Source organism: Paenibacillus sp. MCAF9 (assembly GCF_052114265.1).
In the GTDB taxonomy this organism is placed as follows: Bacteria; Bacillota; Bacilli; order Paenibacillales; family Paenibacillaceae; genus Pristimantibacillus.
On record NZ_JBFREL010000012.1, the window covers coordinates 57,672 to 115,342 of the forward strand.

General features: G+C 44.4%; 55 protein-coding genes and 6 pseudogenes (2 of these 61 cut by a window edge). 13 read left to right on the forward strand and 48 right to left on the reverse strand.

Annotated elements, in window-relative coordinates:
- Positions 1-711 carry the final stretch of a family 16 glycosylhydrolase gene (locus AB4Z45_RS19100; RefSeq protein ID WP_441910901.1) on the forward strand. Its footprint begins 1,917 nt before the window's first position, so 711 of the gene's 2,628 nt are visible here — the last part of the coding sequence; its start codon lies beyond the left edge, outside the window; its stop codon occupies positions 709-711.
- A 139-nt stretch (positions 712-850) separates the two neighbouring features.
- On the opposite strand, the gene AB4Z45_RS19105 is transcribed toward AB4Z45_RS19100, so the two are convergent.
- The 4 genes from AB4Z45_RS19105 to AB4Z45_RS19120 all read right to left on the reverse strand — a co-directional run bounded on the left by AB4Z45_RS19105 (position 851) and on the right by AB4Z45_RS19120 (position 9,157).
- Positions 851-1,474 (reverse strand): hypothetical protein, encoded by a 624-nt coding sequence (locus tag AB4Z45_RS19105; protein ID WP_441910903.1) that lies wholly within the window; start codon positions 1,472-1,474, stop codon positions 851-853.
- 136 nt (positions 1,475-1,610) lie between these two features.
- A complete protein-coding gene (locus AB4Z45_RS19110) occupies positions 1,611-3,950 on the reverse strand; it encodes a glycoside hydrolase family 3 C-terminal domain-containing protein (RefSeq protein ID WP_441910904.1) in 2,340 nt (779 codons plus the stop codon).
- A gap of 24 nt (positions 3,951-3,974) precedes the next feature.
- The gene (locus tag AB4Z45_RS19115; protein WP_441910906.1) at positions 3,975-6,740 is read right to left on the reverse strand and encodes a glycoside hydrolase family 3 N-terminal domain-containing protein; all 2,766 of its coding nucleotides are present in this window, start codon (positions 6,738-6,740) and stop codon (positions 3,975-3,977) included.
- 143 nt (positions 6,741-6,883) lie between these two features.
- Positions 6,884-9,157, reverse strand: a complete 2,274-nt coding sequence (locus AB4Z45_RS19120; RefSeq protein WP_441910908.1) for a helix-turn-helix transcriptional regulator — start codon at positions 9,155-9,157, stop codon at positions 6,884-6,886.
- A gap of 247 nt (positions 9,158-9,404) precedes the next feature.
- Here AB4Z45_RS19120 and AB4Z45_RS19125 point away from each other — a divergent pair, with 247 nt between their 5' ends.
- The gene (locus AB4Z45_RS19125; RefSeq protein ID WP_441910910.1) at positions 9,405-10,256 is read left to right on the forward strand and encodes a hypothetical protein; all 852 of its coding nucleotides are present in this window, start codon (positions 9,405-9,407) and stop codon (positions 10,254-10,256) included.
- A 138-nt stretch (positions 10,257-10,394) separates the two neighbouring features.
- On the opposite strand, the gene AB4Z45_RS19130 is transcribed toward AB4Z45_RS19125, so the two are convergent.
- The 7 genes from AB4Z45_RS19130 to AB4Z45_RS19160 form a co-directional block, all read right to left on the reverse strand.
- Positions 10,395-10,655 (reverse strand): SRPBCC domain-containing protein, encoded by a 261-nt coding sequence (locus AB4Z45_RS19130; RefSeq protein ID WP_441910911.1) that lies wholly within the window; start codon positions 10,653-10,655, stop codon positions 10,395-10,397.
- A 14-nt stretch (positions 10,656-10,669) separates the two neighbouring features.
- On the reverse strand, positions 10,670-11,110 hold the full coding sequence (locus tag AB4Z45_RS19135; protein ID WP_430056348.1) for an SRPBCC family protein: 441 nt from the start codon (positions 11,108-11,110) through the stop codon (positions 10,670-10,672).
- Complete coding sequence (locus tag AB4Z45_RS19140; RefSeq protein WP_076266528.1) at positions 11,107-11,613, reverse strand: MerR family transcriptional regulator; 507 nt, start codon at positions 11,611-11,613, stop codon at positions 11,107-11,109. The genes AB4Z45_RS19135 and AB4Z45_RS19140 overlap by 4 nt, the downstream gene beginning before the upstream one ends.
- Before the next feature lie 277 nt (positions 11,614-11,890).
- A complete protein-coding gene (locus AB4Z45_RS19145) occupies positions 11,891-12,409 on the reverse strand; it encodes a DinB family protein (RefSeq protein ID WP_441910913.1) in 519 nt (172 codons plus the stop codon).
- Positions 12,410-12,465: 56 nt separating this feature from the next.
- Entirely contained in the window at positions 12,466-13,476 is a 1,011-nt protein-coding gene (locus tag AB4Z45_RS19150) for a helix-turn-helix transcriptional regulator (RefSeq protein ID WP_441910914.1), read from the reverse strand.
- 52 nt (positions 13,477-13,528) lie between these two features.
- Positions 13,529-14,602: a phosphotransferase enzyme family protein gene (locus AB4Z45_RS19155; protein WP_441910916.1), complete on the reverse strand. Its 1,074-nt coding sequence runs from the start codon at positions 14,600-14,602 to the stop codon at positions 13,529-13,531.
- A gap of 89 nt (positions 14,603-14,691) precedes the next feature.
- Positions 14,692-15,573: a helix-turn-helix domain-containing protein gene (locus AB4Z45_RS19160; protein ID WP_441910917.1), complete on the reverse strand. Its 882-nt coding sequence runs from the start codon at positions 15,571-15,573 to the stop codon at positions 14,692-14,694.
- 244 nt (positions 15,574-15,817) lie between these two features.
- Here AB4Z45_RS19160 and AB4Z45_RS19165 point away from each other — a divergent pair, with 244 nt between their 5' ends.
- Positions 15,818-16,138, forward strand: coding sequence for a hypothetical protein (locus AB4Z45_RS19165; protein WP_441911002.1), 321 nt, complete (start codon positions 15,818-15,820; stop codon positions 16,136-16,138).
- Positions 16,062-16,303: pseudogene (locus AB4Z45_RS19170) on the forward strand (transposase); the annotation flags it as partial. The gene AB4Z45_RS19165 and the pseudogene AB4Z45_RS19170, both read left to right, overlap by 77 nt.
- 157 nt (positions 16,304-16,460) lie before the next feature.
- On the opposite strand, the gene AB4Z45_RS19175 reads toward AB4Z45_RS19170, so the two are convergent.
- Positions 16,461-16,922, reverse strand: coding sequence for a phage tail protein (locus AB4Z45_RS19175; RefSeq protein WP_441910918.1), 462 nt, complete (start codon positions 16,920-16,922; stop codon positions 16,461-16,463).
- 235 nt (positions 16,923-17,157) lie between these two features.
- On the opposite strand from AB4Z45_RS19175, the gene AB4Z45_RS19180 reads away from it, so the two are divergent.
- Complete coding sequence (locus AB4Z45_RS19180) at positions 17,158-17,880, forward strand: YheC/YheD family protein (protein WP_441910920.1); 723 nt, start codon at positions 17,158-17,160, stop codon at positions 17,878-17,880.
- Positions 17,881-17,968: 88 nt separating this feature from the next.
- Here the strand turns inward: AB4Z45_RS19180 and AB4Z45_RS19185 are convergent, their stop codons facing one another.
- The 10 genes and pseudogenes from AB4Z45_RS19185 to AB4Z45_RS19230 all read right to left on the reverse strand — a co-directional run.
- Positions 17,969-18,292: a hypothetical protein gene (locus AB4Z45_RS19185; protein WP_076266536.1), complete on the reverse strand. Its 324-nt coding sequence runs from the start codon at positions 18,290-18,292 to the stop codon at positions 17,969-17,971.
- 227 nt (positions 18,293-18,519) lie between these two features.
- The gene (locus AB4Z45_RS19190) at positions 18,520-18,963 is read right to left on the reverse strand and encodes an SMI1/KNR4 family protein (protein WP_441910921.1); all 444 of its coding nucleotides are present in this window, start codon (positions 18,961-18,963) and stop codon (positions 18,520-18,522) included.
- Between the two features lie 48 nt (positions 18,964-19,011).
- Positions 19,012-20,091 carry an ankyrin repeat domain-containing protein gene (locus AB4Z45_RS19195; protein WP_441910923.1) on the reverse strand — a complete coding sequence of 360 codons (1,080 nt, stop codon included), beginning with the start codon at positions 20,089-20,091 and terminating at the stop codon, positions 19,012-19,014.
- Positions 20,092-20,115: 24 nt separating this feature from the next.
- Complete coding sequence (locus AB4Z45_RS19200) at positions 20,116-20,925, reverse strand: hypothetical protein (protein WP_441910924.1); 810 nt, start codon at positions 20,923-20,925, stop codon at positions 20,116-20,118.
- Between the two features lie 446 nt (positions 20,926-21,371).
- Positions 21,372-22,079, reverse strand: coding sequence for an ABC transporter ATP-binding protein (locus tag AB4Z45_RS19205; RefSeq protein WP_441910925.1), 708 nt, complete (start codon positions 22,077-22,079; stop codon positions 21,372-21,374).
- Positions 22,079-23,200, reverse strand: a complete 1,122-nt coding sequence (locus AB4Z45_RS19210) for an ABC transporter permease (RefSeq protein ID WP_441910926.1) — start codon at positions 23,198-23,200, stop codon at positions 22,079-22,081. The genes AB4Z45_RS19205 and AB4Z45_RS19210 overlap by 1 nt, the downstream gene beginning before the upstream one ends.
- A 121-nt stretch (positions 23,201-23,321) precedes the next feature.
- On the reverse strand, positions 23,322-23,888 hold the full coding sequence (locus tag AB4Z45_RS19215; RefSeq protein WP_441878152.1) for a TetR/AcrR family transcriptional regulator: 567 nt from the start codon (positions 23,886-23,888) through the stop codon (positions 23,322-23,324).
- A 370-nt stretch (positions 23,889-24,258) separates the two neighbouring features.
- Positions 24,259-24,540: an alpha/beta-type small acid-soluble spore protein gene (locus AB4Z45_RS19220; RefSeq protein ID WP_441910927.1), complete on the reverse strand. Its 282-nt coding sequence runs from the start codon at positions 24,538-24,540 to the stop codon at positions 24,259-24,261.
- 56 nt (positions 24,541-24,596) lie between these two features.
- Positions 24,597-24,884, reverse strand: coding sequence for a hypothetical protein (locus tag AB4Z45_RS19225; RefSeq protein WP_441910928.1), 288 nt, complete (start codon positions 24,882-24,884; stop codon positions 24,597-24,599).
- Positions 24,885-25,027: 143 nt separating this feature from the next.
- Positions 25,028-25,348: pseudogene (locus tag AB4Z45_RS19230) on the reverse strand (phosphopentomutase); the annotation flags it as partial.
- Between the two features lie 396 nt (positions 25,349-25,744).
- Between AB4Z45_RS19230 and AB4Z45_RS19235 the strand changes: the two are divergent.
- Together AB4Z45_RS19235 and AB4Z45_RS19240 are read left to right on the forward strand one after the other, a co-directional pair.
- The gene (locus AB4Z45_RS19235; RefSeq protein WP_441910929.1) at positions 25,745-25,924 is read left to right on the forward strand and encodes a hypothetical protein; all 180 of its coding nucleotides are present in this window, start codon (positions 25,745-25,747) and stop codon (positions 25,922-25,924) included.
- 317 nt (positions 25,925-26,241) lie between these two features.
- Positions 26,242-26,514, forward strand: coding sequence for a hypothetical protein (locus tag AB4Z45_RS19240; protein WP_441910931.1), 273 nt, complete (start codon positions 26,242-26,244; stop codon positions 26,512-26,514).
- Positions 26,515-26,697: 183 nt separating this feature from the next.
- On the opposite strand, the gene AB4Z45_RS19245 is transcribed toward AB4Z45_RS19240, so the two are convergent.
- The 3 genes from AB4Z45_RS19245 to AB4Z45_RS19255 form a co-directional block, all read right to left on the reverse strand.
- Entirely contained in the window at positions 26,698-27,252 is a 555-nt protein-coding gene (locus AB4Z45_RS19245) for a TetR/AcrR family transcriptional regulator (protein WP_441910932.1), read from the reverse strand.
- A 437-nt stretch (positions 27,253-27,689) separates the two neighbouring features.
- Complete coding sequence (locus tag AB4Z45_RS19250; RefSeq protein ID WP_441910933.1) at positions 27,690-28,289, reverse strand: NADPH-dependent F420 reductase; 600 nt, start codon at positions 28,287-28,289, stop codon at positions 27,690-27,692.
- Between the two features lie 74 nt (positions 28,290-28,363).
- On the reverse strand, positions 28,364-29,098 hold the full coding sequence (locus tag AB4Z45_RS19255; protein WP_441910934.1) for an SDR family NAD(P)-dependent oxidoreductase: 735 nt from the start codon (positions 29,096-29,098) through the stop codon (positions 28,364-28,366).
- Between the two features lie 153 nt (positions 29,099-29,251).
- On the opposite strand from AB4Z45_RS19255, the pseudogene AB4Z45_RS19260 reads away from it, so the two are divergent.
- From AB4Z45_RS19260 to AB4Z45_RS19270, 3 pseudogenes are all read left to right on the forward strand, one after another.
- Positions 29,252-29,572 (forward strand): annotated as a pseudogene (locus AB4Z45_RS19260) (DUF4158 domain-containing protein); the annotation flags it as partial.
- Between the two features lie 273 nt (positions 29,573-29,845).
- Positions 29,846-30,109 (forward strand): annotated as a pseudogene (locus tag AB4Z45_RS19265) (Tn3 family transposase); the annotation flags it as partial.
- Positions 30,106-30,744, forward strand: a pseudogene (locus AB4Z45_RS19270) (tyrosine-type recombinase/integrase); the annotation flags it as partial. The pseudogenes AB4Z45_RS19265 and AB4Z45_RS19270, both read left to right, overlap by 4 nt.
- A gap of 32 nt (positions 30,745-30,776) precedes the next feature.
- On the opposite strand, the pseudogene AB4Z45_RS19275 reads toward AB4Z45_RS19270, so the two are convergent.
- The 6 genes and pseudogenes from AB4Z45_RS19275 to AB4Z45_RS19300 all read right to left on the reverse strand — a co-directional run.
- A pseudogene (locus tag AB4Z45_RS19275) lies at positions 30,777-31,130 on the reverse strand (phosphopentomutase); the annotation flags it as partial.
- A gap of 32 nt (positions 31,131-31,162) precedes the next feature.
- Positions 31,163-32,344 (reverse strand): NupC/NupG family nucleoside CNT transporter, encoded by a 1,182-nt coding sequence (locus AB4Z45_RS19280; RefSeq protein WP_430056319.1) that lies wholly within the window; start codon positions 32,342-32,344, stop codon positions 31,163-31,165.
- 22 nt (positions 32,345-32,366) lie between these two features.
- A complete protein-coding gene (locus tag AB4Z45_RS19285) occupies positions 32,367-33,662 on the reverse strand; it encodes a purine/pyrimidine permease (protein ID WP_441910936.1) in 1,296 nt (431 codons plus the stop codon).
- Positions 33,663-33,695: 33 nt separating this feature from the next.
- Positions 33,696-34,412 carry a purine-nucleoside phosphorylase gene (gene deoD / locus AB4Z45_RS19290; protein ID WP_441911001.1) on the reverse strand — a complete coding sequence of 239 codons (717 nt, stop codon included), beginning with the start codon at positions 34,410-34,412 and terminating at the stop codon, positions 33,696-33,698.
- A gap of 212 nt (positions 34,413-34,624) precedes the next feature.
- Positions 34,625-36,061 (reverse strand): helix-turn-helix domain-containing protein, encoded by a 1,437-nt coding sequence (locus AB4Z45_RS19295; RefSeq protein WP_441910938.1) that lies wholly within the window; start codon positions 36,059-36,061, stop codon positions 34,625-34,627.
- 341 nt (positions 36,062-36,402) lie between these two features.
- Entirely contained in the window at positions 36,403-37,335 is a 933-nt protein-coding gene (locus AB4Z45_RS19300) for a helix-turn-helix transcriptional regulator (protein WP_441910940.1), read from the reverse strand.
- Positions 37,336-37,430: 95 nt separating this feature from the next.
- Here AB4Z45_RS19300 and AB4Z45_RS19305 point away from each other — a divergent pair, with 95 nt between their 5' ends.
- A complete protein-coding gene (locus AB4Z45_RS19305) occupies positions 37,431-37,931 on the forward strand; it encodes a VOC family protein (protein WP_441910942.1) in 501 nt (166 codons plus the stop codon).
- 120 nt (positions 37,932-38,051) lie between these two features.
- Here the strand turns inward: AB4Z45_RS19305 and rlmH are convergent, their stop codons facing one another.
- The 3 genes from rlmH to AB4Z45_RS19320 form a co-directional block, all read right to left on the reverse strand.
- Complete coding sequence (gene rlmH / locus AB4Z45_RS19310; RefSeq protein ID WP_339205773.1) at positions 38,052-38,531, reverse strand: 23S rRNA (pseudouridine(1915)-N(3))-methyltransferase RlmH; 480 nt, start codon at positions 38,529-38,531, stop codon at positions 38,052-38,054.
- 2 nt (positions 38,532-38,533) lie between these two features.
- Positions 38,534-38,701 (reverse strand): CxxH/CxxC protein, encoded by a 168-nt coding sequence (locus tag AB4Z45_RS19315; protein WP_063847536.1) that lies wholly within the window; start codon positions 38,699-38,701, stop codon positions 38,534-38,536.
- Between the two features lie 269 nt (positions 38,702-38,970).
- Positions 38,971-40,347: a S1C family serine protease gene (locus tag AB4Z45_RS19320; RefSeq protein ID WP_441910944.1), complete on the reverse strand. Its 1,377-nt coding sequence runs from the start codon at positions 40,345-40,347 to the stop codon at positions 38,971-38,973.
- A 160-nt stretch (positions 40,348-40,507) separates the two neighbouring features.
- Here AB4Z45_RS19320 and AB4Z45_RS19325 point away from each other — a divergent pair, with 160 nt between their 5' ends.
- Positions 40,508-40,729: a hypothetical protein gene (locus tag AB4Z45_RS19325; RefSeq protein ID WP_054025729.1), complete on the forward strand. Its 222-nt coding sequence runs from the start codon at positions 40,508-40,510 to the stop codon at positions 40,727-40,729.
- Here AB4Z45_RS19325 and AB4Z45_RS19330 read toward each other — a convergent pair.
- The 14 genes from AB4Z45_RS19330 to AB4Z45_RS19395 form a co-directional block, all read right to left on the reverse strand.
- Positions 40,698-41,504: an MBL fold metallo-hydrolase gene (locus AB4Z45_RS19330; RefSeq protein WP_076266550.1), complete on the reverse strand. Its 807-nt coding sequence runs from the start codon at positions 41,502-41,504 to the stop codon at positions 40,698-40,700. The two genes, AB4Z45_RS19325 and AB4Z45_RS19330, sit on opposite strands and share 32 nt — an antisense overlap.
- Positions 41,505-41,537: 33 nt before the next feature.
- The gene (gene yycI, locus AB4Z45_RS19335) at positions 41,538-42,293 is read right to left on the reverse strand and encodes a two-component system regulatory protein YycI (protein WP_441910946.1); all 756 of its coding nucleotides are present in this window, start codon (positions 42,291-42,293) and stop codon (positions 41,538-41,540) included.
- Between the two features lie 32 nt (positions 42,294-42,325).
- Positions 42,326-43,783 (reverse strand): YycH family regulatory protein, encoded by a 1,458-nt coding sequence (locus AB4Z45_RS19340; protein ID WP_441910948.1) that lies wholly within the window; start codon positions 43,781-43,783, stop codon positions 42,326-42,328.
- Positions 43,780-45,630, reverse strand: coding sequence for a cell wall metabolism sensor histidine kinase WalK (walK, locus tag AB4Z45_RS19345; RefSeq protein ID WP_076266553.1), 1,851 nt, complete (start codon positions 45,628-45,630; stop codon positions 43,780-43,782). Before walK ends, AB4Z45_RS19340 begins: the two co-directional genes overlap by 4 nt.
- The gene (yycF, locus tag AB4Z45_RS19350; RefSeq protein WP_441910949.1) at positions 45,627-46,382 is read right to left on the reverse strand and encodes a response regulator YycF; all 756 of its coding nucleotides are present in this window, start codon (positions 46,380-46,382) and stop codon (positions 45,627-45,629) included. The genes walK and yycF overlap by 4 nt, the downstream gene beginning before the upstream one ends.
- 229 nt (positions 46,383-46,611) lie before the next feature.
- Positions 46,612-48,186: a peptidoglycan DD-metalloendopeptidase family protein gene (locus tag AB4Z45_RS19355; RefSeq protein WP_441910951.1), complete on the reverse strand. Its 1,575-nt coding sequence runs from the start codon at positions 48,184-48,186 to the stop codon at positions 46,612-46,614.
- 140 nt (positions 48,187-48,326) lie between these two features.
- Positions 48,327-49,001 carry a hypothetical protein gene (locus AB4Z45_RS19360; protein ID WP_441910953.1) on the reverse strand — a complete coding sequence of 225 codons (675 nt, stop codon included), beginning with the start codon at positions 48,999-49,001 and terminating at the stop codon, positions 48,327-48,329.
- A gap of 214 nt (positions 49,002-49,215) precedes the next feature.
- On the reverse strand, positions 49,216-50,502 hold the full coding sequence (locus AB4Z45_RS19365) for an adenylosuccinate synthase (protein WP_076266557.1): 1,287 nt from the start codon (positions 50,500-50,502) through the stop codon (positions 49,216-49,218).
- Positions 50,503-50,692: 190 nt separating this feature from the next.
- Positions 50,693-52,054 (reverse strand): replicative DNA helicase, encoded by a 1,362-nt coding sequence (gene dnaB, locus AB4Z45_RS19370; protein WP_076266558.1) that lies wholly within the window; start codon positions 52,052-52,054, stop codon positions 50,693-50,695.
- A gap of 128 nt (positions 52,055-52,182) precedes the next feature.
- The gene (gene rplI / locus AB4Z45_RS19375) at positions 52,183-52,626 is read right to left on the reverse strand and encodes a 50S ribosomal protein L9 (protein WP_076266559.1); all 444 of its coding nucleotides are present in this window, start codon (positions 52,624-52,626) and stop codon (positions 52,183-52,185) included.
- Positions 52,623-54,584, reverse strand: a complete 1,962-nt coding sequence (locus tag AB4Z45_RS19380) for a DHH family phosphoesterase (RefSeq protein WP_076266560.1) — start codon at positions 54,582-54,584, stop codon at positions 52,623-52,625. The genes rplI and AB4Z45_RS19380 overlap by 4 nt, the downstream gene beginning before the upstream one ends.
- Before the next feature lie 18 nt (positions 54,585-54,602).
- Positions 54,603-55,508 carry a DUF2232 domain-containing protein gene (locus tag AB4Z45_RS19385; RefSeq protein ID WP_441910955.1) on the reverse strand — a complete coding sequence of 302 codons (906 nt, stop codon included), beginning with the start codon at positions 55,506-55,508 and terminating at the stop codon, positions 54,603-54,605.
- Between the two features lie 242 nt (positions 55,509-55,750).
- Complete coding sequence (locus tag AB4Z45_RS19390) at positions 55,751-56,179, reverse strand: CBS domain-containing protein (RefSeq protein WP_076266562.1); 429 nt, start codon at positions 56,177-56,179, stop codon at positions 55,751-55,753.
- Between the two features lie 80 nt (positions 56,180-56,259).
- On the reverse strand, positions 56,260-57,321 hold the full coding sequence (locus tag AB4Z45_RS19395) for an LCP family protein (protein WP_441878106.1): 1,062 nt from the start codon (positions 57,319-57,321) through the stop codon (positions 56,260-56,262).
- 155 nt (positions 57,322-57,476) lie between these two features.
- Here AB4Z45_RS19395 and AB4Z45_RS19400 point away from each other — a divergent pair, with 155 nt between their 5' ends.
- Positions 57,477-57,671, forward strand: partial view of a DUF4870 domain-containing protein gene (locus tag AB4Z45_RS19400; protein WP_441878104.1) — the start only. The gene runs 213 nt beyond the window's last position; the window shows 195 of its 408 coding nt (coding positions 1-195); its start codon is at positions 57,477-57,479; its stop codon lies beyond the right edge, outside the window.

Genomic DNA, 57,671 nt, shown 5'->3' on the forward strand with positions numbered 1-57,671 from the left:
AACGCTCCATTCGACCAGCCTTTCTACATCATTATGAATCTCGCGATCGGCGGTCATTTTGATGGCGGTTTAGCACCAAGTCCATCTGATATTCCTGCGACGATGCTGGTGGATTATGTACGGGTTTATAAAGAAAACGGAGGCCAAAATCCTACAAACGTGCCTGTTACCGGTGTTACTTTAAACCAGAGCACTGCACAGCTGCAAGTAGGACAGAGTGTACAGTTAAACGCCACTGTTGCACCCTCTAATGCAACAAATAAACAGGTAACTTGGAGCGTTTCGGGTGCCAGCATCGCTTCCGTAAATCAGAACGGTGTGGTGACAGGGCTCGCTCCAGGAACAACAACGGTTACGGCAACAACGGCTGACGGCAACAAAACAGCCAGCTCTACCATCACGATTGTACCCGCGCCAACAACAGTTATTGTCATTGGCGATGCGGTACGGGGCCTGAAAAAAGCAGGCAATAACTTGACGTTTTATGTGAATGGCGCAACCTTTGCTGATTTACACTATAAGATAAATAACGGTGCACAGCAAAACGTAGCCATGACCTCGATAGGAAACGGCAACTATACTTACCCTGTAAACAACCTGCAATCTGGGGATACCGTCGAATACTTCTTTACCTATAATCCGGGACAAGGCGCGCTGGATACTCCTTGGCTCACCTATATTCATGGGGTAACTCAAGGAACACCAGAATGAGCTTGGCTTAATCAGGAATAGCAAACAAGGCAGTAATCTCAAACAGGCGAGGGGGAATGTTCCCCCTCGCCTTTCCTAATGTTTCAACCAAAATTACGGAATGGCTGCTGATAAGAATGACATACTCATACGATTTTTGCTACCCCTGCTTTGCAGGCTCTTGTTTAAAAATAATTTTAAATATAGGGTAAAATACTAAAAACGAAATTGTACTATTGATAACCATTGTAATAACGTCAGCGGCTGTTTCACCAAATGAACCCATTCCCCATGTGTTCATGAATAAGTTATAAATAGGAGCTTTATAAAATCCTTGAGCTGCTGCAGCGCCAAAGGTGATCACAATGTACGCTAATACATACCAAAAAGCAGCCGTCCAAATATTGCTGTTCGATTTAAATGTAATATTTCTTTGTGCGAAAAAATTAATAATCTGTGCAATACCGAGCGTTATTTGAACAGCAAGGAAATAGCCAAGCCCGCCTCCGCCTCCTGATGCAAGCGATCCAGCTGCATAATCGAATACATAATAAGCACTTCCATCAAAATTACTGCCGAGCTGTAAAACTTGAAAGCTTATCGTTAGTAAGGAGGTCTGCGCGAATATAAGTTTAATTAAAGGCATCAAAATAAGCTGCAATGATGTAATCCCAACACTCAATATTAAGAATACGATGAATTGTGTAATATTAGGATGCCGTTGCTTCTGTTTATTCCAAAAACCGATGATTCCTGTATTTTTTTTGATTTCTATTACGCTCATATTATTCGTTATCTCCTCTGTCACACCTGTTGTGTTCTTATTCCTCTTTGCTCAAAATAATTCTGTTGGAAGTGAAAAAGGAGATACCGTTGTATCTCCTTTTTCATTCTTTATTTAATTGACGCTTAACCGCTCGTTATCGGTTTATCCATTTCAACAGCTTCAAAATTTGTTTTCGACTAATTTTCCCGCCGGTAAAACGATCGATTTGACGAAACGGCATATTCAGAACAAAGTAAACATTATTCGCTAAAAGCGGCTTATTAACGGCGTCAAAAAACCTTTTAAAGAAAAACACAACATGATAGATGGTTTTCCCCAGTCCGTTCTTATATTTAGCTTGAGCGATGGTGTCGTTTAAACCCAAATCATGTTTTGGGTTCCAGGTAGGCGATGGGGGCTCGTATCCCAACAGCCGCTTATATTCCGCTGCCGTTACTTCATGAACATGTCCGCTAAAATAATGCGGGAATTGCTCCTTCGTGTGCTCGCAAGAAACAGAATCCCCTGTAAGCGTAATCCGTTCACTTAACAGAATGGATTGAATCGAACTGCCGATTTGAATGTCGTAAGCCCCCGGTTCAACTGTCCATTCATTAATTGTCGGATTGTAATAGGAGAAATCACGTTCCTCCAGCGTTATCGTAACCCTTTTGCTTTCGCCCGGCTCCAAAAACACCTTTTCAAAGCCTTTCAATTCACGTTTTGCTCTGAATATGGCGGAATCGTGTTTCTGAATGTACAGCTGTGCAACCTCTTCACCCGGGACAGCTCCTGTATTGGTAATCGTAAATGAAGCTTTATACTGATCAACTGTTAAATCTGCATACTCAAAGGTTGTGTAGGAAAGCCCATAACCAAACGGAAATAACACAGGCTTCTCCACGGTATCAAAATAGCGGTAACCGATAAAAATACCTTCGATATGCTCCGCCGTTGCCTCCTTGCCCGGATAATAAGGGGCAGAAGAAACATCGCCGTATGAGATCGGGAAGGTTTCGCTAAGCTTGCCGCTTGGATTGTACGCCCCAAGCAATACACTCGTTAACGCTTCAGCGCTACCTTGCCCGGATAAATAGGTATGAATGATGGCTTTCACATCATGTACAAACGGCATTTCAATGGCACCGCCGCCGGCAACAATTACTACAACATTGGAATTAACTTTCGTCAATGAACGAAGCAAGTCCAGCTGGTTCTCGCGCAAGCTGAGATTCTCGCGGTCGACACCTTCCGCTTCACTGCCTTCGTCCAGTCCTAGGAACAACAGAACGGTATCAGCTTGGTCAGCTAACGTTACGGCTTCTTTTACTAACCGATCATTATTTCCGCCCATTCGATTGAAGCCTTTCGCGTACCCAACGATCGGCAAACCAGATTGACTGAGCACATCGCAGGCATTGGACAGCTTAGCAGGATTAATAAGCGAGCTTCCAGCACCCTGATAGCGAGGGTTTTTGGCAAAATCGCCAATAATCGCAATCTTTTTATCCTGCCCAAGCGGCAAAATATGACCCTCGTTTTTCAGTAGCACAATCGAACGTTTTGCAGCTTCTATCGCTTTGTGATGATGCTCCTCATAGTCAATGCGCGGCGCGGGGCTATCGTTCAACTGGGTGGTAAAGACCAGCTCTAACAGTCGATGAACGGCTCCATCCAGCACCTCTTCAGCTAATTTATTGCTTCTAACCGCTTGCACGATTTCTTTATCCGTAATCCCATTGGTTGCGGGCATTTCCAATTGATTGCCTGCTTTTAAGCCCGCAACACGGTCATTATTACCGCCCCAGTCGGTAACGACTACGCCATCAAATCCCCATTCTCCGTAAAGAATATCCTGCAGCAAATAGTCGTTTTCATTGGCGAAGGTGCCGTTTACTTTATTGTATGAGGTCATGATTGTTTTTGGCTTACCCTTCTCAACTACACGTCTGAACCCTTCCAAATACAGCTCTCTTAACGAGCGTTCATCTACAACCTCATCAATCGTCATTCGCATATGCTCTTGGCTGTTGACCGCAAAATGCTTTGGGCAGGCAGAAATGCCGTTGTCTTGAATGCCTTTCACCATCTCGCTCGCTAATTCGCCCGTTAGATAAGGGTCCTCGGAAAAATATTCAAAGTTGCGGCCGCATAACGGATTCCGCTTGATGTTTAATCCAGGGCCAAGCAGCACACTCACTTTTTCACTAGCCGCTTCTTTTCCAATCGTTTGGCCCACTTCATAAATCAATTGCCTATCCCAACTATTAGCCAAGGTTGCCGCCGTCGGAAAACAAGTGGCAGGCAGACTTTTATTTAAGCCTAAGTGGTCTGCCTTTCCGCCTTGCTTCCTGAGTCCATGAGGCCCATCTGTCAGCATAATGCTTGGAATATTTAATCGATCGATCGCTTTTGTATTCCAGAAATTTGCGCCAGACATTAAAGACGCTTTTTCCTCTAAGGTCATGCTTTCGATTAATGCTTTATACTTCATTTCATTCACCCTGCTTCCAAACGCTTATGATTTGAATAAGTAGGTTTGCAGGATCGTGTACAACACATGATGAACACTTGTGCGAACTCCGTTTGCAATACCTGAAGGATCCTTCTTGTATGCTTCTTTCAACAATTTAACGTTTTTACTTGGCGTCATAATATCCAACATGAGGTCATTGCCTGCTACAACAGCATCCGGTGCTTTCATAAAACCAAAAACCGCATCGCTTGAAACAAAACCTTCGAAGCCCCATTCTTTGCGCAAAATATCATTTAGCAAGACGGAATTCGCTCCGGCCCACTTTGTTCCGATGATGGAGAAGCTGGACATTGCGCCTAGAGGGCTGCTTTCTTTCACCGTAATCTCAAACGGCTTCAAGTAGAGTTCGCGAATCGCTTGCTCATTAGCCCATATTAAATTGCCTGAACGAGCGTTTGTTTCTTGATCATTTAAAGCAAAATGCTTCATGAAGGCAATAATGCCTTGGTCTTCTGCACCATTTATCATAGAAGCTGCCATTTTTCCTGAAAGCACGGGATCTTCGGAGAAGTATTCAAAGTTGCGGCCGCCTTGTGCCGTACGGTGAATATTCATACCCGGTGCATACCAGCCTTGAATGCCATACGCACGCGCTTCTTTGCCGACAGCTTCTCCCATTCGATACGCCAAATCATTGTTCCATGTTGCTGCAATGACGATTTCAGACGGATATGATGCTGCTTCGATTGGCTTAAAGAAGTAGCTGAATCCAGCCGGTCCGTCCATCAACAGCGTTTTTGGAACGCCCAAACGGTCGATAGCCATCGTACGATAGGCGCCGTTTGCTACATAATCGATCATTTCATCCATGGTTAACTGATCCAAGAAGGTAGCCCATTTCGGATCATCAAAAGCTAAACCTTTCAGATCCTCCAATTTCAAGCCATTATCGGCACCAATCGTTGGCATTTCCATATTGGAAGCTTCCTTCTTTTTCGAGAAGGCATCGAGCACATATTCCGGTGCTTCATGACTAATATTCTCATCAGAAGGATACGTCTTCTTCCAATCATTACGCGACAAATAGGTGATTTCACCTTTTGCTAGGTCAAAACGATTCTCGTAAGCCGTTTTGGTATCCTTGTCTTCTTTATAGACCTTCTTCTGTGCCAGCTCAAGGTCATAGCTTGCTGCAATATCATGGACGTTGCGAGCTACTTTAATCGAATAGGTACCCGGATCTAATACATAAGCTTCTTCTACGTTCATATCATAAGAAGCCATCTCTTCGGCAGCAAACGAAAGCGTGAGCACTTCGGATTGACCAGCTTCCAGCAGAGACGTTTTTGCATAGGTCGCCAATTCAATTGCCGACTTTTCCGTGCCGCCTGCGATATATGGCGCTGAATAATAAACCTGCACCACATCTTTGCCGGCTCTGTCGCCAACATTTTTCACTTCAACTTGCAGTTCAATCTTCTCTTCCGATAAGGTTTGATTAAGAACCTTCCATTTGAAATCCGTATAGCTTAGCCCATGTCCATAAGGATATAACACCGTATCTTTATAGCCTGCTTCATCATTTAAAAAGTAGGTTTCATAGAACCGGTAGCCTACATAAATGCCTTCTTGATAATTGAGGAATGAATACTTCAAATTATCGTATTTGTAGTCTCCGAAGTTCACGCTTGCCGGAGAAGATGAATTGTCATAAACATACGTATCCGTAATACGACCCGATGGATTGACATTCCCTGCAAGAATATTACCTAATGCGTTTGCTCCGTAAGGTCCAGGCGTTCCAATCCACAATACAGATTTAATGGACTCGTATTCTTCTACGAAACCAAGCTCCAGCGCATTCCCTGCATTGACGACAATCGTCACATTTTTAAAGCTATTTGCAACCTTTTCAATCAAGGCACGCTTGTTTTCTGTTAATTTCAATTGTTCAGCAGTTGCATCGCTAGCTTCTGTACTCTCACTCGCAATAACAATGAGCGCATTTTCTGAATATGCTTTTGCTTGTTTGATTGCTTCATCAGTCAAGTAATCCATTTTTGGCTCATCACTTGAATTCATGCCCAGCATACCTTTAACAACCTGAACGATGCCCGTGCTTGCCTTGGCACCCACTCCCCCTTCTGCACCAACTTCTTGATACAGATCATAAAGCTCCGTATTGTAAGCGATGCCGGCATTTTCTAAGCCTTTAAAGAGATTAACCGCACGGGAAGTATCCCCCGCACCCGATCCGCCGCCGCCATAACGCAGCTCTAGTGCCGCTAATCCGAAGACGTTAACTTTTTTATCGTTCAACGGCAGCTGTTTATCTTCATTCTTCAATAGAACAATGCCTTCATTCGCGATTTCTTCAGCTATTTTCCCGCCATATTCACGTGCTGCAATTCCCTCAGGTGAATCGGTAACAGCCGTAATATGTTTTCCTGTCAGCGCATCGATGAGGCCAGAAGCAATGGGACCGAATTGTACAAATAATAATACGACAATAACTGCCACAATCGACCAGCCTGTAAAACGCCTTGGCCTGTTTTTGATTTTCTTGTAACGTTTCGCTTCTTTTTTCATCGCCCTGCGATCTTTGCGGTTTAAAGCTTTCAATTCCATTTTTCTTTGTTGCTTTTTCTCATGCTGTAATTGTTTATCATGATCTATTGCAGCCTTGCGTGCTGTTTCAGGCAGAGCCTTAATTTCTTGCTTTCTTTCTCGAAGCTTCGCTTTATCTTCCTTCACTTTTCGTACGAGTTCACTTTTATTTGCTTGTTTTTTCTTAAAATAGTCCCACACCGTGATCCCCTCCGGTTACATCTATCTTTTTTGCTTAATCTTAATATAGCGCTTACATTAAAACTATGAGGATCTTGTCGAAAAAAAAGCTAAATATTGCGATCCTCGGATTTTCCACGAAATCCAAAGCGCAACATTTAGCATTAATCGTTTGTTTTTTCTAGGTCAATCATAACGATTCCGAATAGGGCGACTTCGAATTCAAGTGTATGATTTCCCTTTATTTTCAGCTGTTCGACGCTTCTTGAAGGTCGATTAATCGCATTCCAATAGGCAATATCTTCAGAGGACAACTTTTTGCATTTCCTTAATTCGGATAGATCTAATCGTTGGTCTACCTGCTCAGGTGTTAATCGTTGCTTTATCAATCGGTAATTTCCTTCCAGGCTTGTAAGTTCAAGATTCACATAAACATACGGACTTTTTGCCTTATGCCAAACCAATTTGAATGGTTCCTGATTTTGATTGATCATCAGATGAAGCTCTTCCTCTGGATAAACGATTAAAATGCGGTAGTTTTCTTGCCGCTTGGTCACGATACAAGATTTATTTTGAAATACAAGCTCGTCAAACAGTCGGTTCACAAACTCTGTCGCATACCAGTTGTCCTTGTAACGACCATCCAGCGTACATAATGACAGTTTACTTGCCAGTTCATCTGGAAAATATTCAAACAGCTTTGCCGAATCGAGCGACAACGGGGAGAAGTAATGGCCTGCTATTTCATTTTGATTCCTCAGGCTTATGTACTGCCAAATATTCGCGCTCGCTTGCGCTAACTCCGAATAGGCGTGTAGATCATCATCCTGTTCGTAAATCTGCATACGGTCTAAAATACGGTCCTGAGCTTTCATATTCGTACTCGAACCAATGACCCGAATAAAGGCTTCATCGAACAAATAATTAAGCGCAGCCTCAAGCGGAATCTTGCGCATATGTGTCCAATCATCGATGCAATACACGGCATTACGACAATCCATATCAAGCGACACCGCATCTTCAGGCGGCATGGGAAAATGAATAACAACGTTCAGATAACCTTTAAATATCGAAATGGCATTTACTAGCGGCATGCACAGCTCTCGGCTATTCTGCTGTTCATAAAAGCAGCGAAACTCATACATCCAGTCCTGGCTTGTCCCGTAATTTTGCTGCAGATGGAGACTTAATTCGGTCAGTACCGTTTGAAATCCTTTTTTGTTAGGGAAACCTCGCTCCTCCCAATCATCGAAATCGATGGATTGGAATTGAAGGTAAGGCACCATACCGACAGATACAATCTGCTTCAACTTTCGATCCAGCTCTCTAAATGAACAAACAAGTTTACCTTCAATCAGCTGTATATCCACTTTTTTAAAAATATGGGCAACGGCTACCCACTTCACTCCGAGGCGCTGGCGTACTTCAAGCAAACGGCTATCCGTAAGCTCTCCCTTTATTTTCAGCACATGATTGACCTTTGAATGCCGGCCAATCGTTTTATGCAAATCTATTTTAACCTCGATACGATCGGGGGCTGAAGCTGAAGCAGTCGGCAGATCGCCTATAGGTACATAAGGTGATAGTAGCGCTACTACATCTTGAGACAGTGTTCCATCTGTATGATTCTGTACCGCTCGGTTTTGACGCTCCTCACGAAATTCAGCAGGCGTTAGATTATACCTCATTTTAAATGCCTCGTTAAATGAGCGTGCATTGGGAAAGCCACACTCAAAAGCAATCGTAACTATCTTGTTGTTCGTACTTTCCAGCATTCGAAAGCTATGAAATAACCGCACTTCTTTGATATAGTTTCCGATTGAAATGCCTAACTGCGTTTTAAAGGAATGCGCCAAGTAGTACTTGCTGCTATAGAACTTTTCAGCTATCTCATCCAGGCTAAGCTTCTCGGCATAATTGACATTGATATAGGATACAATTTCTTTCACTTTGTCCGAAGCAGCATGCGCTTGCTCCTTTTCATCTGCCGCCCCAAGATACCTGTAGAAAAGTCCGATTAATCGTTTCGAATACCCCTCAATCATGTAATCAGAACCGTCTCCGGGATAAATCATTTCAAGGTACAAATATGCCATACCCTTTTTCACAAGTTCATAGCCATCTTTTTTGTAAACCATCGATAATGGAATATTTAGCTTAAATGGCGGAAACTCCTCTTGATACTCACCCGTTAAGAATTTCACTGTGAGCGTCGAGTTCTCTTCACTGCCGATCACACGAACAATATCACCTTTATTCAGAACAAATATATCGCCAGTCCGAATCAAAATATCCGAACCGTTACGCATAATTTCCAGATAACCAGAAAGAACAAACCATGCCGTTAACTGCGTGATGAGCAGAAAATCCACTTCCTCAATCGTTTCGATTGCGGCTTGAACGATCTTATCAGGTCCATTTTCCTTCTTATTCAACATCAACAATCTCCTCTACAGATGTGAAGACTATATTGCTTTAGCTTAGTACAAGACAATGTATTTATCCCTATTTATTATAAACTATTCCTTCACTACTCCGATTGATAAAAACAGGCTAGGTGAACTTATAAAAACTTTCTGTTACTTTTTTGCCCAATTCTATAAAAAATATGGAAGAAAATTTCGATATTATGAATAGAAGAGTAAAGCTTGAATGAAAAAACGACATAGGAGCAGGTGTTTAAAGATGAAAATTTACGGATCTACCCCGCATGACTTGAATTTATATATTAACTCGAAACAACAAACCGATAAACCAGTCTTGGTTACAGGAACGATACCCGAGCTGTCGCATGACACCGATACAGTTGAAATAAGCCCGGCCGCCAGGCAGCTGGCGGCATCGGATATTGTGAACCATTCAGCTGTATATTTTGGAACCGTTCAAATCAATGATTCACTGAACCGCCTTCTTAAAGATCAGCCCTCAGAGGTGAAGGAAGCTGTTTACGGCATCATTCAATCCAATTTCATTACAGACGTGACCGATGAAGAGGAAAGAGCGGCATTATTAGAACTGGGACTCTCTCAAGCTAAGTATATCGCAGACAACTACTTAAAAGATGACGAAGCGGCAGAATTTATGAATACAATTCATCAAATCGGAGCCATATCCAAAACTAGAACCATAGACCCTGAAACGAAACAAATCCGCTACGAAACTCCGCCGCAAAGGCCTATTGGAGCTCCTGACGATTATATTAAATTGACCGATATGATGCAGAAATTTGAGCCGGAAACGCTGGACAAGCTGCAAACAGCTATTGTAAACGGAAAAGACTGGGGCAACATCTTGCGAACCTTCGCTGAGAAAGTATCGACTCGCAAGGATTGGGTGCAGGAATATAGAGAAGGAGCAGCCAACCCAATTGGGGATATCGCCGGTGAAAATAGATTTGAAAATGCCTCTACTGCTAGCTTAAATGAGTTTGTCAAAAATATTAGGGACATCATTGCTAATGCTGGATTTGAAAACACTAGGTTATTGACAGACAATATAGAGGCTTTTATGCGAACGTTGAAAAACCCGAATTCATAAGCTGCCTGGTTTCAACTACCCTTATCCAAAAATAAAATCGCCGTCTGGTTCCCGATAGGGAGCTTGAACGGCGACAATTTTAGAGTCATCACGTAAGTACTAGTTCTTTCAACTAAAAGCCGATATAACTTAGCAACGCTAGTCGGTCAAATTCTCCAGCAGCTCTCCAAGTTTATCAAGCAACTGCTCATTAGCTTCTATACAGATCGGCTTGGATTTTTCAAACTCTTCTTTTTCCTTGAAACGTTGACGGAAGGTGACTCTGGTGCTGCCTTCAATGCTCTCAAAGGTAGCCTTTATCCGAAATTCGTGACCGGACACATGATCAATTTGTCCAAGCTCGAAACACGAGCTCCCGCGGGAAATTGTATTCGCGAGTAGCCATAAGTTGATTTTCAACTATTGTCATGTTCCTACTCCCCGTCTACTGTTTTTCCAAGTGCGTCCAACATGATGTTTGTACCATGCTCCCGTATTTCTAGCGTATCGTGTCCGTCAAAGAATGCACCTTGCTCCGTGAAAATCAGCTTTGTACCGTCCTCCACTTTAATAAGCTCTATCGTTGTAATCGAGACGGAGATGCGTGTGCTTCCTGAATCCAGCGTGTACGTGTAAACAATGCGCTGCTCTGGAACAAGCTCCTGATAGTAGGCGTCAAAGGTAAAAACGGGTCCTTCCGGCGGCCCGCCACTGCTGTACTCACGCCCGCCGACCTGAAAATCGAAGATTTCTGGCTTCGAAAACCACTTCGCTTTGGCAATTGGATCGGCCCATGCGTGATAAACCCTCTCCGGCGAAGCTGCATAAGTCCGCTCGACGACAAAAGTTCCATGTTTGACAAATCGTTCGTTCATTGATTTTCCTCCTTATGTTCTGGACTTCCGCTCTCCTCGATTAGAAAGTCCCCTAATAGATTCAAATGTCGCTCCCAACTCGTTTGCCGTTCAATGACCGGTTTCTCGAATTCCATTTTCATCGCTTGCAGAAGGCTTGTGAAATCTTCAACCGTTAATTCCGCTTGACCTTGCATTAGCTTGGATACATGCCTGAGCTGCTCCAATAGTTTTTGCTGTCGTTTAATCTGTTCTTTGATTTGATTGATCTGCAGGTTGACGATCTCAAGCGGGCTGATCTGCCCGCCGCTTAAGGCCAGCTTAATCTCCTCGAGAGATAACCCCAGCTCCTTAAGCGATAATATCTGGTGCAAGCGTGATAAGTTCGATTCACTATATAGCCGGTGACCCGATTCCGTCTGGTCAGATGGCGATAACAAACCGATTTGATCATAAAAGCGCAGCGTTCTTACGGTCAGCCCCGTAAGATTGGCGAGGTCCCCGACTTTCCAATGTTTCTTCATTAACCATCTCCGATCTTTGGCGCTAGCTATATACCGGTAGCTCTATTGTAAAACATTACGTTACGTAAGGTGCAAGTGGAATTGTATCTCTCTCCCAATTTTTTTGCGTCGCTAATTTTGAACACAGGTTATTTTGTCTAATGGCGCAAACTCCGCCGCGGCGCTATTTTATGCAATTGTAATAAAAAAATACGCTTGGGGTTCCAAGCGCATTTTTGAGTTTTTTTAATTTTCTCCCTGCTTTAGACGAATATCGTCCCCGCTCGTTTCACTCGATTTACCGCTGACTTTCCTGTTGGTTCATCAAATAAAACAGATAATCGGTCGGGAACCCCTCATATCCTTGCTGTCTCAGCATCGCAGTCACATTGCCCCTATGATACGTCCCGTGGTTGACCACATGCTGCAGAATCTCAGAGAACCGCGTATTGAGACTACCGTACTTCGGATGCTCGATCGTCATCTCCTTGTCCGGGCCTGGCGTTCGCTGCAGCAAATCTCGGTACTGTTCGGCGACGCCGGCGAACAGCTGCCGTGTCTCGTCCACTGTTTTGCCTTGCGCTTGCTCCGCCCAGACCGACATCCTCGGAAAAATGTTCTCGTTCGGAACTCCCGCGAGCACGCATAGATAAAGCTGTTCGAACAAGTACATATGCCCGAACGTTTGTGACACGGACGGGAAAACGCTCGTTACTTCCGCATGGAACACTTCCTTCGGAAGCTGCTCTAGATGTCCGAATAAACGCTCGTTCGCCCAAACGTGATAATCGTACAATTGATGCGTTTGTTTAAGCATGGGTGAAACCACCTTCCTTTATTCATCGTCGTTCGGCTGCTGCAGTCTTTCCACTATCATACACCGGGTTTGCTGACAACTGTTGTCAGCGAAGTACAATCGGAATCGTCTGCATAATGTTTTGCAATTCCTATCGCTATTTCCTGAATGCGATATTTCAGATCCAGCGGCTCCCGAATGCGAATGGCCGTGCCGAACGTCATCAGATACATTGGAAGATACTTGTTCATTGTTGGGGTATCGAGCAGGAACTGCGCCTCCCGGTCGGTCCGTTCCGTCAAATAGTGGCGCATATGCCAGTGCCCGCAAACTGCGTTCAACGTGACCGGGTCCCCCTCGATGCGAATGACCGTCAACGGTCCGTCCGCTTCTCGTTCCCGCTTGGACTGGTCATGGAAATAGGCGGACGCTGAGAAGTGCTCCGGTTTTTCGAACCGCATATCGGTCGGCTCCAGCCGTGCGATACGATCCACGCGGAACGTCCGAGCCGCTTGCGACCGATGGCAGAACGCGACAGCGTACCATTCGTTTCGGACATAAGCCAGCCCGTAGGGATCGATGTTACGTTCGCCCGACTGTTCCGCATTTGGTTTACGATAGGTGATGCGCATTGTTTGTCCGTCATCCGCCGCCTGCTCCAGGTCTCGCAACAACGGAACGACGGAAGGCGGACGCGACAGAGCAATCACATCCATGCCGCTCGTCTGACGGGTCAGATCGTGAAGCTGATCATCGTGCAGCCCGTTCTCCACCTTCTTCAACGCGCTTTCCAGCTGTTCTGTATAGGGGTAGCCAGCGCCTTGCGTAAATTTAAACGCGTCTACAAGCGCCTTCAGCTCTAAGGGATTGAAAAACAATGGTGTCTCCTTGAAGCTTTCCATAATGCGAATGCCGCCGTCATGTCCAGGTTCCGCGACGACCGGCACTCCGCTGGCGCATAGTGCGTCGATATACCGGTACACGGTGCGAACGCTGATCTCCAAACTGTCTGCAATCTGCGCGGCGGTGAGCTTCCTTCCGGATCGCAGCATCCACAGCATAGACAGCATGTTATCCCATTTTGCCATAGTGGCAGCCTCTTTTCATCGCGTAATTGAACCTCATTTCACTTTGTAAAAACTAAATATTTCGTTCCTCATACTCAAAGGGTTCTTCGCAAGAGTACATTTCATGAAAAAACCCTTTGTACGGGATATCGTCTTCCAAACACTTTATAAGATACGACAGCTCCTCATCACACTTTGGTTCCTCACCGTTGTTCTGCATGACCTCGAATGCGTCAATAATATTTTCCAAGAGATTTACTTTGATAAATAAAGGCACCATTTCCAACATCGAATTTTCAATCTGGGCCTCGGATCTGTATCCCGCGAGGACTGTTTCAAAATAATCATCCATAAACTTTTTACGTTTACCGGCGTCTGGCTCAAATTGTATCCAGCCCACTCCGCTTGTCCAAAGGCCTGCCAAGTCAAACATATACCAACCGAAACATGAATTATCGAAATCATATACGGTTATTTGTCCGGTATCAAAATCGATGGAATAATTCCCATCGTTGTAATCAAAATGGAGAATTCCGAAAGTATCCTCGTTGCTGTCCAATCCTTTTAAGGTATTAAGGAGCTCTACCAGCTTTTCCTTAAGCAGAGATAAGGAGTCGGGGATCAATTTATCAATATATTCGGCATTGTATTTGTCAAAAAAACTATGCCGGCGATGGACAGGCATATACCCTTTCGATATTTGATGCAGTTTTCCCAGGACTTTGCCGCAATTGTAATAATATTCGGTAATTGGAGCTCCTTCTCGGTACTGATAATTATTTTCTACAAGCATTTTTCCTTTAGCCTTTTCAAACAGACAGACAAAAAAGGTATGGTTATTATGTCTGATCTCCTCCAGCAGATTCGCATTCCGGGAACTGATTACATTTGAGACACTTCCCCCATGCTCGAATAAATATCTAACATACTCAACTTCTCCCAGAAAATCTTCCCGGCTTCTGTCAGGTAAAAAAGCGATTCTAAGTATTTTTGCGTCGGCGCCCTCTTTCACACAGGTATATACGACATTCCTTCCTCCAGCATGTGCCGGAATCAGCTGAATTTCATAGCCTTCTAATCCGAACAGCTCCGATACTACTGTAAGCAAATAGGTATCACCGATTGAAACAACCTCGTTATAATTCATACAAGTTCCTTTCCGCACAAACATTTATTTTTTCTTACGCTATAAAAAGAACGTACCACAATAGCGGCACGCACAATGGACTTTTTTGATCATTTTACTCTGATGGGCGCAAACCATTCCATCTGACAGTACTCGCCATCGTATGCATCCGTGTTGATTTTTTCTACGAAAAATTCGCTATCCAGAAGCTCATATTTCCCTTCGTTCTCCTTTGCAAGCCTATCGATAGCATGATATAGCGCCTCTGCCCGCAGTTCACTAATCTCCTCATAATGATGGTTCCCTATATAACGAAAACCGACGCATAAGGAAGCAGGGACGGTGTCGCCTGAAAAACCGTCAGGAATATCATTCAGATTCTGTACGCGTATAGATGGTAGATAGTGCGTCCAACTAAATGATGGATCAAGTGTCTTTGTTAGACCATAATAAATATTGGGTTCTACTGGACTTGGCACTTTATGCCGATTGTTCCACCAAAACTGCTTAGCAGCCTCGGGCGCTTTTGTCGGCGCTTCAGCAATTTCAATTCGAAACATTTGCCCAATTAAATGAAACGATGGCATCATGACCATATTCGGCCCGTATACCAAGTTTCCGCAAACATTGTTTTTAGGAAACAGATGAAGAGGAGCTGTTATTTGAATGTTTTTCCCGGAATGTCTGCATTCGCCAGGCATAAGCCCATATTCGCGTTTAAACGCGCGTATGTAGGTTTGCTCATGTTCATAACCGCATTCGATTGCAATGTCGAGAATTCGTTTTTCGGAAAGCATCAAATTCTCCAAGCTGGCGGCAAGCTTTCGAGATCGGATATAGCTTTGTAGCGGCACGCCAAAAGCGAATTTGAATAGTCGACGCAAATGAACAATGGAAATTGGGAGATCGACCAGATATTCTGCCTCCCTAGTACCAGAAACATTTTCTTCTATTCGTGATAGAAGCTCAGACAAAAGCTTGTATAATTCCATGCAACACTCCTAGGATATTATTGTTCCTTATCATTAAAATACATAAGGACTATTAGCAAAATTATACCATGATATGGAAAACGTTGTTGTTTTCTGCATTTAAAAAAGGGGCTGTCTCAAAAGTCATTTTGCGATTTTTTGAGCACTACTTAGAACTTATTTTCATCGAGAAAAGGAACCTCAAGCTCCACTATACAGTGGAATTTGAAGTCCTTTCATTTGAAAATGGGGATGTTCCCCTGTCATGCAAAGACTTTTGCGGCAGCGCCTGCAGCAGCTTCATCTAAGTGCAGAAATGCACTTATTTAACCAAATCTTCTTCAAATCTGCTCAATTAGAGGTATTTGTACACCTATTTGCAACATTCCAATCTTGTTTGTTAAAAACAGGTGCACTTTTACACTTATTTACTCTCCACTTTTGGCTCGCGTACATTACAATCATACGACGATCATCGCTGATGCTGGATATGGTCAGTCTGAGTTATTATGCGCTACAAGCAGCAAGCAAGGGAAAAACTGAGCTGCGAGAAAGGATATTCGCTGTCGGTAAGACGAATGATTAAACCCGAAAGTGTTCTAGGGCAGATAAAGAATAACCAAGGATTCCGGCGTTTCTGCTTCGCAGCTTACCGAAGGTAAGTCTGGAGGTCGGGTGGCTTTCGCTTGCCCATAATCCTATGAAGCAAACAACCATAGACCAGAATAGAAAAATAGCAGTACAGGAATAGCTCTCCTGTACTGCTATATATTTACCAATACACCCGTTCAAAGCGAGCTATTCCTCAGCGAGCTTGATGCTTATGGGACAGCCCCTAGACATTCTTATTACGATTCGAGCTTACTGGCCTCAAGCCCTATACAGTCCAAATTTTCGCTGTTGCCTATTTAATATTCTTTTTTTATTACAAAAAATGAACCTCTGATTGTTCCAGCTAGTTTAGACTTCTGCCTCGCAAACTTAAACTTTTCTTCTAACTCCTTTGGTATCTCCATCCCCTCGGAAAGCTTAAAGCCAACGGCCCGCTTCTTAGCGTCATCGACCGTATACATGACATTGATTCCAAGACCGTCTTCATAAAAGACGTAAGCAAATTTAATATTCTCCACTTGAAAACGCGACGTTTCTAAAGGCTTGGCCGCAAACGCAATATCACGCTCTTTCAAAACTTGGTTCACATAATCAAGTGTATCCTGACTTTCGCTAGCTGGCACAACCGTAAATTCATGTTTGTATTTATTCATAAAGTAACGGGCTTCATTAGCGCGCAAACCAGCAAGCGCTTCTGCTACAGGTGAAGACTCTAAACCAACCGTAGACACATTTTTAAAATCAACGATATAAGACATGTCCATCACTCCTTTTATTACATTATTTCCAACAAAACTTGTCATTATTTATAATATCATTCCTTATCCCCACCATTCTACCACGCAAAGCGGAGAAAACAGAAATGATATGCGGTGCGGGTTCAAAAGCCTTCTTTACCTGCTTCGGTTCATAAATATGGACGAATCGTCACTTATGCTGATCACTAATTTAACTTAGAATTACCGTATAAGTCTGAAAAAGGCTGTGATTATAATGTTAATTAAAAGAGACAAATGGTTGCAATATCGCATCTTTCGCAGCAGGTCCTCTCTCGCCGGACGGTTGCCACAAACACAGTTGCTTAAGAAGAACACCTTATCGAAAATGCTGCTTCAATATCAAAGCGTCGTACTGAAACCTCGCAACGGGAGTTACGGAAGGGATATCGTGTTCATCAAATGGAACGGTACGAATGCCTATCGTATTCATAACGAACAGAATGCAGTTACCATGAGAGACACTGATAAAATACTCAAATGGCTCCGTAAAAAAAACAGTGCTCATGGATATATTGTCCAAAGACGTCTGCAACTTGCTCAAATAGGGCACAAGCCATTCGACATTCGCATAATAACTCAGCGGAAAAAAGGCTCTTTATCCCCCTGGAACGTGACAGGCTCATACGCAAAAGTAGCGGCGCAAGGATATTTAGTCACAAATGTGACTAGCCGCACCATTCCAGTGCTTGAGGCGCTAAAATTAGCCCGAATCGGAGATCGGAGCTTGCTTGTCAAAGCGGAACGGATCGCACTATTGGCTGCCAAAAGACTTGGAGAGCGTTACCCCAAGCTTAGACAAGTCGGGTTCGATATAGGCATCGACAGAAAGCATCGAATTTGGATCATTGAAGGCAATTATCAACCGGACTTGCGCCCTTTCCGGCTCTTGAAAGATTCCTCAATGCAGCGCAGAATATCATGGTATAAGAAACATTAGAGCGAAAAAAAGACGACCAGCCTTTTATCCTTGGCTTGTCGTCTTTTCATTTTTATAACCTATACTTGATCATGCCCCGTTTGGGATTTTACTTGCGTCTACTTGTACTTACAACACGCGTCACTTGGAACTTATTTACCCCTACCTGTATAATGGCAAACTTGCTGAAAGAAGTGCCGGAAGAAGTATACGGTTCCGCCTCAATATTTCCACTCGGTGTTCTAACCGTTGCGGTGATTCTAGTCACCAAGCAAACTCCACGGCTAGAAGCTGTCCAAGTCTCGTCACGCTGAACCGCATAATTGTCGTCACTACAAAAGATGGATGCATATTCAACTTTTCCAAACGCATTAAACGATGTGGAGTTAAATATCTGAACAGGGTCGTAACCCGTAGGTCTTCTATTTCCCATTTCCAAAACCTCCTTGATATTGGTATCGTTCATTAAATGCAAATTAATAGATTTTGGTAAGGTATAAATGTGGACAAGGAAAAAAAGCACGTTTGTCCAATGGTCGCGAGGATACGGCAGCATATGATGATGCACCTCAAACAAAAAAAGAACCACCCTCGTAGTTAAACAGGTGGTTCGACACTATAGGTTTAAAACAGCTAGCGCTATTACTATACTTCTCTTAATCACCACTCATAAAAGTTTTCCTCGACCAGCAACTCAAATGAATCCGCTACTAACTTAATCTCCCCGGTATCGTGATAACAGATGTGTACCTTTCCTAACCGATCGATGATAATCGGGTCGCCGGAACCATCCATAGAAATGACATAACTAGTTCGTAAAACCTCTGCGCAGGGAAGCTCCTTGAATTGCTCTCGGAACTCCAGTGTCAAATCAATAACCGTTTCATTTCCGAGACTAGAGCCATTAGAGAATGCATGTACCGCAAGACCTGCATATGCTCCGCCAAACGTCCTTATAAAATGTACGTAATCTTCATGAAAGCTTACATTCAGCCGTTGCTGTGCCTTAGCAATTTCCTCTTGGGTCGCCGGAATGCCTACTAGTGTGCTATTATCCTCCAGATGAAGGAAATTCTTTAATCTCTCCATTAACGCATCCTTCATAAGTTAATCTCCTTTGTACACTTTCTCCTCTACTAATGTGACTAATAGCTATAACTCTCCCTCAAGAAACTTAATGAGGTACATTTCAGGCTGCACGAGAAACTCTGTAAAGCTGCACAAATCCGCATACTCCTGGTGCTCCACGTCATAACAGCCTACCAAGCCTTTTTTCTTCGGATTCCATACTAGCTGCAGATCAGAGCAATTGTCGATATCGGCTGACAGACGCAACAGCTTTTGCCTGCCAACTTTCATCTCGATCGTATCAGTTAATGTAAAAAAATCGATATACCCGATTTTATATTCATTTTGCGCAAGCTCAAGGCGCAGCTTGTCTCCAATTAGAAAGCTGACCAGTTCATCGGTCAGTTTATATTTTTTTAGCTCAAACTTTTTATTTTCCATATTATGAAGCTCTGCCGGCTCCAGCGATTTCAAATAGTCAGCCAAGATTGTATTCTTATTGCTGACCGCAATCGTATACGGGCGCTCGCCGTCCTTTTCCGCAAAAGTCACGTCCGCACCGCGTTCGATCAAAAATTTGACCATGGCCAGATTACCCATGCGCGCGGCAACGGTTAACGGAGTCGCTTGATAAGGATAGACCATATCCGGTTTATTATAGTTGATGTCCACCCCATGATCGAGCAAATAGGTGAGTGTCTTATAGTCATGATCCGATACAGCTTGACGCAATACAGCACCGCCATGCAACTTTATATCTAATCCCAGCTCATGAATGAGCCGGATATTGTTTTTGTTGCCATAGTAGGCCTGTGAATACGCGCCAGACCCGATTTGATTGGGCTTGTCCAGCTTGGCTCCTTGCGCTGCAATGTAGCGAATGATGTCTTCCTTGCAATAGCGAACTGCTCGCAAAAAGGCCGGATTATGATTGACATTCAGGTTGATCCCATGCGCTACCAGCAGCTTTACAACATCCATTTGCTGCAATATAAGCGCCAGATCAAGCGGACTTAACGTGGTATGCTTGCTAAGTATGATGCCAGCTTCAATATCCCAGCCTGCTGTAATAGCAGCCTGCAAAGCAGGAATATTTCCTTTGTATATGTGCATCGCAATTTCCGGCAGATCCTCGAACTTCCCAATATCTTTTAGATTTATCATTCATTAATCGCTCCTACACCTAGCTCAACTGTTATTTTCTGAAATTGCTTCGCACCCTTTTGACAAGAGCCACTGCTTCATAACGGCAAACGCCTGCTGTACATCCTGTTCATAGAAAACAGCCACCTCTTGTTGGTAAGCATAATTCAATCGTACATAGCCACCTAGTTGCCGGTAGAACAGGAAGCATGCATATGGGGTCTCAATGGACAAATCCGGTGGAAAATCTGCTTGGCACATCCCAGCCAAATCGGGTAGCGAAAGCTGATCCTGCCCTTGTGGCAAACGTAAAAAGAGATGGCTCCGAGTACCTGTCCACGGTTCATAATAGACAGCTTCTTCTTGACTGATTCCATACATCTGACGATATATTTCGTCCAGCACCAAGGCGTACATCCCTTCGTCTTCCTGCTCCCGTTTCTGCAGTGAAATCGCCTTAACGTGCTCCGCATGCCGAGGCAGCCAGAGAAGTAAAGCCGTCTGGGGATGCACGGCCAGAAAATCACCGTCTACCGTTGTACCTATAACGGTACACTCACCGATCTGTTGCTCAGTAATTGGGCTGTCTTCGTCATGCTCCCATAACCCGTACTCAGCAAAGGGTTTAAGCACCTCCGTATCCGGCAGCTGAACATTCAACCAACCTCTGTAAGTCCCTTCGCCAAATCGCCGCAAAAACCGGAGGTAGCCCGGTGGATAAACAGCGGCGTCTTCCTTTGCAAGTGCTTGGTTTTGGCCATCTGACAGCGGTTTTGGCCGCGATACAATGTACATGAATACTCCCCCTATTTGGACTATTAAGTCTGCCGCTGTTGGCAGTCGGACGTACTTCATGGAAAATTCTTTTCAAAATTCATATGTCCTATGAAGATTTTGTTTTATATTCAACAGATTGGTTCTATAAATGTATCTTATTTCCATTATAGTGAACACATGTCCTGAGTCTACCTACTTTTCACCTGAATTTTGGAAATAAAGTTTGCAATGCTAGAAATAAAGCCTTGCCCGTTCAGCACAATCTCCAGCTCCTTCCCTGTGTGCTTCGCCCCCTCTTTATAAATAAAAGAGGGTGTCCCTCCGTCATTTTATGACTTTTGGGATACCCTCTATCAATATATTCCATATTATTACAATAACATCCGACTTTCCACAACAAAATTTTTCGCCTTATTTAGAATATGGATCACCATACCATCTGTTGGGCGGCATCAAAAGGCATCCGAAATTGTGTGCCCCTATCCAGAAGGAAAGTGCTGTAAGATGAAGGAAAAGAAAAGAACTCAAACATGGGCTTCCCCTGATTTTGATGATTCGGCTAATGACAATTTCCCATCTTCCATTCGGTATACCTTGTCGCAATATTCGAGCATACGCTCATCATGGGTAACCATAATCGCCGCTTTCTGGCGCGACTTCACCTCATGCGCAATTAGACTGACCACTTCATGGGCGCGTTTGGTATCCAAACTTGCTGTCGGCTCATCAGCCAAGATGATGCTGGGATTATTCATTAAAGCACGAGCAATCGCTGTCCGTTGCTTCTCACCGCCTGATAGCTCTTCCGGAGGGCTTTTTAACTTCGAACCCAGACCCAGCTCTTCCAGCAACTTCGTGGCGAATTCCTTATCCTCCCTTTTAACCTTTCCCGACATCCTTTTTACTATTAGCAATTGATCAAGAACATTTAAATAGGGAACCAAATTCGATGATTGCATAATAAATCCGATTTCTCGTAACCTAATATTAGATAGTTCTTTCGCAGTAAGCGTAGAGATATTATAGCCATTCAGCTTAATCTCTCCTACGGAGGACCTAAGCAGCGCTCCAGCAATGGATAAGAACGTACTTTTACCAGACCCGGACGGTCCAACTACAGCAACAAACTCACCCGGCTCCACTGATATTGACACATGATTGAGTGCCGCGATCCGATTGCCTCCTTCAGCATAATATTTTGTGACTTCACTCATTTGCAATCCCTTAGTCATTATTCAACCCTCCCGAGCGCTTTGAGCGGATCAATCTTTGTGATCTTGCGAACAGATACGATCGAACTTAACATAGCGATAATTAGCAAGATAACAGAATACGTGACGACAAGACTAGTTTCCAGCTTGAATGGCATACCCTTCGGCATAATGGTAGCTGTTCCATAAGTCAGTAAGATTCCAACTACAATACTAGTCAGCGAAAGCACGAACACTTGTGATACAATAGCTTTGCCCAAAAATCTGTTACTAGCACCAATAGCTTTCATAATGCCGAATTGGTTGGTCTTCTGCATCGTAATTACATAAAAGAACACCCCAAGCACGAATGCGGAAATAGCGAGTAAAAATGCAAGCATCATTAAAATAGTACCGTGCTCTTCTTTGTACCCTGGCATTCCTTGAACGGCTGCCGCTCGGGTAACCGTATCCGTATTCGATAGCTTACTATTAATTAAATCTGGATCGATATCCTTGCCTTGTAACATAATCGCATTAACGGGCTCTGCAACTCCTTTATCCGAACCCGGAGCCGCGAAGGTAATCTTCCGCCATTCAGCCATTGGAGTAAATACTGATGCAACGTGGTTATAGGTCTGGTTCTCGACATATCCGATAATTGTCAATGATTCCGTCGTTCCATCTAACTGAAAAGTGTCACCAATATTATAGCCCTCGTCCTTCATGGTTGAATTCACCACGACACCTGTAGGATTCCCGGAAGATAGGCTTTCCCCTTCTACGATAGCCGGTTCCAAGAAGCTTCCTGGAATAATTCCTATAATCGCTATGTCCATCTTATCTTCATTCTTGGTGCTTTGCTCCTTAAGCGCCGTTGCCATCGTTGTTCCCATGGGTGCGGCAGCACTCACATTTGGTAGCAGCTCCACTTCCTTAATCAATTGATCAGACAGTAACGACTTGCTCATTGAAGACTGCGACCCTTCTTCAAATACGACATAATCAGCCTTCATTGTCTTAAATGTTGACGCAGCTAGCGTAGATAGTCCATTCCCCAAACCTGATAAGATGAATACCAACCAGGCTATCAGTACAAAAATAATGACGATCATTAAAAATCTCATTTTACTATGCATCAATTCCTTCATAGCTAAAAACATTTTCTTTTCAACTCCTTATCTCTTTTTTGACACTTGTGTCAATTTTATAACACAATCGCGCTTGTCTTATTAATTAAACATTATAAATGACACTTGTGTCAAATTTATTCCGAGACTAAGGCTAGCTCTTAGCTCCCCCGATCCACATTTGAAACAACAGCTTTCCCCAATCAGGAATAGGGATATTCAGCATATTAGGCGTATTAATTAAGTTAAAAAAAACACCAATAAGTACAGGCAATGGGATATCTTGCCGTAGACCTTTACCCTTTTGTGCGCGTTCAAACAAGCGTGATAATTGAATTTTAAGGGTCATATGTGCTTCCTCAATAAATTCAAGATCTCGCGCTGCTGCAGAAGAATTAGCAGTATTAATTTTACTAGAATCCCCCAGAAGTTGATGGAGCGTAGATTCTTCTACATAAATGAGAAGTAACTGCTCGAGAGCGTCCATAGGATCAGTCTCATCAATTGCTGAACAATTTTCTAATACCTTTGCTATTACGCGCTTCATACAAGCAGCAACTATCTCTTCTTTATTAGAGTAATATTGATAAATAGTGCTCCGGGCTCCGGACAGATGCTGTGAGAGCAGCTTGAGATGAAAACCGTCGTAGCCATGCTCAAGCACTAATTTTTTTGTCGTATCCAGCAGCTCTGTCTCAGTAAAAGATTGTTTTCTTCCCACTGAATCTCTTCCTTTTCATCAATTAAGATCTGTGTTAAAAGTTATCTTTGCGTAATAAATTAATATCGTAAATTTAAAAGAGTCCTACCTCTGATTATATTTATTATCAGTGTAGCATATGTTTATAGGCATTGCCCAAAACAAGACCAGCGATCTCAACAAATAGAGGTGATTCGATCGTATCGTTAGCTCACTTTTCAATTTTATCATTGTTAGCGTCTGCCCATTTAAATGTAATTCAAAAAAATACTTGGAGATAACAAAAACCCCTTTTTGGGAGAAGGGGTAAGTTATCGTCTTTAAAACCACTGGGTTTAATATCAAGTCAGTACTCAGAGAACTTCATCCATAATCTCAGAACACTTCAGGATTACTCCCTATTTGCTATTTGCTCCTGGGCGAGGCGGATCATTTCCCTAACCATGGAACCGCCAATTTTGCCGCCAACTTGGCCTACTGATTCCGTAGTCAGTTGACCATTGTTTCCTGGGTGCAGTGGTACACCAAGCTCCTTTGCCACTTCGTATTTCACGTCATCCGGTTGATTCGGATTCACGGCATATCCTTCGCGTTTCATTACATCTGCTTTGAAAGCTTGCATTCCCTGTTCGACCCCTGGCACCGCATATTTTCTCCTTCTTCTTGCCATCATGCAGCACTCCCCTCGATGTTTTTACCTAACATGCCCGGAAGCATCCAATTTCATCCCTATTCCCATCGGTACGAAGTTAATCCATGACAAGGATGCTGGTTAGACTCCTCAAATAAATTGTTTTTAGTACTTTTGTTCCAGCATCTGACGACGCTTGCCGCTTGCTTGATACAGGCTTCCCCATTGTGCGGCGATAACGATGAAGTCCACTGTTGCCGGGTGGCAGATTCGGCCACCGCAAATATAGCGTATTTTGTGAAGTGATTAACATCTCTGGTAATGTTGTTGCCGCTCTCTGTGCCGCCGACTTTCACCCATTCCATCTTCAATTGGTCATTTCCCATTTCCTTTCAAGCTATTTAGGTCAATGTCGAAAGGAGCCATTTTGGCATGTTTCACTTATTATGACGTTACCGTCTCTAGGTACACTATTATTATTGGCCCTCGTTTTCTCAACTAACCAGTACATTGGCAATTCAAATCAATTTTATTTAAGCTTCTGTAAGAGGCTCTGTCCAAACTGCGGCATTTTCACATCAAAGTTATCTGCAACCGTTGCCCCAATATCCGAAAATGTCTTACTTACAGGTAACTCTTTTTGCGCAGTGAAACTCTTGCTGTAGATGAGTAAAGGAACATATTCACGGGTATGATCTGTACCCGCATGAATGGGATCATTGCCATGGTCTGCTGTAATCATGAGAAGATCATCTTCGCTCAGCTCGGCAAGAACTTCATTTAATCGAGCATCAAATTGTTCTAGCGCTTTCCCATACCCGATCGGGTCTCTACGATGTCCATATAGGGATAGTACCAGCGTAGCTGACACCATCCGCAAACGTTTGGATAAAAATGTTAAATTTGAGGAATCCCAAGTTAAGTCATGAATCACGAACCGTGATTGTTTGATCCAAGGGGGGTCCGAAATCTTCGTTTGAAATGCAATAGCAAGAAAACGGCACGCATGAGTAAGTCAATAGCAACCGAAAGCCATACGCCAGCGATTCCCATCCCTAGATAAATGCATAACACGTAAACCCCTACAACGCGTATTAACCACTGCAGCAGTATCCCCCAAAGGATAAAGTCGTTTTAACTGAAGTAGGCGAAATTACCGAGAGTCTGAATTTCTGGGGGAACATTTACGAAGTGCCTCAACTCGGGACGGCCGACGTGGAATGGGCCAGCGGTGATAAAATTGCTGATGCCACGTTCCTTTTCCCTGGCTACTCCGGATCCCTATACGAAGATCGAGGAGCATAAGGGCTACTCTATTTTGCAGTATGGAATGGAGGATGGCTATAGGGTAGACTTTGGTACGAAGCGCTCTATTGAGCTTCCCACGGTAGATGCAGCCAAGCAGCTGATCGATAATACTAATTAAACCAATAGAAGGTACTCCAATGCTGATAGATTAGTGTAAGCAAGGAATGGATAATAAACGAAACATTTTGATACTGGTAAGAGGCCCTCTTCGAATTGAAGAGGGCCTCTTCTTTTTGAAAAGACAACGAAACGATTGCCGGACTTATCCAGAAAAAATAGCGATGGAATCCTGGAATATACAGAATCGGAGGTGCTTATAAGGAAGGATACGATATGATTCATCAAAAAATTTAAAATTCTCGCATCTCTGTTAGGAGTCTTTAAAGATTTTGACAAAAGAATATTGTAACAAAATCATAATGAGGAGGAATACAAATGCAGCAACAATGGATGGAAATGGTGAATCACGTAGTCGAATGGAGAAAGGGGATTCCTTGGTCCAAGGGTTTCCAGGGTGCGAAAGAAACGGTTGAATTCGCCTGCAGCGGCCTGGAATTCATCCTCTTTGCAAAAGCTGTTAAAGACGAAAACAATGATCCGAAGCCGCCGCAGCTGCCTCTGTGTCCACCCGATTTAATCATGCAATCAAGAAGAAGTTTAAAGCGAAACACAAAGTATCGCAGACGCAACCGAAAATTACGCAAGTAAAGATTTAATTCAGCTATAATAATATGGCGCTTCGTCCTAGTAAAATAAAATCCCGCCAGTACTGGCGGGATTTTATTTATACATCGATCTGAAGGAGGCATGCCCCCAACTGTAGGACATTATTCAAGTTTAAATTTGCTTTTCATTTCGACAATGAAAGACTCTAATGCTCCAGGGAGGGTGCTATTTTCCGGTAGCATAGATGGCGCTCGTGATAACATTGAAGAGATGATCGGTCCGTGGCGCGAATGAAGGTTGGCCGACAAGCCAGCCGAGCGCCGATATCAGGGCAAACAAGTCGTCCCCATTCATATCGGCGCGAGCCGTTCCCTCGGTCTGAGCTCGGAGCAATAGTCGCTCGCCCGCTGAGTGCACCGCTGCGCATGTAGCGTAAAGCGCGGAGTCCGGGTCCGCGTGGGCGCTCGCCATCAAGGCGACAACGCCGCTATAGCTTTGGACGAAAGCCACCTGTTCGCGAGCCCAGGACACGAGCGCTTCGTCAGGTGGTTTCGACATTTCGAGTTCGCCTGCCTTCTGCGTCAGTGCCTCCAAATTCGTACGCAGCAACGCTTCGAACAAGGCTTCCCGCGTCGGGAAATGACGAAGCAATGTGGCCAACCCGACGTCGGCCCGGCGGGCGATATCTCGCATGGACGCATCGACACCATGCTCGGCGACGACGTCACGGGCGACTGCAAGTAGATGACTGTAATTTTTTCTGGCGTCGGCTCGCATCATGTTTTCACCTCACTCAAATAGCGAAAGCTTACTGTCACGATCAGGCGTTGGATTTTCCCTGCGTTCCCGATACGCGACTTTTCTCGGCATACGCGTAGTTATAACTTGATCTGTAAAAACCACAAAAAGATTTGTTTTTGGGACATTCATCGAAAGCTAATATGTCTTTCAGTATCAGAGAGAATGGATCTTAACTGTTCTTCTAATCGGTATTGATCATCGAACGCTCATTTCTTCCCAGCCAAGCGAAATGAGAACAGGCTGAATCCCTAAGGAGCCAGCCATGATCCAATATCAACTCTAATGTGCTGCATTATCATTATATCAAATTCAATCTTCCTCGTCAGTATCTCCATCATTTCGCATTTGTTCACGCAAACTGTGGCTGCCCTTTGTCCACGAGGCAAGATTGCATCGGAATTTGCGATCACGATTCATCAGTCGAGCTTGAACAAATCCTTAAAGATCAGTTGACCCCAGCTATTTCCGCGCGCCTGCACAAGCAGTCCGCCTTCCGAAAGCCCGCCAAGTTTGATCGGCGCGAAACCGAGATTTTCCGCAAGCGCACCAATCTCCGCTGCTGCGCCGTCATCGTCGCTCGCCAGGAACACGACTCTCCTGCCACCATTAACAGCCGGATCTTGGTCAAGGACGGCAGCTCCCAAATGGTTGAAGCCCTTGACCAATCGTCCACCAGTGAAGGCCTGCGCGATGAACTTGGAAGAAGGCTGTCCTCCCAGTTCCTCAGGGGGCACACCATAGGCATTGGTTACATCGACGATGGTCTTCCCCTGCCAGGTGGGGAGCGCCTTCGCCACATCGGGGTGCGACTCGAAACGGACAGCTAGAAAGATGATGTCCGCCTTGACGGCGTCTGCCAATTTTTTGGGAATGATCTCTGGTCCGATCGCGGCCGCAGCGGATGCAAAGCTTTCCGGGTCGCGAGTGGTTGCAACGGATACTTCAATGCCGCTTCGGGCAAACGCCTTAGCAAGAGCCTGGCCGATCTTACCGAATCCAATAATTGCGTAACTCATATATTCTTCTCCTTTGGTTTACACGCCCTACGGGCTCCGCATATCGAATGGAGTGTCCGGTCGGGCGTAGCGTGTCAGATTTGCGCTAGACCGCCGTCGACGGCGACCTCGCTGGCGGTCATGAAGCTGCTGTCCGATGATGCGAGAAAGGCGGCCACCGCCCCAATCTCCGCCGGATCAGCCATGCGCTGGAGCGGAGTCATCGAGGCGAAGACTTTTTGGCCCTCCTCGCCTAGCGATTCCTTCGCGAGCTCGGTTGCTGTCGCTCCGGGCGATAGTACGTTTACCCGAATGCCGGTGCCCTTCAGGTCCTCCGCCCAGGTCCGCGCAAGGTTGCGCACTGCCGCCTTACTCGCACTGTAGGCGCTCATTGCCGGGGCGCCCGTGGTTCCAGCGCTCGATCCCGTTAGGATGATCGAACCTCCCTGGCCCATCAGCGGTAGCGCCTTCTGGACAGTGAAGATAGAACCCTTCACATTGGTGTCGAAGACTTCGTCAATGTGCTTAGCGGTGATCTCGCCGAGCGGAAGCTGGCTTCCCGCCCCGGCATTAGCGAAGACAATGTCGAGAGTTCCGCGCTCGGACTTCACCGCCGCGTAGAGTCGGTCGAGGTCGGCCAGATCGGAGACCGAACCCTTCACCGCGCGGGCATTGGGCCCAAGTTCTGCCACAGCGGAGTCGAGCGCTTCCTGCCTACGGCCGAAGATGAAGACGAAGGCGCCCTCCTCGATAAATCGTTTTGCTGCGGCGAGGCCGATGCCGGTAGCGCCCCCCGTGATGACTGCAACCTTACCTTCAAGCTTTCTCATGAATTTACACCCTTTCGTTGTGTTGGACAGCATCTCTGGCCCATTTGCACAGATTGCTGTACCTTATGGATTTTACTGATCCAGTCACCGTTTACTTTATTCGGATCAGTGATCCAATTATAATGGATCACTGATCCGTTTGTCAAGGCAACGATTCATGAAGCCCGTTTTCCAACTCATAAGTACGAAGTTCCCAAAGCGGTTATCGCATACATTGCAAAACAAATCTTTTCTGAGCCGGAATTTGCTCAGTACGATTGGACCAGTCTTTCGATCACATACCACCGAACGCAGATCCGGGAATTCTTTGGGTTCCGAGAGGATACAATAGAGGACTCTCAGGAAATGACAGAATGGCTATGCCAACATGTTCTGCACCACGATCATGAATTTGAGTATTTAAAGGAACGCGTTTACCGTCGTTTTCATGAATTAAAAATCGTGCCTCCTTCACCGGACCGCATTGAGCGTTTGATCCGTTCAGCCATTCACACATTTGAAGAATCCTTCTTCCAAGCGACATATCAAAAGCTGCCTTCCGCATCATTAACTCTGCTTGACTCCCTGATTGATAGCATTTCGTATTTAGAGATTGACGAAGAAGAAGCCGCCAGTGACAGCAGCATCCAAATATCATTTAATGAGCTAAAGGCAGATCCTGGTCGTGCTGGGGTGGATAGCGTTTTGAAGGAAGTTAACAAATTGTGCACAATACGCAATTTGGAGCTTCCAGATGATTTATTTCGAGACGGCAAGGGTGGAGAAATTGCCACAAATCGCATGGAAGATCAAGAGATGGCCGTTTTATCTCTTCATCTACTGCAAAATTGCTTAGTCTACATTAATACGATCATGTTCCAGAACGTTTTATCGGAGAAGAAATGGTATGATTTAATGACTCCGGAAGATTTACGTGCGGTGACACCCTTGATCTATACACACGTTAATCCATATGGAACATTCCGATTGGACATGAAGGAAAGACTTCCATTGGAAGGTGAACTGGCATGATTGAAAAACGCGTATCCGCAAAAAAGAAAGCCCGGGAACTGGCGAAGTATCTTCGCGCAGAACGACCGGACTATGCTTACTTAAAAAGTTTGTTTCAACATTTAAGAAGCGAGCTTGAAATTGAGGATCCAAATTCATCAAAGAAGCTGCCTTACGTGCCCACAGAAGAAGAATTAAAAAAATACTATGAAGTGGTTTGGAAGGCTAAGAATTTTCAAGACATGATGATCGTGAAAACCCTCATGTATACAGGTGTCAGGGTCAGTGAGTTAATCAGCATCAAGCTTTTGGACATCGATTTTATTTACTGCCAGATCCGGATCAACAAAGGAAAGGGTAGCAAAGACCGCATTGTGCCATTTCCTCAGACTTTCAAAGAGCTGCTGGCCATGCACGCAGATACGATGAAAAAGAAGCAAGCGGCCTATTTATTTGAGTCCTCATGGAAGAAAAAGTACACAGACAGGGGAATCCTCAAGATTTTGGCTAAATATTCAGAGGAGGCCAATTTATCTCAAAACCTTTCTCCTCATAGACTACGTCACTTTCTATTAACCTGGCTAAAAAAGCAGGGCATCGATGACGCACTCATTCAGCCTTATTCCGGACATGAAAGCAGAAAATCTTTGGAAGTATACTCAAAGCTGGCAATTACCGATGCTCAAAATTCGTTAATTAATTCGACTGGGAATCCTTCAGGGAACACTTTGAAAGGAACATCGATTTTAATACCCATAATCTCCCAGTGCCCAGTCATCGTATCCTTCCCGTTCGAAGCCTCCTGCATTTTGGTGAAATAAGCTAAAGGCTGCTCTACTTTGGGTACTCCGGGTATTTGGTCAATATGGCTTAACCCTAACTTAGATAAAACAGGAACATGCAGCCCATTCATTTTTTCTGCAATATGCCGTAATGTATGTGATCCTGTATCCCCAAACTTTTCAGCATCGGGAGCTTCACCGATGCCTACAGAATCCATAACGATGACGAAAACCCGCTTAAACCGAGGTGTTTGTTTCATGTTAATGCTCCTTCTATTTTAGCTGTACTCAACTAAAATATGATTCCTATAACGATGGCTGATAAAACGCTTACAAGTGTCGCGCCATATAACAACTTTAATCCAAATCGAGCAACCACATTCCCTTGTTTTTCATTCAAGCCTTTTACGGCACCCACGATTGTACCAATGGACCCAAAGTTAGCAAATGAGATTAGAAACACAGAGACGATGGCTGTCGTACGATCACTAAAGCTGTCTTGAATTTTTACAAAATCAAGCATAGCCACAAATTCATTCGCCACTAATTTGGTCGCCATGATGCTGCCGGCACTAACAGCCTCAGACCATGGCACACCCATAACAAATGCGATTGGTGCAAAGACATAACCTAATGCTTCTTGGAACGAGATACCGAATATTCCAGCGAAAACGCCGTTAATTAAAGCAATTAACCCAACGAAACCAACCAACATAACCCCAACCACGACGGCTACCTTAAAGCCATCCATGATATACTCGCCCAGCATTTCGAAAAACGTTTGTTTTTCTTGTTCCTGAACTTCAACAATATCCTCTTCAGGTTTAACCTCATATGGGTTGATGATGGATGCAATAATAAAGCCGCCAAATAGGTTTAGTATTAATGCAGCTACAACATATCTAGGCTCCAGCATCGTCATATAGGAACCAACGATTGACATGGATACCGTCGACATTGCTGATGCACATAATGTGTACAGACGCTGCTTAGACAATAATCCGAGTTGATTTTTCACCGAAATAAACACTTCATTTTGCCCGACAATGGCAGCCGCAACCGCATTATAGGATTCCAATTTCCCCATACCATTTATTTTACTTAGGACCAAGCCAATATACTTTATAATAAACGGCAGTATTTTATAATGTTGCAGAATCCCGATAATTGCTGACATAAATACGATAGGCATCAATACAAAGAGGAAAAACGTGTGTGCCCCTTCGTTTGCCATTCCACCAAAAATAAAGTTAATCCCTTCATTTGCATATCCCAGTAATTTATCAAAACTATTGGCAAAGCCCTTTATTAATAATTCCCCTATACTTGTTTTTAGTAGAAGTATTCCTAAAACAATCTGAACCACAATCATGACAATAATTGGTCGATATTTAATCTTTTTCTTATCATTACTTGCAAGCCATGCCAGTATTAGAACAAGAATTAGACCAGCAACAGAGATGAGATAATGCATCTTTACCCCTCCAAATTTTTGTTTATTGTTTTACTTTACTCCGCTGTTTTTCCCTCCACATGAACCCCTGTTCCAAAATAATCGCTAACAGGCTTCCACATATTAACCCATTATTTAAAATGGCGATCACGATCGGAGACAAATGGATTGTGGCTGATGAAGGGATAAACATTAAACCCACACCCACTAGCAGGGAAACTCCACTAACAATAAAAGGTCGCTCTTCATGAATGACCTTTCGCAATTCCCTCAACGATATTCCAACCATCTTCACAAAAATAACGAATGTAACAGCATAGCCAATTGGAGCTGGAATGCCGGATATGACATTCATAATTGGCGGAAACAAGGATAAAACGATCACTAAGCTGCACCCTATTAAAAACGATCTGCGCTCTTTCACACCTGTCTGCTGAACATATCCCGCCGCTCCCGAAATAGGTACCGAGCCAATCGCTCCTAAAGAGCCGCTAATAAAATGTGTAACCCCGGAAATAATTCCAGCACGCCAATAACGGCGATGATCCGTGGATTGTTTTTGCTCTATCACGGTTTCCATCAACCGGATGGATGCAATCGCGTTGGTTATTAACAACAGTGTTAATAACAATGCTGTAGTGATGGTCCCACCGTCAAAACGCGGCCATCCAAATGGCAACATTTCGGGTAGATTAACTAGGTTTTTTGCTTGTGAAAAAACCGGTATATTACCAAAAACTATAAATAATAGCCAACCTAACAATATACTAATGATCACCGAAAATTGTCGAAGTAACGCGATGCGGCAGCTCCCTAACCAAAAGGTAATGCAAACCACAATCCCACTAAGCAAAAACACTTTAACATCTAACGTCGTATGGCTAGATGTAATTCCCATCATCCCTTTCATAAAAGAACCGCTTAATTGAAAGATCAATAACAGTAAATATATAAATGTGATGGTTGGTGTAAATAATCGGGCTATTTTATCCATTAGCTTAAAGGCTGAAATTAGGATAAATAAGACACCGCTAATGATCATTCCTCCACTTAAAGCTTGCAGAGCATCAATGTTAGAAGAATATAATACCCCCACTAAGCTCGCGTAAATGGTAAAAATGCTCCACCATAACCCTGCCGGACCTTCATGAATAGGAAGTTTATGACCAATCAGGCCTTGTAAAAAGCCTGCTATCCCCAAAGTAATAATGGTACTCTGGATGAGTCCAGCAGTCTCAATGGGTGTTAAGTTATATAAATCTGCGATAGCAATTGGTGCAGCAATTGCGCCTGCGATCATAAAAATCATCCACTGCAATCCGGACAGAATTACTCTCATTTCTTTCTCACTCTCTTTTCCTAACCCTTAAACCTATAAACTAGTTTCATCAATGATTGTATTAAGAGCTACTTCTACCATTTCATAAAAGGACTGTTCACTTTCTTGATGAGTTAAGTGCTCCTGCGTTAATAATTGACTGCCCACGGTCAAAATGGACAGTGCTTTTACACCATATTTAGCAGCCAACGTATAGAGCGATGTACTTTCCATTTCTACTGCTAATACGCCAAAGTCCATAAATTTGTGAAGTCGATCCAACGTTTCACGATAAAATTCATCAGAATTATAAATGTTGCCAACAAAGACTTTCGCTTGCTTACCTTGTGTTTGTTGATATGCTTTCATTAACAATGAGAAATCCGCCGTAGGCGCATAGTTGCAGCCATGGAAAATCTTCTCCGTCAGATTGCTGTCTGAAGACACGGCTTGGGCTAATACAATATCACGGATATTTACTTCTTTTTGCATCGCGCCACATGTGCCAATGCGAATCAATTTCTTCACTTCGTAATCGATGATCAGTTCCGTTGCATATATGCTCATCGATGGGTTCCCCATCCCTGTCCCTTGAACCGACACCGGCACACCGTTGTATAACCCAGTGTATCCATACATACCTCTTACTTCGTTATAGCAACAGACTTCCTCTAAAAAATTCTCTGCTACAAATTTTGCACGCAAAGGATCTCCTGGAAGCAAAACACGTTCTGCTATTTCTCCTTTTTTTGCACCTAAATGCCTGCTCATATGGTTTCCTCCAATAATCTGAATACTGCACTCAGATTTTCCGAAATCGCTTCCATTTACCGACGGGAAAATAGATGCTTTAGTATTTTCCAAACGAATTTCCTTAAGGAAGGTCAGCCTTAATCGTTTAGAACCTGCTTTGAGCATAAGGTTTTTTATCATCGCAAACTAGACCAAAATCTTACGTAGGGTACGGAAAATAATTGGTCAAATTATAAAAGTAATTCTTTACGAATATTGTCCAGGTCTCTTTTAGATGGAATCGTAGAAATAGTAACAACAGGTACTGTCTTTAATGAAACCGGGAAGTTACTAATGACGAAATCAATTTGATGCTGCTGCACCATTTCGTCGGTTAGTCCTTTCATAATGGAAGTATTAACGATCAACTGATCCCCAATTTCCTTTTTAATCAAATCCGCTATGTAATGGCGAATCGAAAATTCTTCACCGATCACTAAGAAGGCCTTTTTTCTTTTATAACGCAAGCTTGAACGAACAATTAAGGTGAGTTTTGTTAAATGGAAATCATTATACAGGACAGAAGGATAAGCTTCATTCCACGTTTTCATGCAGTCTTGCAATTGTTGATATATCTGCTGGCACTCTTTTTGAACATATGTCGATAAATTGCTTTTTGAAATCATCATCCATTCAGGAATGGCATTATCCATTAAAAGCTTGTCAATGAAGTCATATACCTCCAATGTAAATCGTTCTTCCATATCCATATTCGGATATACCTTTGCCAGTAATGTAAAAAGCAGATTACCCATTTGATACTCTTCTTTATCCTTGTATAATTCGAATTCTTTCATCGGTGTCATTTCCGATCCTTCGTAATAATGGTATTGGCTGAGTCTCACTCGTGATTGCATAAAGAATATTTCACTTTCAGGAAACTCTATAGAAAGCTGTTCTTCTAGACTCTTCGCAAGAGCTTTCACCGGCAAATAAAACATCCCTTTTTCCCAGGGATATCTGACCTCGTCGACTTTTACACATTTCCCTCTCGTCACTCTATCTACTACAATCGCCAGAAAAAAGGATAATTTCCTTTTGGAATTGATAAAATAAACTATATTTTTCTCATTCTCTATATTTGTGATTAACTCATTAATATAAGCAAAGTCAATATTCTCAAAGGGCCATCCAGTAAAGTCATAGGCATCACAATACAACTTCCAATAAAAATACCGTATATTCATTTCATTCCCTTTGATCTTAGGGCTGGAATAAGTAATGTGCAGCTTATACGGTTTCAGATCATTATTATTTAAATATACAATCAACTTCTTCAAAGACGAGGTGCTCATAAACATTTCACCAGCAAGCTCCTCCACTGAGAATCGTCCGTCAGTGGTAAACAATAGATTCATCAGCCGATAAAAGGTGGTTTGTCTGAGCATAAAAGAAACCACCTCACTAATCGTCTTCCCTCGTCCATCACGTCGAAGAAATACTCCCTTTCCTCTAGTCACCTCAATGGTGATATTAGGTGGCAGCTGCTTGCTTATCTCTTCAACCATCTTACGTATGGTTTTATCTGAGATTCCTAAACTTTTCTCAACTTCGGCTAAGGTAAACCACCTTTGTTCCGTATCAAGTAGTGTTAATAATTGGCTAGCTAATTTATATTCCTTATCCATTTTCCCACCCTATTTCAATTTAGTTTGAATGTTATAGGATAAACAAAGACAATTCCTCTTGCCCTTTTTGACGTTCTTTTCCCGTAATTCCAACAAGCCCCTCTAACGAAAAATCGATTCTCCCAGAAGGAAGAATCGGCTTTTTGATCTGTTTGAATAATATCTATGTTAAGTCTCACCCTAACCCAATTGCGCTATTCAGTATCAAATAAGGATTTTGTTCAAAATAATTCGGCTTACTTATGATAAGGCTCAGCTTAACGGGGCTATCGGCGAAAAAAGCGAAAGGAGCTGTCGTGTTCAGCTCCTTCTTACGACATTTCATATAGATTGCTGTCTGTCTATCGTCCATATAAAGACAAGATACTGGCCGCTTTTTCAATTAAATGTTCTCTAATATGCAAAGGGCTCAAACATTCACAGTGATTGGTAAACCTGAATAAGGAGTCATAACCTTGCTCATTATTTTCCAATGAAATTGTTGCAGTATACCAGCCATCTGTATAAGAAACAATACAATCTTCACCATAAAAATCTATAATCGTCTTTTTAATATTTTCATGAAATCTGATTTGAACGTTTATCCATGAAACTTCTTTGGAGAATGATGCATCCATCTCATCGATTTCAAACTTGCTCGGGACAAATGTTGTGTCTGATAGAGAAATATTAGATATTCGGTAAACTCGAAATGTTCGAAACTCCTGCTTTAGCCGACAAAAGCCTTGCAAGTACCAATGATTTCCCTTATGAATAAGTCGGTACGGCTCGACTTCCCGGTTGGACGACCTTCCCTGTGCGTTGCAATATTCAAAATGTAATATTTTCTGCTGATCCAAAGCTCTTTGCACACATTCTAGAAATTGCTCCAAACGAGCGTCTGCATACCACGGTGTCAGGTCAATGACGATTTGTTTTGTTTGCCTTTCAACCAACGATAATTGATTACTAGGTACCATACCTTTAACTTTGATAATGGCATTTTTGGATTGCTCGTCTTTTAATACAGATTGTACGCCTAACAAGCCAATAAGCATCGTGCGAATGTCCTTGTTTGTGAAAAGCTTTTTATCTACTTTATATTCTTCCAGAATACCAATGCCGCCCTGACGTCCAGGGTAGGTTACGATCGGAATACCCGCCTGATTGATAGCTTCAACATCCCGGTAAATCGTACGGGTAGTAACTTCCAAAATTGTGGCCAACTCTTTAGCATCTATTTTTCTGCGTTGCATGAGAAGCATAATAATGGAAATTAATCGGTCAATCTTCATCCTATCACCCCCTCTGCCTTTAAAACTATGACATAATGTTGTCAAGTTTTCCATGATACAATCAAATCGAATTCAATCATTGGAGGTTGGGCCGAATGAACGAGAACCAAATGTTGCAAATTGAGAACCGTACCATTACCCCTTGGATCACTACAAAAAGCACAGAAAAATTGATTGCCTTTTTGGCTTCCGCATTTTATGCTCAGGAACTTGGCCGGGTATACAATGCTGACGGAAGCATAGGACATGCAGAGGTACGCATCGGCGATTCAAAAATTCTAATGTTCGATTCTCCTGCCGATTGGCCGTCGTTTCCTTGCTTTATTCGTCTGTACGTGGGTGACAGCGATGAATTTTATGCTCAGGCCATAAAGGCCGGAGCTACATCTATGACGAAAGTGATAACCCAAGCATGGGGAGAACGAGGTGGAAGAGTGGTTGATCCATTCGGGAATATATGGTGGATAACATCGAAAATAGAGGACGTTAGTCCTGAAGAAATGATGGAGCGCTCAAAACAGCAAACGTATATCGATGCTATGGAATATGCCCAGAAGAGCTTTAATCCATTTTTGACGGATGTGAGAAATAGCTGAAGTCATTTAGCACGACGTCATCAAGAGTTTGCCGTCGTGCTGTTTTCAACTTATTTTGAATGAGCAGAAAGCTAAAGCCTGAACCACCAAAAAGAGGATTTTCGCAGACATTTTTCGCCGTTACTTATGGTAAGGTTCCCCCCGATTTATCTTCACTCCGCGATAAATCTGCTCAATCAGCACCAGACGCATGAGCTGGTGCGGCAAGGTCATGCGCCCAAAGCTCAGCTTCTGCTGGGCGCGCTTCATCACAGCGGGAGACAATCCCGTACTCCCGCCAATAACAAAAGCCACGTGGCTGCGCCCATACGTGGCTAATTTATCGAGCTGGCCCGCGAGATCCTCGCTTGACCAGAGCTCGCCATCCAGCGCGAGCGCGACAACATGCGCATCAGGCTTCAGCTGCGCTAGAAGCCTCTCGCCCTCTCGCTCGCGCACAATCGCTTCCTCCGCCGCACTCATCGTCTCCGGCGCCTTCTCATCGGGCACTTCCGTGAGCGTAAGCTTCACGTAAGGCCCTAACCGCTTGGCATATTCCGCTATGCCGAGCACTAAGTACTTTTCCTTCAGCTTACCAACAGCAGCTATCTGTATATGCATTTCTACACCACCAAAAAAGTAGCTGGTTCTTCACAAAAATCACATTTGCGCGGTGGATCCCAATCTGCAAATTGTGTTTCCTTCAGATCTACTACGTCTGGTGCATCCTCATACTCATCTACAAAACGGTCCAATGCTTTCTCAATATGCTCTTTACATACACAATACATCGTCTGCACGCTTCCTATCCCTAGTTGATGGTCGTCCTTATTGTCTATACACAGCATATCAGAAAACGCCTCTCCATGTGAAGACGACAATTTTCGTATTATCTCCGCACAATCCCTTTCCCAGTATGCTCCCCGCATCCACGCACAAAAAAAACCGCAGCACACAAATGGGCTACCATTTGCATACCGCGGCTTCTTCAAGCTAATCCTAACATTCCAGCTCAATAAGCTTGAACTAACCAATCTTTATCCAGCTTATGCACTCGAACTTATTCCTCATCTGTCTTCTCAGCCAGCTTAAACTTCGTAACCTTCAGCTTCCCATCACGGTAAAAGCTAATCTCAATCTCGTCACCAATCTTCTTCTGTTGGTACAAATATTTGCGAAGGTCCATCGTACTGCTGATCGGATGACGATCCAGCTTAACGATCACGTCATTGAACAGCAAACCTGCATCCTTAGCAGGGCCAACCGCTTCAAGCACGATTACACCATCGTAAACCTCGTCTGGCAGCGTAAGCTTCGGTCCGCCCTCAAGAATCTGATCATCGCCTGGGTCAGCCTCTTCTTCGTCATGAGGAACATCGCCCTCCGGCAAAATCCCGCCTTCACCAGGATTGCTGTACGCATCCGCAAAGTCCTGCTGCTCCCAATACTGCTCCAAATCCATCGTGTATACGCCAAGATATGGACGGGGCACATGGCCCAGCTTGATTAAGCTTTCAACAATCGGCATAGCCAGATTGATGGGGATAGCAAAGCCAATGCCCTCTACGCCAAGATCAGCTATTTTCATGCTGTTGATACCAACTACACGTCCATTCAAATCAATAAGCGGCCCGCCGCTGTTTCCTTGGTTTATGGATGCATCAATCTGAATAACCTCTTGTTCCCAGTCATACACGCCATCTTGATTAAGTGATACCGGTACAATTTGTCTTGTCTTGCTCACGCTGCCCGTTGTCACAGACTCTCCGAGTCCGAGCGGGTTGCCGATCGCAATAATATATTCAGCAGGGCGAAGCGCAGACGAATCGCCAATTTCTGCAACGACTTCGATTCCTTTTGCGTCAATTTCCAGCACAGCAAGATCCGTAATTTGATCTTTACCGACAATACGTGCCTCTCGCGCTTCTCCATTCATCAGTACAACCTTTACCGCCTGTGCCTGATCAATGACATGGTAGTTCGTAATAATAATCGCTTTGCCATCCTTCTTGCTAATGATGACACCTGAGCCCACACCCGCTTCGCGAAGCGTACCTTTGCCCGCTTCTTTTTCCGGCTGCGATTTGTCCTTTCCAATGCCAAGAGAGAACATTTGCTGATTAATGACGCTTACGACGGCCGGTCTTACTTTCGCTGAAGCCTGTATAGGACGCTCAAGCGGATCAATCACTTGTATACCACCCGTTACCGGTGCGCCGCCGCCGCTGGTCGTACCACTGCCTCCGCCGCCAAACACAGCACCGAACAACAACGTTGCAGCTACCGCGCTCGTAATAGAAGATACAAATGCAATACGAACGTTGGACCACTTGCGTCCACCGCTCTTATATCGAAATGCAAAGTCTCCTTTCTTACTCTCGCGAGCAGCACGCTTGGATACTTTGGTTGAATAAAAATCGTCGTCGAATAAGCTCATTACTATCGCCCCTCTCATTGCCTCGGACATCAAGACTATTTTTTTGAATCTAGGAATGTTTTCGGAAGAAATGACTAAAATAATAATAGAATCATGCGATGCTTATCAGAAGTTTTTTTTTGCGCTTCAAAAGTCGTTCCACTAAAGGAGAAATGCTTATATGAAAGCCAAAACGCCTGTCGCTTGGGAACATGTTCAGCTTGCTGCAAAGCTAGCAGATTTAAAGGATGATCACTACCGTACCGTTCTCACCTTAAGTGCGATGCTAGAATTGTTTATCGATAAGGGCATACTTACTAGAGAAGAGCTAAGTGCTAAAGCGGATGCGCTTGATGCACAGCTGGAATCCCTTATTTCTGCTTCACTACATCCCATGACGTAGGTCGGTCGTGATAGGTTGCGCGTAGAGGGTGTTCTTCTTTCTTATAAAATATTCCATGATCCTCTAATATAGTATTCACGGTCAGCATTGCCAAATCCATTAAATTATGGTCAAGGCTCAAATGAGCCAAATAAACGCGTTTTGTTCGATCTGTCATGAGCTCTAACAGCGCTTCGCCTGCAGCTACATTGGATAAATGGCCAACATCGCTCAATATCCGGCGCTTCGTATTCCACGGATATCGCCCCATACGAAGCATTTCCGTATCATGATTGGCCTCAAGCACAAGCACATCGGAATCAATAATTTGACGTTTGACCTTTTCACTTACATACCCTAGGTCAGTAGCTAGGCTTAGCTTCTCGCCATTCTCTACAAAGCAATAACCTACAGGTTCTGCTGCATCATGTGAGATTGGATACGATTGAATGGCCATTGAACCGAGGTTCACCTCTTCACCTGTCTCCATAAACACTCGCTTCTCTGGTGCAATCGTGCCAACATGCCTCTCCATTGCAGCCCACGTTGCCTCATTGGCATAAATGGGCAAATCATATTTCCTTGCAAAAGCACCCAATCCCTTAATATGATCGGAATGCTCATGTGTGACGAACAGCCCGTCCAATTGATGACCCATTACTCCGCGCTCGCGCATGAGTTCATCCAGCTTCTTCGCGCTCATACCAGCATCTACAATGACCATCTTGTCATTCCCCTGCACGATGGTTGCATTGCCGGTCGAGCCGCTTCCTAGTACTGTAAATCGAAGTCCCATAATAACTTTTTCCTGTCCCTTCTCCTGCTCCCGTTAACGTAAACCGTTCGCTGCCGCTTCCCCTTGCTCATCATCCGTTGCAACCTCGCCGCTGATGGCATGCACGTAAAACAGATGACCGTCCTCCAGCATAACACGCCATGACGGCACCGACACTTGACGCTCCGAATCAAAGATTTGTCCTTTATAGCCAAGCTGGATATCGGTAATGACCGCACCATCGGGTAAATAAGTTTCAATCAAGCTCGCTACCACCTTGGCAGCTGGCAGCACCTGCTTGGCTTCACCTGATCCGAGCAGCTCTACACGATCCTGCAAAAAAGAAGTAATCTTCTGATCCTTAATATAAAGCTTCAGCTTCACATCAAACATCGGACGTCCTTCTACTACTCGATAAAAAACAGACTCACCTACGCTGCTGTTCAGCAAATCAAATGCATATTGATCAAGCTCAGGAATACGATCTCCCAGTGTCTTTATTAATTCTTTTTTGGAATAGATGATCGTACTATCCACCGGTTCTTTCAATATGATTGGTTCCGCATTTTTGCGGCTGTCAGAGTGGAGCAAATAAGTTAAGTCCTTGAGCTCAGGTGTTTCCAGCGACAGATTGGCTTCTAACGAAATACGCTTCTGCTGCATGAGCAGTAACTTATCCTGCGGCAGCTCCGCCGTGTTTACATTAATGTTCAACTGTTCCCTGATATCCAGCCATAGCTGATAACCAAGCAATACATTGAGCAGCAAAAACGAAATAATAAGCACGTTTTTCGCTCGTCCCCAATCCAATCGCCTTCACCTCCTGCTTTCGTATCCTATTTCTATGGTCCATTAAGCGAACGAATCTGGCTCGCACCCACTGATAAGCTTACCGCTCCTGCAGCATTAGCTGCTGTTGCTGTCGTATCATTTGGCTTATCTGAATTGTCATCAGCCTCACCTTGCACAGCGTCCTCATCCTTCTGCTCAGGCGGTGTAAATCCGCTTCGATAAGCCTCTACCAATATTTCTTCCGTACCGTCTTTCAAGCGAACAGCCCATACCGGTATGAACCGAAGTCTGTTCTCATCGATCGGAGCTGCTTGCAGCGCTGGGAACAATGCTGTCACTTCGCTGCGTCTATCGTAATTACTGAGCGTTTTCTCCAGCTCTTCCCCGCCTGACAACCAGCGAACATTCCTCGATTCCGACTGCGCTCCAAGCGTAATAAGTGTTCTCGAATATTCGGTTACGACACCTTGCTGAAGCCTTAATCTCATGTACCCATAGCGGAACGGCTTCGTGTCCATAACAGGATACTGCTCGACATATTGCTTAAATCTAATATCCTTGCCTTCGCTGCCTGGCATAGCATTCACAAAACGATGTGTGCCGTCCCATCCGCCATGCTGATTGACAAAATCTACTGAGGCATACACATTGTCGCTAAGCAAGTTTTCCGTAATTTGCGGAGCGCTCGGATCTGTATAGCTGATCCACTTACCGTTCTGTTCTACCTGCAATCCGCGCTTGCCGTCTGTATAAATTTGCGAACCGCCTCGGTCTTCAATTGCTCTTGTCGTGCTTTGATCGAAGAATAAGCTTCGTTTCATCAAATCTGGCGAATACGTCTCGTAAGGAAATACGATTTCCGTTGACTGAATCGGCGCAACCGGAATATAAAGGCCGTCTGCTGTCATGGTGTACTTAGGCTGGAACTGCCCAAACCCCACATAGTCCTGCACATCGCGTACCGTCAGATCCGCACGAACGGACTCATAAACCATCTCGCCATCAGCGCTAAAAAAGAACGTTCGAATTTCCTCGGTGCCCGATGTCTTGAAGATCCAGATGCGGTCAATCGTTTCGTTCAAGAACAGCAAATCGCCTTCCAGCTTAAGCAGCTTCTGCAGCAGCTCTACTGGAATGCCGTTATCAAAGCGAAGCTCGATACCGATATCGTTTTTGCGAATTTCTTCCCAGTTGAGCACATCCGAAGGGCTTCGCTGGAACCCTTTAAATTCTCTACCCTGAATGCGCTGGTTAAGAATCATCTCATAGAACTGTGTTCCCGGATAAATGATGGTATGCTTATTGCCGCCTAAGTGGATAACTAACGCTTCTGGAAAAATAACACTCTCTACGCTTGTCGGTTTTCCTATTGGCTCCGAATTAACATAATCCTGATCGCTTCTTACCGTAGCGCCAAGACCAGGCATGCTGTATGCAAGCAAATAGCTTTGAAGGAGACTAAGCACAACCAGCAGGATAAGCGTTGTTGTCTTTATTTTTTCTTTCATGCCAGCTCGCCCCCTTCCTGTAGAAGTGGAAGAGTGAATGTAACCGTAGTTCCTTCATTTAGCTCGGAATCAAGTGAAATCGTACCGCTATGTGCCTTCACAATTTCCCGGGCAATCGAAAGTCCAAGACCTGTTCCGCCCATGTTGCGTGAGCGTGCTTTATCTACACGATAGAAGCGGTCAAAAATACGATTCAAATCCTTTTTCGGAATTCCAATGCCAGTATCCTTCACACTAATTGAAAGTGATGCCGAATCGGCCGGCTTCTTCGCCGTTAATTCAATCGTTCCACCGTCCAGCGTATATTTGATTGCATTGGAGAATAAATTATCAAGCACCTGATCGATCTGATCGCGATCCAGCCAAGCGGACTCCAGCCCTTGATCCACGCTCACTGCGGCTTTAATCGACTTCTGCCTAAGCTGAAATGAGAAACGATCAGCCACTTCATCAAGCATGTCATGAACATTTGTCTGTCTGCGGCGCAGCGGCGCTTGGTTTGAATCGAGCCGCGACAAATGCAGCAGATCCGTGACGAGCCGAATCATCCGCTCGGTTTCATTGCGAATAACGCCAACAAACCGCTCGGATAACTCCCGTTCATCCAGCGCACCGTCATTGAGTGCTTCTGCATAACTCTTAATTGTAGTAAGCGGTGTACGCAGCTCATGCGATACATTCGCGACGAACTGACGCCGCGATTGCTCAAGCTTCTCTTGCTCTGTCACATCCTGCAAGACAGCTATCGTTCCGGTAATGCCCTTATCCCGACGATGAATAGGCGTAAAGGTTACTTTAAGCAGCCCTTCGTCATTATCGTTCATCTCCTGCCCATCCTCATCACGTTCAATAAGCAGTGTCTGACCGCGCCCTTGCTGCAGCTCTTCGAGCCGCTCCTCGGATAGATCGAACAGCTCGGACAACTCAAGTCCTTCACAGGAGCGTACATCGAGCAGCTCTAGTGCTCTCCTGTTCCATACGATGACCTTGCCGTTCTCATCCGCAGCAACAACGCCATCGCTCATGTTGGAGAGAACGGAATTCAGCTTCTCATTTTCCTCTTCATTTACCGATAGAGCTTCTTTCAGCCGAATCGTCATATCGTTGAAGGCAACGCTCAAGCTGCCAATCTCATCATCGCCAAGCACGGGCACCTGCAGATCGAATTTCCCTTGTGAAATCGCCTCTGCTTGCCTCGTCAGACCTTGAATCGGGCTCGTAATGGTATGAGCAAGCAATATGCCAAGCACACCCGTGAGACCAAGCGCAATAAGCGTCCCTGAGAAAAAGATCTGATTGACCCTGTTGACGGTCTCATACAGCTCGTTCATCGAAGCAACGACATATACAACCCCAACCACCTTGTTGTCATTAATCGTCACTGGCTGGGCAATCATCTTTTTGCGTGTATTATCATCATCTATAATTTCTTGCTCATTGTCTGTAATGTTCTGAAGTGCTCGGCTTACAGCAAGTGATTTGTTCTTCTGGCCAATATAGGTCTCGTTGCTTTGAACGGACGTCGCTACCATCTTCCCGTTCGAATCAAGCACCTGCACCTCGGCGCCGCTAATGCTGAACAGATTGCGAACGACCAAACTAAGATCCTCTGTCGTGCTTTCCGCAGAATCACCCTCAGTATCTGGTTTAGCCGCTAAGCTCGGAGCTGCAAACTTAGATAAAATATCCGCTTGCTCCTTCAAATTTTTCGTGAAGCTGTCAATTAAGGAGTTTTTGACCGTACTTATAAAATAAACACCGATCAACTGCATAGCCACCAATATAAGCAGCAAATAGATGATGACCAGCTTTACTTGGATTGTGCGAAAAAAACTTTTGCCCTTCATCCTGGGCCGAAGCCTCCGGACTTGGAGTTGCGCATCATATAGCCGAGACCGCGCCGTGTCATAATGTACTCAGGGCGACTTGGATCATCCTCAATCTTCTCGCGCAATCTTCTAATCGTAACATCAACCGTTCGCACGTCTCCGAAATATTCAAATCCCCATACGGCTTGAAGCAAATGCTCCCGCGTCATCACCTTGCCGCTGTTGYGGGCCATATAATAAACGAGCTCATACTCACGATGTGTCAGATCAAGCGGTACGCCGTCCTTATAAACGACATACATATCTGTATCCACAAATAGGTTGAACAGCTTAAAGCCCTGCTGCTCCTGCTCGGCGGAATGATCGGCAGTGCCAGAATGATCACCGCTTGCAGCTTCTTCTGTCTTTTGCTGCCTGCGCAGATGCGCCTTCACTCGCGCGAGCAATTCCCTTGTGCTAAATGGTTTTGTCACATAATCATCAGCGCCCAGCTCTAGCCCAAGCACCTTATCAATTTCCGTATCCTTAGCCGTCAGCATAATGATTGGCATTTGCAGCTTGGCGCGAACCTCGCGGCATACATCCATACCGTCCTTTACAGGCAGCATCAGGTCCAGCAAAATAAGATCAGGAAGCTCCTCGAATGCAAGCCGAACCGCCTCGCCGCCATCGAAAGCGCAAATAACCTGATGCCCTTCCTTCTCCAAATTAAACTTTATAATATCTGCAATCGGCTGTTCGTCATCGACCACTAATATTTTTCCGTGCATCGCTACACCCGCCCGTCGCTTGTCCTTTTTATTACCTTCTATTTTAACACTGTTATCCCTTGCTTCACAATGAAACTTCCCTCATGTTGAAAGGTTTTTCCTCAGTCCGCCATCACTGCATGAATAAGTTAAATACTCCATGTCCATACACAACATTTATATACGCAAAAAAAAAGAAACACTTCGCTTATAGCAAAAGTGTTTCTCTCTAGTAAATTATGGGTATATGTTATAAGTACTTTAATGGATTTTGCAAAACGCCGTCCTTGTGTACTTCAAAATGCAAATGAACGCCAGTAGAGTTTCCTGTACTGCCCATGATAGCAATCTTTTCACCCTTCTCAACAATATCCCCTACTTTGGTATTGTAAGAGCTAAGGTGACCGTATACGGTTTTGTAGCCGTTCTTATGATCAATAATAATTGTCTTGCCTAGACCTGGCTTCGTTCCGACAAACTCTACTTTTCCTGTATCGGATGCGAGAATGTTCTTGTTGCCAGTAAGGTCAATACCGTTATGCATGCGTCCCCAGCGTTTCCCGAACTTACTAGTCATTCTAGATCCGGAGACAGGCATTGCAAAACGTCCTGATCCTTCTCCCAAAACAACCTTCGTTCCTCGTTCAACAATTTTTGGAGTCGCTTCTTTAATTACTTCTTTCGTGAGAAGCTCTTCGGATACGACGTAACCGTTTTGCTTCACGATACGATAAGTCATTCGTTTAGAGCCAGCCGTACCATTTGCTATCGTCTTCGACTCGCCTACACGCATGCTCGCATTTTTCTTAATTTCAACAGGTGGTTCAATCGTTTCTACTTCAACTAAATTCTCGGTTGTCTTTACTGTGAGCTCCGGTTGGAGCACCGTTAGATCAAGAACATCGCCAATCGTTATCTTATCATCTTTAATCCATGCGTTATTCTTATAAATAACCTCTGGGGAAATATCAAATTTCTGTGCGATACAGCCGACGCAATCGCCTGCTTGTACCGTATATTTAGTTGGTTGAATACTGCCTTGAACGAGCATCTTATAAATGGCTTCTGCTTCCATGATCTGTTCTGGATCGGTATCAATTGATTCCATCATTACCGCTTCAATGAATTCAACTTCTGTCACTTCACGCCCAGGCTGCTTAGAGGCTGCCTTTGAATCAAGCGATGACGGCTTTGCATCCTTTGCATTGAACGAAAGCGACTTCACTTCCTTTGCTTCCTTCTTCGCTGCAGCAAGCTTTGGTGCAAACTTGCTTTGTACACGCAATAAAACTTCATCTGCTGTCTGTTGGTCTTTCACTATGCCGATGACTTTTCCATCAACCTTCACTTCGACACCAACCGCATGAGAGGTAAACAACCCTTCAAGCTTGTCCAGCGTATCAGCAGTTTCTGGAGTTCCTTTGAATGCATGATCAGGCTCATAGGTAATTGTTCCTGTATCAAGCACCATGTTAATGCCCGGGTTAGCTTGCTGAACCTCTTCGGTTTCCAGCAAAACTAGCTGCTCTACTTCTTGTGGATCACTTACGGTTCCAACGGCTGTTCCATTCATATATACGTTATAAAATTCGACTGTGTTTGCTTGAACATATTGGATTCCGCTAAATCCGGCTACTGTGAGGAGTACGAGCGCCCCGCCCGCTAACTGAACCGGCTTTTTTCGCCAAAACGGCTTGTTTGCCTGATCACTTGCGGATTGTTGCTGTGTCTTGCCATCCAGTTGTTGCGATCGGTCATGCCGAAAGTACTGAATCGCTTGATTCCATACTTTCTGAATCCGACCCTTGTCCCTGAAAACGGTCATGATTGTCTCCTTTTCGCGCTAATGCAACTTTTTTTCCGAATTCCGACATAAAAAAAGACGAATTATCCTGTCGGATCGTTCGCCTAATACTGTAACATATGCCCAACAATTGGAGCAACCTTTACACCCTATTCACAATATTAATATTTTTTCAGAATCTCCATCATTTGCCCATATTCGGTCTTGTCGAGGTGCTGTGCCATTATTTGTTGAATCTCTGTCAACTCTTGTTCTGTCAGCCCGTTTTCGATATATTGAGAGATCGTTTGCCACGATTCTTGCGGTAATTTTGTCATAAGCAGACTGAATAATTTTTCCTTATCCTCATCGCTCATTTGATCCTTTACCTCAGTCAAATCATCCGTTGTCATCGCTGTCTCGGTATCATCAACACCAGCTGTTCCCTCTTCAACACTGCCATCTTCAGGTTTTGCGCCACTTCCTGCTTCTGTGCCCCCGCCAATGCCAATATCGGTAAGCGGAGCATCCGTTGCTTGGCCAAAGGCGTCGATGGCTGCCGGTGGATCAGCCTGCTCATTTTCACCTGCATCTGTTGCTGGAGTATCCTCACCATCAACTATAGTCTTCTTCTCTTCTTTATCTGCAATATCCGTCGTTACTAGCGGATCTGCTCCCCATAGTTTGCCCCATACGCCTGACATTGCCATCGGCGGCACTTCAAGCGGTAAATTGAATTGTTTTAATATCGTTTCCACATAGCTGGTTACAATATATCCCGTCGTCCAAATGGATAAGAAGCTTACGATTAATCCTGCTGCTACAATTTTCGCCAGCCATTCTACTTTTTTCAACATTGCCGCACCAACCCCTTCGTCCAGCAGCTGACAAATTGTTATTTAGCAGCTGCAATTGCCATAATCTGTTATATACCATTATGGTCAACATTAGGGGCAACCATTCTTCTAAACTCTATTAAATTCCTATAATTGCATGTTTTAAAGCGAGTTTTCAACATTTTTATATACAAAAAAAGGATGGCCCGAAGGCCACCCTCTGTAAGAAACATTTTTATTCGTAAATCGGACGAACCGGATTTGTTTGCTCGCGGTTACGGCCAACGGAGAAGATCGCAATTGGAATACCTGTAAGCTCGGATACACGGTTCAAGTAATTGCGTGTATTCACTGGAAGATCCTCAAGTGTTTTCGCGCCAGAGATATCCTCTGACCAGCCTGGGTGCTCCTCGTAAATCGCTTCGCACTCTGATACCATTTTGAGGCTTGCTGGGTAAGTATCTATCACTTCGCCGCGCAATTTGTAGCCTGTGCAAATTTTAACTGTTTCAAGGCCTGTAAGAACGTCTAGCGAGTTCAGAGAAAGACCTGTAATACCGCTAACGCGGCGTGCATGGCGAACAACTACCGTATCGAACCAGCCAACGCGGCGTGGACGACCTGTTACTGTACCGTATTCATGGCCTTTGTCACGAATCATTTGACCGATTTCGTTGTCTTGCTCTGTTGGGAAAGGACCATCGCCTACACGAGTTGTGTATGCTTTAGCAACACCAATAACTTGCTGGATTTTTGACGGACCAACGCCAGAACCGATACAAACTCCGCCAGCTGACGGGTTGGATGATGTTACGTACGGATAAGTTCCTTGGTCAATATCAAGCATAACGCCCTGAGCGCCTTCGAACAAAACCTTCTGACCAGCATCGATCGCATCGTTTAGAATAACAGAAGTATCTGTTACATATTTGCGAAGCACTTCTGCATAACCAAGATAGTCGGCAACGATAGAATCCGCATTAAGATGCGCTCCGCCATATACTTGCTCAATCAATTGGTTTTTCTCGATGATGATGCTGCGAACTCTGGATTCAAATTCCTCAGCATCCATCAAATCAGCAATACGAATGCCGTTGCGTGCCGCTTTATCCATGTAGCAAGGGCCAATCCCTTTGCGAGTTGTGCCGATTTTATTATCGCCTTTACGATCCTCTTCAAGACCGTCAAGCACAAGGTGATAAGGCATAATGACATGAGCGCGATCGCTAATTTTCAAATTATCAGTAGAGAAGCCATTTTCGTGAATATAGTTAATTTCGTCAATCAGAGCTTCCGGATTAATAACCATTCCGTTACCGATGACGCAAGTTTTATCATGATTGAAAATACCCGATGGAATCATCGTCAATTTATATTTTTTGTTATCAATAAGGATGGTGTGTCCGGCATTGTTTCCTCCTTGGTAACGAGCGACGACGTCGGCTCCCTCTGCCAAGTAATCAGTGATTTTGCCTTTACCTTCGTCTCCCCACTGTGTACCAACTACAACAACCGTAGACATAATTATACCCCCGTCCGGTGTTTATAAGCACCGAAAATTACCGTCCCAATGCTTTATACACCAGCAAACCTTTCATAAAAGGGCCCGTGTCACAAGTCAAAAGACAGCATTAATAGTGTAGCAGTCCAACATCGAGAAGTCAAACGAAAAACGAACAATTGCATAACTACACATGCAATTGTTCGGATATTCACGACGCTTGCATCGGATCTTGATGCGCGCGATCGATACTTACGAATTTATTGTACTTTTTGAGAAACACAAGCTCAACCGTGCCTACCGGTCCATTCCGCTGCTTAGCGATAATGATCTCGATAATATCTTTTTTCTCAGACTCTTTGTCGTAATAATCATCCCGGTAAAGGAACGATACGATATCAGCATCTTGCTCGATAGATCCTGATTCCCGAAGGTCGGACATCATCGGACGTTTGTCTTGCCGCTGCTCAACGCCCCGGCTTAGCTGAGAAAGTGCAATAACGGGAACTTCAAGCTCACGCGCAATTTGCTTCAGTGTTCGTGAAATTTCGGATACCTCTTGCTGCCTATTCTCACCCGCTTTGCCGCGGCCGGAGATGAGCTGCAAATAGTCTATCATGATCATGCCTAACCCTTTTTCCTTCTTCAAGCGACGGCATTTGGCGCGAATTTCTGCGACCGTAATGCCCGGTGTATCATCAATAAAGATTTGTGCCTCCGAAAGCGACCCTATCGCCATCGTCAGCTTTTCCCAGTCATCGCCTTCAAGGTGCCCTGTCCGCATCCGCTGGGCGTCTACATTTGCTTCTGCGCAAATCATACGCTGTACAAGCTGTGCCGCTGACATCTCCAGACTAAAGATCGCGACGGTCTCGCGTGCGCGAACGCCGACATTTTGTGCAACGTTAAGCGCGAATGCCGTTTTACCTACAGAAGGACGGGCAGCAACGATGATCAAGTCGCTTCGCTGGAAGCCGGCCGTCATCCGATCCAGATCGGTAAATCCGGATGGAATGCCTGTTGTGCCGCCTTTATCCTGGTACAGCTGCTCTACCTTCTCGAATACCTCCATTAATACGTCTCTAATGGAGATGAACCCGCTGCCGGAGCGGCGATTCGATATTTCGAGAATTTGTTTCTCTGCATCTCCGAGAAGTACACCTACATCCTCCGAATTCGCATAACCATCGGATACGATGTTTGTTGCTGTGCGAATAAGGCGCCTCAGCATCGACTTCTCTTCTACAATTTGTGCATAGTAGTCAACGTTTGCTGCGGTTGGCACCGAGTTGGCAAGCTTCGCCAAATAGCTGACTCCGCCAATTTCCTCAAGCAAATGCTGATCCTGCAAATGCGCAGTCAAGGTCACGAGATCAACCGGCTGGTTGTTCTCCGCGATTTCAACCATCGCCTCATATATTTGTCTGTGAGGACCGCTGTAGAAGTCTTCACTGCGCACGCGCTCCATCGCTGTAATCAAGGCTTCTGATTGCAGCAATATCGCTCCGATAACAGCTTGTTCCGCTTCTAAGTTTTGCGGTGGAACACGATCAAACATCAATTCAGTGCTCATGGGCCCCTCCTAAAGGTTTTCAAAGAAAACCTACATCGTAAGCATACACCTAGGTTTGCGTAGCAAACCTACTTCGTAAGCATAAGCCAAGGTTCTGTAACAAACCTTGGCTTATGCTTTAGACTTCTCTATTCTTCAGACGCCTGCACGTTCAGCTTTGCTTTCACTTCAGGGTGAAGCTTCACAACGACTTGTGTAACACCCAGCGTACGGATTGGATCATCAAGCTCGATTTTGCGTTTATCTACTTTAATGCCTTTCGCCGCTAATGCTTCGCCAATTTGTTTGCTCGTAATGGCACCAAATAGTCTGCCGCCCTCGCCTGCTTTTGTCTTAATTACGATGGTCATCTCTTCAAGCTTCTTGCCTAGCTCTTGCGCGTCCTGCTTTTCTTTATCCTTGCGCTTCTGCTCAGAAGCATGCTGTACTTCAAGCGTCTTCAGGTTGCCGTCGGATGCCAGCTTCGCAAGCCCTTGCGGCAATAGAAAATTACGTACATACCCTTCGGACAGATCCTTTACTTGCCCTTTTTTCCCTTGTCCTTTAACATCCTGCAAAAAGATTACTTTCATTCAAATAACCCCTCTTCCTTTTCAATTTCTTCTAACACTTGTTTCAAACGCTCCGCTACTTCCACCACAGAGCCTTCCAGCTGAGCGGCAGCATTCGTCAAATGTCCGCCTCCGCCCATTCTCTCCATGACGACCTGTACATTCATATGGCCTAGTGAACGCGCACTAATGCCAATAAGTCCATCTTGGCGCTCTCCGATAACGAAGGAAGCGAGTATATCCGTCATATTCAGCAGCGTATCCGCTGATTGTGCGATGAGCAGCTGCGAATATTTACGACCGCTTTCGGTTACTGCAATGGCGACATGCTCATAAAGCACCTCAGCATGCTTAATAATCTCGGCTTTGCGCACGTATTCCTCAAGATCCTCTTTCAGCATCCGCTGAATCATCATCGAATCTGCCCCATTACGGCGCAGGAATGATGCCGCTTCAAACGTTCTCGCACCCGTGCGAAGCGAGAAGCTCTTTGTATCCACCGTAATACCGGCAAGCAAAGCTGTTGATTCCCGTACATCAAGTACAACTCGATCATGGATGTATTGCAGCAGCTCCGTTACGAGCTCACATGTTGATGAAGCGTAAGGCTCCATATAAATTAATATCGCATTCGCGATAAATTCCTCGCTGCGGCGGTGATGGTCGACGACAACAATACGGTCGGTCTGTGTAAGCAGCTTAGGCTCCTTCACCATCGATACCTTGTGCGTATCAACAACGACAGCGAGCGTCTGAGGTGTGATCAATGCCGAGGCCTGCTCTGGTGAGACAAAGCGTTTGGACAGCTTCTCGTCTTCGCGGATGAGCTCCATCATTTTCTGAATGGCTGGATTTACGCCTTCTAATACAATATAAGCTTCCTTGCCGAACAGCTGCGCCGCTTTCATAACACCGATAGCTGCTCCAATCGCATCCATATCGGGCATTTTGTGCCCCATAATGACTACGTTATGGCTCTCGCGTATCAGATCACGTAATGCATGTGCGACCACCCGTGCGCGCACGCGTGTCCGTTTCTCCACCGCATTCGACTTGCCGCCATAGAAGGATTGCCGACTGCCAACCTTCACCGCTGCTTGGTCGCCGCCTCGTCCGAGCGCGATATCAAGACTCATATGCGCCCATTGGCCGAGCTCGATTATATGCTCAGCCCCTGCCGCAAAACCGATGCTCAGCGTAACCGGAATTTTGTGATCGCCGGTAATATCTCTAACCTCGTCCAGCACGACAAAACGAGACTGTTCAAGCTGCTTTAACGTTTTTTGATCCGTTACGAGCAGAAAACGATCCGACGTGAGCCTCTTCAAATAAATATGATACTTTTGAGCCCACTCGGTAATTTCCGTCGTCACCTTCGAGAGCATAGAGCTGCGCTGGTGATCGTCGAGACCCTGCGTAACTTCTTCAAGATTATCGATCATTACAATGCCGATAACGAGCTTCTCATCATCGTATTTGCGGCCAAGCTGCCACAAATCCGTAATGTTCTTCACATAAAGAATGCGTTCCTTCTGCTTGAAGATCAGCTGGTAAACTTGCGAGCCTACTGTAGCTTCAATCGTTCCTTCGCGTTCCTTCACTTGCTGCAATGACGGGAAAAGCTCCGCAAGCGGAACGCCAATGACGGTTTCCCGCTCCACCATATTAGCAATATAAGGATTATGCCATTCCACCATACGATCTTCGTTATATAAAATAATTCCGAAAGGAAGCTCGCTGACGACATCGTTTCCTGCCTTTTTAACCCGGTAGGACAACGTGCCTAGATACGATTTCAAATCTTTGCGGAAAGCACGTTCTGCCATTATGGTATAAAACAATACCAAGGCCGTGAGCAGTAATCCGAGCAGCCCAAGCAGCCACTCGAACCATGCAAGTCCCACTGACATGAGCACCATCAATGCAAAGGCCCACATTTGATGCATTCCGTGCCATCGTGTAACCAAAAACTTCGGCATTTCCTATCCGCTCCTGTGCTATGGTTTCGTAAACGACTTGCGGATTGGAAAAGCAGTATCCAGCACGCCGATCAAGCTAAGCGGCGGGATCAATAGCACCGGAATCGCAATAAGAATCGGTACTGCTTTGTTCCATCCTCGCTGATGAGCAAGGAAAAAGAAAAATCCGACAGCCTGAAACGCAAAAACATAACTAAGCAGAGGTACCAAGTTCATCAAAGCCACTGCAAAAAAAGAATCGCTCGTCGTCGACGAGAACAGCTCGATTACATAAGTAATTAAATAAAGCACAACGAGTATACGAGGCAAACGCCAATCTTTGGCACGCGTAAACCTAGGCACTTCAGGGCCGCCACTCCACTTTACAGCTCTGCGAGCTACAAATTGCGTAATTGCAGTGACTGTGAAGGCGATAATGATGAACGTTACAGGAATAGAATTGACCATCGTACGAGCTACAACTTCCGTTAAATCCGAATTCCATCCTGCGGGAAGCAGCTGCTTCGTCATCAACTCATCCACGGTTGACCTTATGAACGTTCTAATCTCTTTAATGAGTGATATATTCAGGAATGCCTGGAATATAATCAGCTCCAGCATCAACTGCGCCAACACAACGACGCTGACCGTCCGAAGTACCTTAGAGGCAGGTGCTTGTTTCATAAACAAGTGACCCATCACAATAGACGGTATGAGGAAAAATAATCCGATAATAAGTGTAGCTGGCCCGCCGATAATAAATGCCAGCGCCCATACCGGAAGCAGATGCAGCACAAAAGATTTTGGCGACAGTATCGTATACAGCACGACATACGGCACCATAAGCAGCAGCATGGTAATTACGTTAAATAGCGGTACTAGAAGGGACAATAATAAAAGGAGTGCCGCAAAGCTCCACAGCACTGGTTTCAAGCCGGTTCTCAAACCGTTCACCTCTTGCTTATATAATCTGGTTTCTTACGAAACTTTTACAACTCATTATAGCATAAAAGCTAAACATATCACGCACATTCCAGCAGGCTCACTCTTTAGTCGAAACGTCCGCTTAGGCGCTTCCTATAAAAGAAAAAGACGGAACAGCAAGCTTATTCCGTCTTATTGCTTATTATATTGCCCTGCCTAGTTTGAAAATAGTACCTGAAGACAATCCCAATCGCTGCCGTTTCTTATTTATCCTGAAGCACATTATGCTGCTCCATAATAATTTTTTGGCAGTAATCAATGATTTCACTTCTGCGTACAATGCCAATAAAACGGTTCATATCATCGACAACCGGTACAAAGTTTTGCACCTTCGCGAGCGAGATCAGATCATCCATATTGGCATCAATTCGTACCGTCTTGTTGTTCATTCGAAGCGGTACATCAATTAGCTTCACCTTATTGGTTTGTTCCAGTGATAAGTCAGCATGATTTTTAAAATACCATAACAAATCGCCTTCCGTAACCGTACCTGCATAACCGCCATCATCATTAATGATAGGAACCGCTGTATAGCGATGATACTCCATACGCTCTAGCGTTTGTCTTAACGTTACATCCTGAGTAACACACACAACCTCTTGCTTCGGTAACAAAAAAAACGCGATATTCATTTTTCTTAAACCACTCCGATCCGTTTGCTCTTCCATTCCCATTGGTCCTAAAGCAGCAAGACGGAGCGGAGCAAGCAGCATTAAGGCTGCTTAGTCGTCGTTTCGCTGCTTGATAATGCACCTACATCTTTGACCTTATCTTCATTGTACTTATCAGGCAATATTAGACTGGAAGCAGGTGTATCTGCATTTAACCAGTTTTTGATCATGGTCTGCACCTTCGACAAATCTTCTTCATCGGCAAAATAATACCAAGCTCCGCCGCTCTTCAAGCGATGTCCGTCACCAAGCAGCGAATGGCTGTAGATTTTGCGATCCTTCGCCATGAGCATGATTTGACCTAAATCGACTAGCTGCTGCGGACGCATATCTGTACTGAAATTATCGCCCATAATATCCATAAGCTCAGGAATTTTGGACCATTGATTCATTTGTTTCGCTTTATCCATAAGAAGATTCAAGAAAATCTGATGACGCTCTGTACGATTGATATCGCCGCCAGCATCCTCACGATAACGAACATAGTTCAGTGTATCCTTACCGTTGTAAGTTTCCTGGCCAGCTTTAATGACAAATTTCTCATGATCAGCATCTTTATTCACAATATCCTCTTCGATAGGAAGCGAAATTCCGCCAAGCGTGTCGATCACGTTGCGGAATCCTTCAAAGTTAATTGAAGCGTAATATTGAATAGGTGTGTCTAGAAACTTCTCAACCGTGTTCATTGCCATTCCCGCACCGCCAAAAGCGTATGCATGCGTAATCTTGTCCTCTTTATTTTTACCGACGATATCTACATACGTATCACGCGGTATGGAAACCATGAGCATCTCGCCGTCATTTGGACGAACGACCGTATAGATCATCGTATCCGACCGTCCAGTCTCCTTGCCGCGTTGGTCAATGCCGAGCAGCAGGATGGAGAATGGATCTTGTTTCTTATTAATTGTACTCACTGGAACGGGTTCCCGTCCATCGATAGGTTTATAAGATTGCTCGAGCTGCTTCTTGACCTGACCTTCCAGAAACCAATCAAACCCTAGCATAGCCAATGTTCCTCTGTTGAAAAAACCAACAACACCAAGAAGCACTACTGCAGCTGATGCAGCAATTAACCATCTACGTTTATTCATTTTATTCATAATATGATGACTTCTCCTATCTTATCAATTCTTTTATAAATACGCATTCTTTAGTTTAGACGATAATTTGTCGAAACAGGTTACAAACCTTTTACAAAGTTTTGATACCAATTTTGGATAATATTTTATAAAATAAAGAGGTCTACTGAAAATGTATGACGAATACAATCATTGCAAGTATAGGTAAAATAGAAAGGGTGAATCTCTTGAATCAACCTCCATCCTTACAGCCAGACAGCTCATCAACGGGACTTGATCCGAAAGTAGCAGGCTTGCTTTGCTACCTGGCAGGTTTTATAACCGGCATTATATTCCTTGTGCTAGAGAAGAAGAGCCGCTTCGTTAGATTG

Coding starts and splice junctions, on each gene's coding strand:
- AB4Z45_RS19355 (WP_441910951.1), bottom strand. CDS start 48,186: ATGACCGTTTTCAGGGACAAGGGTCGGATTCAGAAAGTATGGAATCAA.
- AB4Z45_RS19105 (WP_441910903.1), bottom strand. CDS start 1,474: ATGAGCGTAATAGAAATCAAAAAAAATACAGGAATCATCGGTTTTTGG.
- AB4Z45_RS19205 (WP_441910925.1), bottom strand. CDS start 22,079: ATGACTAAGGGATTGCAAATGAGTGAAGTCACAAAATATTATGCTGAA.
- rlmH (WP_339205773.1), bottom strand. CDS start 38,531: ATGCATATACAGATAGCTGCTGTTGGTAAGCTGAAGGAAAAGTACTTA.
- AB4Z45_RS19225 (WP_441910928.1), bottom strand. CDS start 24,884: ATGGGAAATGACCAATTGAAGATGGAATGGGTGAAAGTCGGCGGCACA.
- AB4Z45_RS19125 (WP_441910910.1), top strand. CDS start 9,405: ATGAAAATTTACGGATCTACCCCGCATGACTTGAATTTATATATTAAC.
- AB4Z45_RS19380 (WP_076266560.1), bottom strand. CDS start 54,584: ATGCCGAAGTTTTTGGTTACACGATGGCACGGAATGCATCAAATGTGG.
- AB4Z45_RS19315 (WP_063847536.1), bottom strand. CDS start 38,701: ATGTATTGTGTATGTAAAGAGCATATTGAGAAAGCATTGGACCGTTTT.
- AB4Z45_RS19390 (WP_076266562.1), bottom strand. CDS start 56,179: ATGAATATCGCGTTTTTTTTGTTACCGAAGCAAGAGGTTGTGTGTGTT.
- AB4Z45_RS19300 (WP_441910940.1), bottom strand. CDS start 37,335: ATGAAGATTGACCGATTAATTTCCATTATTATGCTTCTCATGCAACGC.
- AB4Z45_RS19330 (WP_076266550.1), bottom strand. CDS start 41,504: ATGGGACTTCGATTTACAGTACTAGGAAGCGGCTCGACCGGCAATGCA.
- AB4Z45_RS19235 (WP_441910929.1), top strand. CDS start 25,745: ATGCCACGTTCCTTTTCCCTGGCTACTCCGGATCCCTATACGAAGATC.
- AB4Z45_RS19240 (WP_441910931.1), top strand. CDS start 26,242: ATGCAGCAACAATGGATGGAAATGGTGAATCACGTAGTCGAATGGAGA.
- walK (WP_076266553.1), bottom strand. CDS start 45,630: ATGAAGGGCAAAAGTTTTTTTCGCACAATCCAAGTAAAGCTGGTCATC.
- AB4Z45_RS19360 (WP_441910953.1), bottom strand. CDS start 49,001: ATGTTGAAAAAAGTAGAATGGCTGGCGAAAATTGTAGCAGCAGGATTA.
- AB4Z45_RS19120 (WP_441910908.1), bottom strand. CDS start 9,157: ATGTTGAATAAGAAGGAAAATGGACCTGATAAGATCGTTCAAGCCGCA.
- AB4Z45_RS19110 (WP_441910904.1), bottom strand. CDS start 3,950: ATGAAGTATAAAGCATTAATCGAAAGCATGACCTTAGAGGAAAAAGCG.
- AB4Z45_RS19200 (WP_441910924.1), bottom strand. CDS start 20,925: ATGAAGTACGTCCGACTGCCAACAGCGGCAGACTTAATAGTCCAAATA.
- AB4Z45_RS19295 (WP_441910938.1), bottom strand. CDS start 36,061: ATGGATAAGGAATATAAATTAGCTAGCCAATTATTAACACTACTTGAT.
- AB4Z45_RS19145 (WP_441910913.1), bottom strand. CDS start 12,409: ATGCTTAAACAAACGCATCAATTGTACGATTATCACGTTTGGGCGAAC.
- AB4Z45_RS19245 (WP_441910932.1), bottom strand. CDS start 27,252: ATGATGCGAGCCGACGCCAGAAAAAATTACAGTCATCTACTTGCAGTC.
- AB4Z45_RS19320 (WP_441910944.1), bottom strand. CDS start 40,347: ATGAGCTTATTCGACGACGATTTTTATTCAACCAAAGTATCCAAGCGT.
- AB4Z45_RS19190 (WP_441910921.1), bottom strand. CDS start 18,963: ATGAAGGATGCGTTAATGGAGAGATTAAAGAATTTCCTTCATCTGGAG.
- AB4Z45_RS19180 (WP_441910920.1), top strand. CDS start 17,158: ATGTTAATTAAAAGAGACAAATGGTTGCAATATCGCATCTTTCGCAGC.
- AB4Z45_RS19165 (WP_441911002.1), top strand. CDS start 15,818: ATGCAAAGACTTTTGCGGCAGCGCCTGCAGCAGCTTCATCTAAGTGCA.
- AB4Z45_RS19280 (WP_430056319.1), bottom strand. CDS start 32,344: ATGCATTATCTCATCTCTGTTGCTGGTCTAATTCTTGTTCTAATACTG.
- deoD (WP_441911001.1), bottom strand. CDS start 34,412: ATGAGCAGGCATTTAGGTGCAAAAAAAGGAGAAATAGCAGAACGTGTT.
- dnaB (WP_076266558.1), bottom strand. CDS start 52,054: ATGAGCACTGAATTGATGTTTGATCGTGTTCCACCGCAAAACTTAGAA.
- AB4Z45_RS19150 (WP_441910914.1), bottom strand. CDS start 13,476: ATGGCAAAATGGGATAACATGCTGTCTATGCTGTGGATGCTGCGATCC.
- AB4Z45_RS19210 (WP_441910926.1), bottom strand. CDS start 23,200: ATGTTTTTAGCTATGAAGGAATTGATGCATAGTAAAATGAGATTTTTA.
- AB4Z45_RS19250 (WP_441910933.1), bottom strand. CDS start 28,289: ATGAGTTACGCAATTATTGGATTCGGTAAGATCGGCCAGGCTCTTGCT.
- rplI (WP_076266559.1), bottom strand. CDS start 52,626: ATGAAAGTAATCTTTTTGCAGGATGTTAAAGGACAAGGGAAAAAAGGG.
- AB4Z45_RS19135 (WP_430056348.1), bottom strand. CDS start 11,110: ATGAACGAACGATTTGTCAAACATGGAACTTTTGTCGTCGAGCGGACT.
- AB4Z45_RS19160 (WP_441910917.1), bottom strand. CDS start 15,573: ATGGAATTATACAAGCTTTTGTCTGAGCTTCTATCACGAATAGAAGAA.
- AB4Z45_RS19185 (WP_076266536.1), bottom strand. CDS start 18,292: ATGGGAAATAGAAGACCTACGGGTTACGACCCTGTTCAGATATTTAAC.
- AB4Z45_RS19220 (WP_441910927.1), bottom strand. CDS start 24,540: ATGATGGCAAGAAGAAGGAGAAAATATGCGGTGCCAGGGGTCGAACAG.
- AB4Z45_RS19395 (WP_441878106.1), bottom strand. CDS start 57,321: ATGAATAAAATGAATAAACGTAGATGGTTAATTGCTGCATCAGCTGCA.
- AB4Z45_RS19255 (WP_441910934.1), bottom strand. CDS start 29,098: ATGAGAAAGCTTGAAGGTAAGGTTGCAGTCATCACGGGGGGCGCTACC.
- AB4Z45_RS19340 (WP_441910948.1), bottom strand. CDS start 43,783: ATGAAAGAAAAAATAAAGACAACAACGCTTATCCTGCTGGTTGTGCTT.
- AB4Z45_RS19285 (WP_441910936.1), bottom strand. CDS start 33,662: ATGAGAGTAATTCTGTCCGGATTGCAGTGGATGATTTTTATGATCGCA.
- AB4Z45_RS19365 (WP_076266557.1), bottom strand. CDS start 50,502: ATGTCTACGGTTGTTGTAGTTGGTACACAGTGGGGAGACGAAGGTAAA.
- AB4Z45_RS19140 (WP_076266528.1), bottom strand. CDS start 11,613: ATGAAGAAACATTGGAAAGTCGGGGACCTCGCCAATCTTACGGGGCTG.
- AB4Z45_RS19325 (WP_054025729.1), top strand. CDS start 40,508: ATGAAAGCCAAAACGCCTGTCGCTTGGGAACATGTTCAGCTTGCTGCA.
- AB4Z45_RS19195 (WP_441910923.1), bottom strand. CDS start 20,091: ATGATAAATCTAAAAGATATTGGGAAGTTCGAGGATCTGCCGGAAATT.
- AB4Z45_RS19305 (WP_441910942.1), top strand. CDS start 37,431: ATGAACGAGAACCAAATGTTGCAAATTGAGAACCGTACCATTACCCCT.
- AB4Z45_RS19175 (WP_441910918.1), bottom strand. CDS start 16,922: ATGTCTTATATCGTTGATTTTAAAAATGTGTCTACGGTTGGTTTAGAG.
- AB4Z45_RS19155 (WP_441910916.1), bottom strand. CDS start 14,602: ATGAATTATAACGAGGTTGTTTCAATCGGTGATACCTATTTGCTTACA.